At 65.7% G+C, this 56566-nt stretch carries 55 protein-coding genes (1 of these 55 cut by a window edge); 23 read left to right on the top strand and 32 right to left on the bottom strand.

Going from position 1 to position 56566, the window contains the following annotated elements; all coding sequences use genetic code 11:
- On the top strand, nt 1-469 hold the 3' end of the coding sequence (locus FHG09_RS18625; RefSeq protein ID WP_152349134.1) for a GAF domain-containing protein. Its footprint begins 692 nt before the window's first position; 469 of the gene's 1161 nt are visible here — the last part of the coding sequence; the start codon falls outside the window, past its left edge; it ends in the stop codon at nt 467-469.
- A gap of 11 nt (nt 470-480) precedes the next feature.
- On the opposite strand, the gene FHG09_RS18620 is transcribed toward FHG09_RS18625, so the two are convergent.
- From FHG09_RS18620 to FHG09_RS18610, 3 genes are all read right to left on the bottom strand, one after another.
- Nucleotides 481-1527 carry an NAD(P)-dependent alcohol dehydrogenase gene (locus tag FHG09_RS18620; protein ID WP_152349133.1) on the bottom strand — a complete coding sequence of 349 codons (1047 nt, stop codon included), beginning with the start codon at nt 1525-1527 and terminating at the stop codon, nt 481-483.
- Nucleotides 1528-1668: 141 nt separating this feature from the next.
- Entirely contained in the window at nt 1669-2157 is a 489-nt protein-coding gene (locus tag FHG09_RS18615; protein ID WP_227492877.1) for a DUF3237 domain-containing protein, read from the bottom strand.
- A gap of 185 nt (nt 2158-2342) precedes the next feature.
- Nucleotides 2343-2996 carry a hypothetical protein gene (locus FHG09_RS18610; RefSeq protein WP_152349131.1) on the bottom strand — a complete coding sequence of 218 codons (654 nt, stop codon included), beginning with the start codon at nt 2994-2996 and terminating at the stop codon, nt 2343-2345.
- Nucleotides 2997-3124: 128 nt separating this feature from the next.
- On the opposite strand from FHG09_RS18610, the gene FHG09_RS18605 reads away from it, so the two are divergent.
- Nucleotides 3125-3766 carry a TetR/AcrR family transcriptional regulator gene (locus FHG09_RS18605; RefSeq protein WP_152349130.1) on the top strand — a complete coding sequence of 214 codons (642 nt, stop codon included), beginning with the start codon at nt 3125-3127 and terminating at the stop codon, nt 3764-3766.
- On the opposite strand, the gene FHG09_RS18600 is transcribed toward FHG09_RS18605, so the two are convergent.
- The 4 genes from FHG09_RS18600 to FHG09_RS18585 form a co-directional block, all read right to left on the bottom strand.
- Nucleotides 3745-4167, bottom strand: a complete 423-nt coding sequence (locus tag FHG09_RS18600) for a VOC family protein (RefSeq protein WP_152349129.1) — start codon at nt 4165-4167, stop codon at nt 3745-3747. The two genes, FHG09_RS18605 and FHG09_RS18600, sit on opposite strands and share 22 nt — an antisense overlap.
- Before the next feature lie 82 nt (nt 4168-4249).
- A complete protein-coding gene (locus FHG09_RS18595) occupies nt 4250-5101 on the bottom strand; it encodes a helix-turn-helix domain-containing protein (RefSeq protein ID WP_152349128.1) in 852 nt (283 codons plus the stop codon).
- Between the two features lie 55 nt (nt 5102-5156).
- A complete protein-coding gene (locus tag FHG09_RS18590; RefSeq protein WP_152349127.1) occupies nt 5157-6071 on the bottom strand; it encodes an arylamine N-acetyltransferase family protein in 915 nt (304 codons plus the stop codon).
- A gap of 29 nt (nt 6072-6100) precedes the next feature.
- Nucleotides 6101-6940, bottom strand: coding sequence for an urea carboxylase-associated family protein (locus FHG09_RS18585; protein ID WP_152349126.1), 840 nt, complete (start codon nt 6938-6940; stop codon nt 6101-6103).
- Nucleotides 6941-7109: 169 nt separating this feature from the next.
- Between FHG09_RS18585 and FHG09_RS18580 the strand changes: the two genes are divergently transcribed.
- Nucleotides 7110-7388 carry a hypothetical protein gene (locus FHG09_RS18580; RefSeq protein WP_152349125.1) on the top strand — a complete coding sequence of 93 codons (279 nt, stop codon included), beginning with the start codon at nt 7110-7112 and terminating at the stop codon, nt 7386-7388.
- Between the two features lie 99 nt (nt 7389-7487).
- Nucleotides 7488-7931: a carboxymuconolactone decarboxylase family protein gene (locus FHG09_RS18575; protein WP_152349124.1), complete on the top strand. Its 444-nt coding sequence runs from the start codon at nt 7488-7490 to the stop codon at nt 7929-7931.
- A 5-nt stretch (nt 7932-7936) separates the two neighbouring features.
- Here FHG09_RS18575 and FHG09_RS18570 read toward each other — a convergent pair whose 3' ends face one another.
- From FHG09_RS18570 to FHG09_RS18555, 4 genes are all read right to left on the bottom strand, one after another.
- On the bottom strand, nt 7937-9448 hold the full coding sequence (locus tag FHG09_RS18570; protein ID WP_193627450.1) for a tripartite tricarboxylate transporter permease: 1512 nt from the start codon (nt 9446-9448) through the stop codon (nt 7937-7939).
- Nucleotides 9445-9999 carry a tripartite tricarboxylate transporter TctB family protein gene (locus FHG09_RS18565; RefSeq protein ID WP_193627449.1) on the bottom strand — a complete coding sequence of 185 codons (555 nt, stop codon included), beginning with the start codon at nt 9997-9999 and terminating at the stop codon, nt 9445-9447. Before FHG09_RS18565 ends, FHG09_RS18570 begins: the two co-directional genes overlap by 4 nt.
- Nucleotides 9996-10922 carry a Bug family tripartite tricarboxylate transporter substrate binding protein gene (locus tag FHG09_RS18560; protein WP_193627448.1) on the bottom strand — a complete coding sequence of 309 codons (927 nt, stop codon included), beginning with the start codon at nt 10920-10922 and terminating at the stop codon, nt 9996-9998. Before FHG09_RS18560 ends, FHG09_RS18565 begins: the two co-directional genes overlap by 4 nt.
- Before the next feature lie 292 nt (nt 10923-11214).
- Nucleotides 11215-12501 (bottom strand): adenylosuccinate synthase, encoded by a 1287-nt coding sequence (locus FHG09_RS18555; protein WP_152349120.1) that lies wholly within the window; start codon nt 12499-12501, stop codon nt 11215-11217.
- A gap of 107 nt (nt 12502-12608) precedes the next feature.
- On the opposite strand from FHG09_RS18555, the gene FHG09_RS18550 reads away from it, so the two are divergent.
- Nucleotides 12609-13007 (top strand): hypothetical protein, encoded by a 399-nt coding sequence (locus tag FHG09_RS18550; protein ID WP_152349119.1) that lies wholly within the window; start codon nt 12609-12611, stop codon nt 13005-13007.
- Between the two features lie 78 nt (nt 13008-13085).
- Here the strand turns inward: FHG09_RS18550 and FHG09_RS18545 are convergent, their stop codons facing one another.
- The 5 genes from FHG09_RS18545 to FHG09_RS18525 form a co-directional block, all read right to left on the bottom strand.
- Nucleotides 13086-15620, bottom strand: coding sequence for an ABC transporter permease (locus FHG09_RS18545; RefSeq protein ID WP_152349118.1), 2535 nt, complete (start codon nt 15618-15620; stop codon nt 13086-13088).
- Nucleotides 15617-16543 carry an ABC transporter ATP-binding protein gene (locus tag FHG09_RS18540; RefSeq protein WP_152349117.1) on the bottom strand — a complete coding sequence of 309 codons (927 nt, stop codon included), beginning with the start codon at nt 16541-16543 and terminating at the stop codon, nt 15617-15619. Before FHG09_RS18540 ends, FHG09_RS18545 begins: the two co-directional genes overlap by 4 nt.
- Before the next feature lie 174 nt (nt 16544-16717).
- Nucleotides 16718-17644: a response regulator transcription factor gene (locus FHG09_RS18535; RefSeq protein ID WP_152349116.1), complete on the bottom strand. Its 927-nt coding sequence runs from the start codon at nt 17642-17644 to the stop codon at nt 16718-16720.
- Complete coding sequence (locus FHG09_RS18530) at nt 17641-19359, bottom strand: sensor histidine kinase (protein WP_193627447.1); 1719 nt, start codon at nt 19357-19359, stop codon at nt 17641-17643. Before FHG09_RS18530 ends, FHG09_RS18535 begins: the two co-directional genes overlap by 4 nt.
- Nucleotides 19360-19522: 163 nt before the next feature.
- Entirely contained in the window at nt 19523-20074 is a 552-nt protein-coding gene (locus FHG09_RS18525) for a DinB family protein (RefSeq protein ID WP_152349114.1), read from the bottom strand.
- Nucleotides 20075-20278: 204 nt separating this feature from the next.
- Between FHG09_RS18525 and FHG09_RS18520 the strand changes: the two genes are divergently transcribed.
- Nucleotides 20279-21547: a PLP-dependent aminotransferase family protein gene (locus tag FHG09_RS18520; protein ID WP_227492876.1), complete on the top strand. Its 1269-nt coding sequence runs from the start codon at nt 20279-20281 to the stop codon at nt 21545-21547.
- A gap of 43 nt (nt 21548-21590) precedes the next feature.
- Here the strand turns inward: FHG09_RS18520 and FHG09_RS18515 are convergent, their stop codons facing one another.
- Nucleotides 21591-22277 (bottom strand): TetR/AcrR family transcriptional regulator, encoded by a 687-nt coding sequence (locus FHG09_RS18515; RefSeq protein WP_152349113.1) that lies wholly within the window; start codon nt 22275-22277, stop codon nt 21591-21593.
- 63 nt (nt 22278-22340) lie between these two features.
- On the opposite strand from FHG09_RS18515, the gene FHG09_RS18510 reads away from it, so the two are divergent.
- The 5 genes from FHG09_RS18510 (at nt 22341) to crcB (ending at nt 25220) form a co-directional block, all read left to right on the top strand.
- Nucleotides 22341-23096, top strand: a complete 756-nt coding sequence (locus FHG09_RS18510) for an SDR family oxidoreductase (protein ID WP_152349112.1) — start codon at nt 22341-22343, stop codon at nt 23094-23096.
- 72 nt (nt 23097-23168) lie between these two features.
- Nucleotides 23169-23498: a nuclear transport factor 2 family protein gene (locus tag FHG09_RS18505; RefSeq protein WP_152349111.1), complete on the top strand. Its 330-nt coding sequence runs from the start codon at nt 23169-23171 to the stop codon at nt 23496-23498.
- A gap of 218 nt (nt 23499-23716) precedes the next feature.
- Nucleotides 23717-24325, top strand: coding sequence for a universal stress protein (locus tag FHG09_RS18500; protein ID WP_152349110.1), 609 nt, complete (start codon nt 23717-23719; stop codon nt 24323-24325).
- Nucleotides 24322-24846, top strand: a complete 525-nt coding sequence (locus tag FHG09_RS18495) for a fluoride efflux transporter FluC (protein WP_193627446.1) — start codon at nt 24322-24324, stop codon at nt 24844-24846. Before FHG09_RS18500 ends, FHG09_RS18495 begins: the two co-directional genes overlap by 4 nt.
- Entirely contained in the window at nt 24843-25220 is a 378-nt protein-coding gene (gene crcB, locus FHG09_RS18490; protein WP_152349109.1) for a fluoride efflux transporter CrcB, read from the top strand. Before FHG09_RS18495 ends, crcB begins: the two co-directional genes overlap by 4 nt.
- Before the next feature lie 206 nt (nt 25221-25426).
- On the opposite strand, the gene FHG09_RS18485 is transcribed toward crcB, so the two are convergent.
- A complete protein-coding gene (locus FHG09_RS18485) occupies nt 25427-26503 on the bottom strand; it encodes an NADH:flavin oxidoreductase/NADH oxidase (RefSeq protein ID WP_152349108.1) in 1077 nt (358 codons plus the stop codon).
- Between the two features lie 199 nt (nt 26504-26702).
- Between FHG09_RS18485 and FHG09_RS18480 the strand changes: the two genes are divergently transcribed.
- Nucleotides 26703-27026, top strand: coding sequence for an ArsR/SmtB family transcription factor (locus FHG09_RS18480; protein ID WP_152349107.1), 324 nt, complete (start codon nt 26703-26705; stop codon nt 27024-27026).
- Nucleotides 27027-27065: 39 nt separating this feature from the next.
- On the opposite strand, the gene FHG09_RS18475 is transcribed toward FHG09_RS18480, so the two are convergent.
- The 4 genes from FHG09_RS18475 to FHG09_RS18460 all read right to left on the bottom strand — a co-directional run bounded on the left by FHG09_RS18475 (nt 27066) and on the right by FHG09_RS18460 (nt 31165).
- A complete protein-coding gene (locus tag FHG09_RS18475; RefSeq protein WP_227492875.1) occupies nt 27066-28535 on the bottom strand; it encodes an MFS transporter in 1470 nt (489 codons plus the stop codon).
- 103 nt (nt 28536-28638) lie between these two features.
- Nucleotides 28639-29100 carry a DUF3151 domain-containing protein gene (locus tag FHG09_RS18470; RefSeq protein WP_152349106.1) on the bottom strand — a complete coding sequence of 154 codons (462 nt, stop codon included), beginning with the start codon at nt 29098-29100 and terminating at the stop codon, nt 28639-28641.
- Between the two features lie 71 nt (nt 29101-29171).
- Complete coding sequence (locus tag FHG09_RS18465) at nt 29172-30089, bottom strand: hypothetical protein (RefSeq protein WP_227492874.1); 918 nt, start codon at nt 30087-30089, stop codon at nt 29172-29174.
- Nucleotides 30086-31165, bottom strand: coding sequence for a glycosyltransferase family 2 protein (locus FHG09_RS18460; RefSeq protein ID WP_227492873.1), 1080 nt, complete (start codon nt 31163-31165; stop codon nt 30086-30088). The genes FHG09_RS18465 and FHG09_RS18460 overlap by 4 nt, the downstream gene beginning before the upstream one ends.
- A gap of 283 nt (nt 31166-31448) precedes the next feature.
- Here FHG09_RS18460 and FHG09_RS18455 point away from each other — a divergent pair, with 283 nt between their 5' ends.
- Nucleotides 31449-32657 carry an AAA family ATPase gene (locus FHG09_RS18455; protein ID WP_227492872.1) on the top strand — a complete coding sequence of 403 codons (1209 nt, stop codon included), beginning with the start codon at nt 31449-31451 and terminating at the stop codon, nt 32655-32657.
- Between the two features lie 351 nt (nt 32658-33008).
- Here FHG09_RS18455 and FHG09_RS18450 read toward each other — a convergent pair whose 3' ends face one another.
- On the bottom strand, nt 33009-33839 hold the full coding sequence (locus FHG09_RS18450; protein ID WP_152349104.1) for a CoA transferase: 831 nt from the start codon (nt 33837-33839) through the stop codon (nt 33009-33011).
- A 251-nt stretch (nt 33840-34090) separates the two neighbouring features.
- Between FHG09_RS18450 and FHG09_RS18445 the strand changes: the two genes are divergently transcribed.
- Genes FHG09_RS18445 through FHG09_RS18430 form a run of 4 tightly spaced genes read left to right on the top strand, consistent with a single transcriptional unit; the run spans nt 34091 to nt 38481 of the window.
- Nucleotides 34091-35755: a sodium:solute symporter gene (locus tag FHG09_RS18445; RefSeq protein ID WP_152349103.1), complete on the top strand. Its 1665-nt coding sequence runs from the start codon at nt 34091-34093 to the stop codon at nt 35753-35755.
- A 10-nt stretch (nt 35756-35765) separates the two neighbouring features.
- Nucleotides 35766-36683, top strand: a complete 918-nt coding sequence (locus FHG09_RS18440) for a dihydrodipicolinate synthase family protein (protein WP_152349102.1) — start codon at nt 35766-35768, stop codon at nt 36681-36683.
- Nucleotides 36680-37795 carry an ROK family protein gene (locus tag FHG09_RS18435; RefSeq protein WP_227492871.1) on the top strand — a complete coding sequence of 372 codons (1116 nt, stop codon included), beginning with the start codon at nt 36680-36682 and terminating at the stop codon, nt 37793-37795. Before FHG09_RS18440 ends, FHG09_RS18435 begins: the two co-directional genes overlap by 4 nt.
- A complete protein-coding gene (locus FHG09_RS18430; protein ID WP_152349101.1) occupies nt 37795-38481 on the top strand; it encodes an N-acetylmannosamine-6-phosphate 2-epimerase in 687 nt (228 codons plus the stop codon). Before FHG09_RS18435 ends, FHG09_RS18430 begins: the two co-directional genes overlap by 1 nt.
- A gap of 66 nt (nt 38482-38547) precedes the next feature.
- Here the strand turns inward: FHG09_RS18430 and nagB are convergent, their stop codons facing one another.
- Entirely contained in the window at nt 38548-39330 is a 783-nt protein-coding gene (nagB, locus tag FHG09_RS18425; RefSeq protein ID WP_152349100.1) for a glucosamine-6-phosphate deaminase, read from the bottom strand.
- 56 nt (nt 39331-39386) lie between these two features.
- Entirely contained in the window at nt 39387-40085 is a 699-nt protein-coding gene (locus FHG09_RS18420) for a FadR/GntR family transcriptional regulator (protein ID WP_152349099.1), read from the bottom strand.
- 210 nt (nt 40086-40295) lie between these two features.
- Between FHG09_RS18420 and FHG09_RS18415 the strand changes: the two genes are divergently transcribed.
- Entirely contained in the window at nt 40296-41411 is a 1116-nt protein-coding gene (locus tag FHG09_RS18415; protein ID WP_152349098.1) for an SPFH domain-containing protein, read from the top strand.
- 40 nt (nt 41412-41451) lie between these two features.
- On the top strand, nt 41452-41874 hold the full coding sequence (locus FHG09_RS18410) for an organic hydroperoxide resistance protein (protein WP_152349097.1): 423 nt from the start codon (nt 41452-41454) through the stop codon (nt 41872-41874).
- A gap of 135 nt (nt 41875-42009) precedes the next feature.
- Here the strand turns inward: FHG09_RS18410 and FHG09_RS18405 are convergent, their stop codons facing one another.
- Entirely contained in the window at nt 42010-43263 is a 1254-nt protein-coding gene (locus FHG09_RS18405; RefSeq protein ID WP_152349096.1) for an NADP-dependent malic enzyme, read from the bottom strand.
- 827 nt (nt 43264-44090) lie between these two features.
- Between FHG09_RS18405 and FHG09_RS18400 the strand changes: the two genes are divergently transcribed.
- Entirely contained in the window at nt 44091-46535 is a 2445-nt protein-coding gene (locus tag FHG09_RS18400; RefSeq protein WP_152349095.1) for an HNH endonuclease signature motif containing protein, read from the top strand.
- 241 nt (nt 46536-46776) lie between these two features.
- Here FHG09_RS18400 and FHG09_RS18395 read toward each other — a convergent pair whose 3' ends face one another.
- The 3 genes from FHG09_RS18395 to FHG09_RS18385 form a co-directional block, all read right to left on the bottom strand.
- Complete coding sequence (locus FHG09_RS18395) at nt 46777-48156, bottom strand: MFS transporter (protein WP_152349094.1); 1380 nt, start codon at nt 48154-48156, stop codon at nt 46777-46779.
- Nucleotides 48157-48266: 110 nt separating this feature from the next.
- Entirely contained in the window at nt 48267-49130 is an 864-nt protein-coding gene (locus tag FHG09_RS18390; RefSeq protein WP_152349093.1) for a CoA-transferase subunit beta, read from the bottom strand.
- Nucleotides 49127-50041 carry a CoA transferase subunit A gene (locus tag FHG09_RS18385; RefSeq protein WP_152349092.1) on the bottom strand — a complete coding sequence of 305 codons (915 nt, stop codon included), beginning with the start codon at nt 50039-50041 and terminating at the stop codon, nt 49127-49129. Before FHG09_RS18385 ends, FHG09_RS18390 begins: the two co-directional genes overlap by 4 nt.
- 91 nt (nt 50042-50132) lie before the next feature.
- On the opposite strand from FHG09_RS18385, the gene FHG09_RS18380 reads away from it, so the two are divergent.
- Together FHG09_RS18380 and FHG09_RS18375 are read left to right on the top strand one after the other, a co-directional pair.
- Complete coding sequence (locus tag FHG09_RS18380) at nt 50133-51104, top strand: LysR substrate-binding domain-containing protein (RefSeq protein WP_227492870.1); 972 nt, start codon at nt 50133-50135, stop codon at nt 51102-51104.
- A gap of 64 nt (nt 51105-51168) precedes the next feature.
- The gene (locus tag FHG09_RS18375) at nt 51169-51924 is read left to right on the top strand and encodes a histidine phosphatase family protein (RefSeq protein WP_152349091.1); all 756 of its coding nucleotides are present in this window, start codon (nt 51169-51171) and stop codon (nt 51922-51924) included.
- 82 nt (nt 51925-52006) lie between these two features.
- Here the strand turns inward: FHG09_RS18375 and FHG09_RS18370 are convergent, their stop codons facing one another.
- Nucleotides 52007-52597 carry a DUF2000 family protein gene (locus FHG09_RS18370; protein WP_152349090.1) on the bottom strand — a complete coding sequence of 197 codons (591 nt, stop codon included), beginning with the start codon at nt 52595-52597 and terminating at the stop codon, nt 52007-52009.
- Between the two features lie 49 nt (nt 52598-52646).
- On the opposite strand from FHG09_RS18370, the gene FHG09_RS18365 reads away from it, so the two are divergent.
- Complete coding sequence (locus FHG09_RS18365) at nt 52647-53423, top strand: AraC family transcriptional regulator (protein ID WP_152349089.1); 777 nt, start codon at nt 52647-52649, stop codon at nt 53421-53423.
- A 62-nt stretch (nt 53424-53485) separates the two neighbouring features.
- Here the strand turns inward: FHG09_RS18365 and FHG09_RS20175 are convergent, their stop codons facing one another.
- The gene (locus FHG09_RS20175; protein ID WP_227492869.1) at nt 53486-55771 is read right to left on the bottom strand and encodes a helix-turn-helix transcriptional regulator; all 2286 of its coding nucleotides are present in this window, start codon (nt 55769-55771) and stop codon (nt 53486-53488) included.
- A gap of 179 nt (nt 55772-55950) precedes the next feature.
- The coding region (locus FHG09_RS18355; RefSeq protein WP_152349088.1) for an LPXTG cell wall anchor domain-containing protein at nt 55951-56566 on the bottom strand (616 nt) is incomplete at its 5' end.

Below are 56566 nucleotides of genomic sequence, written 5' to 3'. Positions count from 1 at the left end.
CGGTCCGGCACTCGTCGTCGACGATGCCGGGTGGGTGGCGTACCAGCAGGGAGTGCGCAGCCGGGACCGCATCGAGGTGCCCGCCGCCGACCGTTCGATCCTCATCCCCGGTGCTGGTCTGTGTCTGCCGGAGAAGATCGCCGGTGGGTGGCTGCTGCGCCCCACCGGCGACCGTCGGGCGTCAGTGACTCTGCGGATAAGGCAGGACCCACCCGTTCTCGACATCAATTCCGGCATCAACCCCCTCGTGGTTCCGCTCACGCCGCGGCGGGCGCAGATCCTCGCGGCGGTCACAACGGCGGGTCCGTCCGGGATCAGTGCCGCCGACCTCAGCCACCGCCTCTACGGGGACGGCGACCATGTGGTCACCGTCCGCGCCGAGGTCTCGCGCCTGCGCCGTTCGGTCGGCGCCCTGCTCGCCAACCGTCCCTACCGGTGGGCAGAAGGCGTCGCCGCTCGGGTGGAGTGAGGCAGTGAGGCTCAGACCTGGTGCGGGACGACTACGGCTCGACCGGAGAGCTCCCCGGCCTGCAGCTTCCGATAGGCCTCGAGACCGTCGTCGAGGCTGTAGCGTTCGATTTCCGGCATGATCTGACCGGCCCGGTACATGTCCACGACCTCATAGAGGTCCTCGATCGTTCCCCAGTAGGTGTTCGTCAGCGTCGCTTCGTAGGGAGTGGTGAAGAACGACCACTCATATGCTCCCCCGGCGATGCCGACGATTGTGCAGCGGCCCATGCGAGCCATTGACTGGGCGGCGACTTTGACGGTCGAAGGAGCGCCGACGAAGTCGAACGCCGCATCGACGCCCTTGCCGCCGGTGATCTCACGGATTCGTTCGAGCTGATCATCTCCTCCGCCCACGGTGACGGCCCCGGCTTCTTCGGCCTTCGCCATCGCTTCGGGTTTCATATCCGTGGCGATGATCGTCGCTCCGGTGAGGGCCTTCAAGATCTGCACGCCGATCTGGCCCAGTCCGCCGAGACCGATGACCAGCGCGTATCGTCCGCCTCCTGCAAGGTTGGGCAGCGAGTTCTTGATTGCGTGGTAGGGGGTCAGGCCGGCGTCGGAGAGCGGTGCTGCGGCGACGGGGTCGGCATCGCCGAGGGGGACGAGATTCCGTGCGGGAACGGTGACGTATTCGGCCATCCCGCCGTCGCGGCCCAGTCCGACGCCGAGGTAGGGGTTGGTCGCGGCGTTCTCACAGTAGGTGTCCTGCCCACGCGAGCACGCTCGGCAGCGACCGCAGCCGATCGGGCCGTAGACGAGGTAGGCATCGCCCTTCTTGAATCCCGATACTCCGGGGCCGAGATCTTCGACCCAGCCCGAATTCTCATGGCCGAGGACGAATGACGGCGGCACTGCTCCGGGACTGCCTTCTTCGAATTCGCTGTAGACGGCAACGTCCGAGTGGCAGGCTCCTGCTCCGGCAACCTTGAGCAGAACTTCACCTGGTCCGGGTGTGGGCTTCTCGACGTCTTTGAGCGTGGGAAAGGTCTTGAAGTCTTCGAAGACGATCGCCTTCATGGTGCGAGCTCCTTTCGAATGGATCGGCGCGGTGATGACCGCTCCAAGGGCAACGTTAGGCTCGCGCAACAGATAATTGACCCCTTATATCACCTGGTGAAACCACGAAGTCCACTGCCGGTTCATACCCTGCCGACACCGTCATCGCACGATGAAGACGTCGACTTCGACACGGTCCGGGTACCGTCGACCCGAACCGACGAAGATCACTTCGTCGACCCAATCCCACTTTCCCGACCCCACCAGGGAAGGCACACATCTGAAATACACCCGCTCCGGTGGGACTGCCTCGCCGTCGGCAAGCGCGGCGGCGTCCTCGGCCGAGGCCGTGCGGATGCCGACGTTCTCGATCTCGATGTGCTCACCGTCGATGAGTTCGAACGCATACTTCGCGACCACCTCGGTGACGGTCTCCGAACGGATGGTCTGAAAGTCCGCACCGCCGGGCAGCACATGCCCCGAGATCTCCGGACCGACGATCGATCCTCCGGAGATGGGGATCACCCGTTTCCGACCGGTCTTCATCTGGCCGATTTCGATCGGCTCCTCGATGAGCGCTGTGATGGTCGCGAAGAACTCGAGTGCCGGTGCGACGGCATCCTCACCGGCACCTGCCGTCTCATCTGTCACGTGTGATCCCCTTTTCATCCCTCAACTGGGCCGTATCGGTAGGCCGCTCAGTCAGACGCTGATTGCCAGGTCCGGCACGGCCCGAGAGCAACCTGCCACCGATGCTAAAACACTCGCTCCGTCGTCTGCTCATCGTTCCAAGGCCCGTAAACCGGCCCGCAAATCGGCCCGTAGAACCGACCCTCTCAGTTCCCCGCCGCATCGAGCCACCAGCGATAGCGCATGCGCAGCGCCCGCTCGGTGCTCGCCAACGCTGTCACGACGCCGATGCCGATCGTGACCCACAGAGGCATCGTGAACAGAGGCTCGACCGGACCGATCCTCTCGGCGATCGGAGGAATCCGCAGGACCGGTACGGCGATCTCCTGCAGCAGCAGCGCAACCCCGACCAGCAGCACCACGGCCGAGACCACTCCCATCGCACGACTGATACGGGGCCGATGCTCATCCAGTCGTGCGCGTCGACCCTCTGCGGATCGGTCGTCGGGCTGCAGCTGCTCCTCGGCCCCGTCACCGGCGACGAAGTGACAGCGCTTCAATCCGAAATTGCTCGCGGCGACCTCGATAGTGCCGCCTTCGACCGGGAAGACGGCGGGCACACGCGAGACCGCGTGCTGCCGGTCATTGCGATAGAGGAAGACCTTGAGGTAACCGTTCTCATCGGTTTTCCATTGGCGAACGTCGATCGCGTAGCTGACGGGTCCGCCTTGGGCATCGACCCGCTCGAGGTGAAACAGAGAACGGCCGAGCAGCTGCCACCACCGGAAAGGAGGCAGAGCCCTCCCGTCCCCGTTCTCGATCCGATTGATCGCTCGACGGTGCCTCCACTGTCGAAACATCTGGGTGCTCCCCCGGCACTCGGCATATTTCCAACACAGCGTATTGGAATGGACACGAGTAGACTAACACGGTGTATTGGTCAATGACAGAGGATCAGTGGAACACGAGAAGAGGAGACGACAGACGCATGAGCGGGACCGAACGCAAGGACACCCGAGAGCGCATCCTCGCCGCTGCGGCGGAGATCATCACCGAGGAGGGGGTGACGGCCAAACTGAGCGTGCGGGCGGTCGCCGCCCGGGTGGGGGTGAGCACCGGCTCCCTGCGGCATCATTTCCCGACCCAGCAGCTGTTGCGGGATGAAGTCATGCGACGTGTCTACGACTGGATTCTGCCGGGCACGGACATCCGGGACACCGCTGTTCCGCCCCGTGACCGCTTGGTCGAATGCCTCCGTCAGGTTCTGGCCATGACTGGAGTAGGCGCCGAATCGCGCGCAGCGATGGCCACTGTCACCGAAAGTTTCATCTCTGCCGAGCAGACCGACGATGTCCGTGAGACGTACTTGGCCATGCAGCGCGACGGGCAGCGCCGAGTCGAAGCCTGGCTCCGGACACTCGCCGAAGAGGGAGCGCTCATCGACACCAGCCGCATCCCCCAATCGGCGCGTTTCCTCAACACCGTCCTCGACGGACTCGCCCTCGAACGTGCTCTGCCGTCCGAGGACTCGCTCGCGCAGCTGGAGACCGAGACGCTCTACATGGCCGCAGACGCCGTTCTCGGGCGCTGGCAGCACCCGGCCCCGTCCTACGCGGACGCCCCACGGTAGCTGCCGATCGACCACAGCACACCTTCGGGATCCTGGATGCTGAAGTCGAGCGAACCGTAGTCCTGTTCGGTCAGGCCCATGACCTCGGTGGCACCGGCGCCGATCGCCCGAGCGTGGAGTTCGCGGACGTTGCCGGCCGCCAGATACACCGACCCCGAGGCGACTCCCGTCTTGGTCATGACACCCCCGTCATCGCGGACGGACCCGAGCATCACTCCCCCGCCTTCGGGCCAGGCCAGTTCGGCGTGGTCGACACGGTCGGGATTGTCGGCGTTCATGTATTCGGCGATGACTTCGAAGCCGAGCGCCTCCTCCAGGAAGGCGATCGCCGCTTTGGCATCGCGGTAGCGGAATGTGGGCCAGACGTTGCATGACTGAGCGTGTGCAGGTTCGGCGGACATGAGGGCTCCTAATCTCTGGGTGTTCTGGAACCTCCATCGTCGCCGAGCACTCCCCACCAGGTCTTGAACAAATGGGAACAGTTCATCCCCTCGCCGAGGCGGCCCCCGCCGAATCTGTTCCCGCCGTCTGCGCTCGAGCCACGTCGTCGGCGGCCAACCACCGACTCGGGCTCAGGCCGACGAACTCCCGGAAGTCCCGGTTGAGGTGCGCTTGATCGGCATAGCCGCAGTCCGAAGCGATCTCCGCCAAGCTGCCCCGGCCCGCCGGAATGAGACGCCGCGCCCGATCGAAGCGGACGATGCGTGCGGCATCCTTCGGACCGATCCCGTACTCCGACCGGAACTGGCTGCCCAGATGGCGCCTACTCCACCCGATGTCATCGGCGACGAGGGAGACTGGCAGACCGCCACGGCTGCCGACGATCCGATGCCAGGCGGCGGCCACCTCGGTGCGGGGACGATTCGTGTCATCGATCGTGCGCATGAGCACCTCGTCGATGGCGGCGAAGCGGGCGGACCATTCGGTCTCGAGATTCACCCGCTCGTGCAGTTCCTCGGCCAGCGGCCGGGAGAGCCGAGCGAGGTCGACACTGTGGTGGGCGAACTCTGCGGCGGGGATTCCGAAGAACGCGCGCGGGGCCGATGGACTGAAGTTGATCTGGATTCCGGACATCGCACCGGGGTGAGCGATGAGCGTCGAGCGCAGGTGGAGTCCGGCGAGCAGCACGTCGAAATTCTCGCGGCTGCCGGTGACCGCATCGACCTGGCACAGCGGTTCGTCGATCGAGACGATGAAGGTCAGCGTTCCCGATGGCAGGCCCAGGTGCGTCCCCGCGGGGACGCCTGCGATGTCGTAGCCGACGTAATCGCCGACAAACGGCCGCAGGCGCGGATGCGGGCGGAAGATCAGCTCATCGTTGCGCGACGCGGACATGGCGCCAGTGTAGACTCGCGGCGGCCACACAAGCAGGCGTGATCGGCCCGGTCGGTCACGATTGTTCGACGACGCCCCAGATCGGGTCCGTGAACGATCGGTCGAGGTCGAGCCCGAATTCCTCACGGAGAACGGCCACGAAGTCGGCGGCATCGGTCAGAGTCCGCTCGACGCGTTCGGGCTCGCCGCCGGGTCGTAGGCTGCGCAGGTTGCGGCCCTCGAGCGACACCTTTCCGCCTTTGTCGAGCGTCTTTGCCACCACCGGTGCACCGGTGAAGCGCGTGTCGGGTTTCGTCGCGGTGAACCAGTTCGACACCTCGAGGTCGGCCTGTTCACGCGGGACGTCCGCGAAGGCATAGACGGTGCGGAACTCCTGATCAGAGCTGGTCCGGGACTGCAGTGCCCATTCGGCTTCCGCTCGCATCGCAGGCTCCAGCACTGTGTCCGCCGGGACCAGCTTGTGCTCTCCGTGCTCGGTCATGCGCGGTCTCGACTCCGCCTCGAGTGCGAGCGCGGCCTCCGGCGTCCCACCGCCGAATCCAGGATCGACGAGAAACCGCCGGGCGCCGAGAACAGCGATCGTCGCCTGATGCGTCAACCCTCCTGGCGCAGTCCTCCCGTCGCCGAGGTGGACGCGAGCGAGGATCGGGTACACGCTCAGCCCGAGCTCACAGAGCACGGCGCGGATGAGGCTCGCGTGTTCGTGGCAGTAGCCGCCGCGGCCGGCGTCGAGGAGCTTCGCCGTCAGAGAGTCGAGGTCGGTGGGTATGCTCCGCGCTTCCCCTGCCGCGCGTGCGGCGATGACGTCGAGATTCTCGAAGCAGATCGACCGGATGTGGGCGGCCAGCAGCTCATCCATGAGGTCGATGACCTCGTCGATCGTCCCATTCGCCCGACGTCGCAGCACATCCTCCGAGCCGTCGAGGCCGAGCCGGTCGGCGTACCGTGTCACAAGCGATGACGATGCCATTGCAGGTCCTTTCCGGTCTGGTCGCGTGCTTACGCCCACGGTTGAGGTCGGAGCCCGTGGGCTCCTCGATAATTCGGCGAGGCTGGTTGCTCCCACTCACCGAGGCGGCTCTGGGCCGTCCGATAGACAGTGACCTGCAGGGGGTGGCAGTTCTCCACCGGATCTGACGAGCCCTCACCGAACATCGGGGCGGAGCGGTCGCCGCCGGGGCAGGTGGACAGTGCCGCGAGCAGGTCCTGCTCGGCGAAGAACTCAAAGTAGTCTCCCGGTCGCGCGGGGCAGGTCTTCATGAAGTATTCGTCGTTGTCGTTCAGTCCTGTGCATTGGAAGATGTTGAGCACATCGTGGACGTCGAACTCGGTGAGCCCATAGGGCAGGATCGCGCGGACGAGGTTCGAATGGCAGTGGTAGTCGAAGTCGACACCGCTGAGCATCTGCGACACATATGGGTCGCATCGGGTGCCCAGTGTGTCATGCAGCCGGCCGCCTTCCGGGTCGGTGCCGTAGTCGGCCAGAGTGTCACCGACGATCGTGGCCATGGGCCGTAGGAACGGCAACGTCGACCACAGACGGTCGAAGGTCGAGACGTGGGCGGCCTGCAGCTGTCGGGTCCGTGCCGCCCAGAATCGTTCCCGGGGATCGTGGCGGTTCCATAGGTTGAGGTCGCCGACCTGTGGGCCGTCGACGGTGGAGATGCGGCAGACATGGCCGGCGGGGACGTCCCACGCCTGTCCGGAGCGGATGGGAATCGTGAGCTCGTCGATGACTTCCCGGGAGTGGATGTCGTCACCGATCTGTGAGTAGAAGTCTCTGTCGACGTCGAGCGCGGCACCTTGGTAGGCGGCTTCCTGCAGACGATTCTGTGTCATGTGGTGCGTCCTCCTGCCTGGCTGTGTTGCCTGCAACGATGCCAGCTTCTGCCCTGCATCCCAAGGGGTTGATCGCCGGGTCTATGCTGAAAAGAGCGAACCGACGCACCTGAATGGGCCGCGCCGTGGCGTTTGCCGAACCGCGTGTACCGAGTATTGGGAGGTCGGAATGGCTGAAGAGAAGATCGACGTCGAGATGCAGGACACGGGAGAGTTCCTGGCCAGCATCCACTCGACAAGAGGGACCGACGAGATCGTTCTGATGTTCGCAGATGCCGAAGAGGCCTCCGACGGCGTCTTGGGCAATGACGAGGCCACTGCTCGAGCAACCGTGGAGTTCCTCCTCAGCCATCAGCCCTCAGGCGACCTGCCGGACCGGATCGATCTCGTCGACATCACCGCCGCCTACGATGACGCCATCGAGTCCATCCGCAAGCTGCGCGGATGACACCGCACCTGCTCGGCCGATAGTTCCGAGAACAGGTGACAACCCAAGTGCTGCTCACTCCAATGAGCACCGGAATACATCGTGAAGAAGATGATTTTCATGTCCGAGACCCAACGACTCAGCGTCCTCGCTGCCGACAAGACAGCCTACGAGCCGCTCTACGCTCTCGAGAAGTACATCCACTCCGGCAGCCTCGGTGAGGGTCTGCTCTCCTTGATCAAACTGCGTGCCTCCCAGCTCAACGGATGCGCGTACTGTCTGAACATGCATGCGAGTGAGGCTCGCAAGGCCGAGGTCGACCAAGTCAAGGTCGACGTTCTCGCCGGATGGAAGGAAGCGACTTCGGTCTACAGCAAGCGTGAGCAGGCTGCGCTGCGCATGACCGAAGAAGTCACGCACATCGCCGACGGCGTCTCGGATGAGGCCTGGGCGGCCGCTTCGGCGATGTTCTCCGAACAGGAGATGGTCGAACTGCTCATGGCGATCTCAGCCATCAACGTCTGGAACCGTCTGGCCGTCAGCACCCACCAACCTCTGGACTGAGCACCTCAGGCATCGACTTGGACGTCAGCGTTCTTCTTCCCCAGCATCCGCTTCCAAGGCAGAGCCGACACGAGTGCCAGCAGAGCGATGATGAGGAACACCATGGCTAGTGGATCGGTGATGACCGCCCAGAAATCGCCGCCGGTCAGGCCCAGCGCCTGTTGCAGGTTGCGCTCGAGCATCTCTCCCAGGACGAGTCCGATCACCAGCAGCGCCGGTGACATTCCGACCAGACGCATCACATAGCCGAGCACTCCGAAGGCCAGTGCGATGTACACATCGGTCACCGAATTGTGGATACTGTAACAGGAGATGAGCGCGAGGATGAGAATGACCGGGGCCATGAACGGCATCGGAATGGCCAGGATCTTCGCAAGCAGCGGGGACGCGCCGATGTTGATGGCGACACCGAGAATCGCACTGAAGAGCAGCGCCCCGATGATCGTCCACCCGAGTTCCGGATTCGCGTCGAAGAAACCGGGACCGGGATTGAGGCCGTACATCATCAGGTAGGCGAGCAGAACCGCCGTCGTGCCCGACCCCGGAATTCCCAAGGTCAGCAGAGGCACCATCGAGCCCGACACCGCAGCATTGTTCGCAGACTCCGGTGCGACCAGTCCGCGAACAGCACCCTTGCCCATCCCTGCTGATACCGGTGCAAGTCGCTTCTCCAGTCCATAGGAGAAGAAGGCAGCGATCGTCGTTCCCGCGCCTGGAAGGACACCGGCGACGAACCCGATGACCGATCCTCGCAAGCTCGGAAGCGTTCCCTGCTTCAGGTCGGACTTCGTCGGGAGGAAGCGTCCCGACAGCTTCGACACCACCTGGGAGTCCTTGCCCATCGTGGTGCTGGCCAGAATCTCACCGACGCCGAAGACGCCGATGATGGCGACGATCGAATCGATCCCCTCCACCAGCGTGAAGCTGCCGAAGGTGAAGCGCGGCAGTCCGGACTGGAGCTCGATGCCGACAGTCGACACGGCCACTCCGATGGCGACTGCTGTCAGTCCCAGCATCGGTGCCGAACCGACGAGGGTGGCGCTGAGTACGAGCGCCATCACGACGACGGCGAAATAGGCGCCGGAGCCGAACGCCAGGCCGAGTTCCGACATCGGTCCCGCGATGAAGGCGAGCCCCAGGAATGCGAGCACACTGCCGACGAATGATGCGATGGCGGAGATCGACAGGGCGGTGGCCGCCTTGCCTTTCAGCGCCATCGGGTGACCGTCGAGGGTGGTCATGATGGCACCGGGATCGCCGGGGATGTTCAGCAGGATCGCCGAGATCCTGCCGCCGTACTCCGCACCGAGATACAGAGACACCATTAGTGGGAGAGAGATCTCTGCCGGAACTGTGATCGCCACAGGAAGGAGCAGCGCAATAGCGGTCGACGGACCGATGCCGGGCAGCAGACCGGCGATGGTTCCGAGGACGACGCCGCCCAGGATGACCAACAGCAGAGTCGGTGATGCGGCGATACCGCCCAGAGCGGAGAGGAGATCGTTGATTGTGCTCACAGCTCCAGACCTCCGAATACCCAGTACTCCAACCAGCCGACAGGCAGCAGCACGTTGAGCCAGACATCGAACACGAGGAACAGAACCATCGCGATCACAAGGTTGATGACGAAGAGCCCAACGGCTCGTGCGGCACTGAGACGAACTCCGAACACCGTCATCGAGACCAGCATCGAGAAGATGACTGAGGCTTCGACGAATCCGATGAGGAAGATCGAGGCCGCATACAGACCGAAGAGGACGATGCAGCAGGCGACACGCAGAATCTCCTGTCCCCCGACCGGCCTGACGTCGACGCTTCCGCGCAGAATCGCGATGATCCCGAGAGCGGTCGTGCAGAAGAGGACGACGCCGACGACCAGTGGAAACGTCTTCGGACCGATTCCGTCCTCTCCTGCTGCGTCCGGCAGGAGAAAGGCATTGATGAGGTAGAAGATCGCGAGGAAGCCGAGCACAATGCTCGAAACCATCGCCGAGGTGGTCCGACTTCCTGGTTCATGGTGCGGTTCGCCGACCGGTCGAGATGCGGTCGGATCCGTATTCGCGCTCATTTCACCAACCCCACTTTCTGCAGCACTTCGGTCGATTCCTCCTGCTCGGGTCGAATCACCGTGTCGAGCCATTCCTCACCGGCGACGTATTCGGGGTTGATCCCCAAGGACTCTGACTGCTTAGCGAATTCGTCAGTCTCCACGGCCCTCTTCAATGACTCTCGCCACCAGTCGACTGCGTCCTGAGGCATGTCCTTCGGGCCGAAGACTCCTCTCCAGTGGTTGATCGTGATGTCCAACCCGAGGTCGTGCCACGTCGGAGCCCCTGGTGCCGAATCGACCGGTTCCGGAGAAGAGACTGCGATGATTTCGACGTGTCCGCTGTCGACGAGTTCCATCGCCTCCGACATCCCCGTCGACGCCACATCGATTCGCCCACCGAGCAACTCGTTGTTGAGGTCGCCGCCATCGGAGAACGCGACGAGATTGAGCTCGGACAGGTCTTCGACTCCGTACTCGCTGGCCGGGCGGAGGACGTTGAGCTGATCGTCGCTGGGAACGGTGCCGATTCCGAAGTTGACCGAGCCTGCGTCCTCCTTGATGTCATCGAGGACCTTCTCTGCGGAGTCGTATTCCGACCCGGATTTCACGATCCACACTTCATAGTCGGTCGTCAGCTGAGCCAGTGGCGTGAAGTCGTCCAGAGACATATCTGTCGTTCCCGTGATGTTCGAGAGGAAGATCCGGTTGGACTCGAATACGACCGACGTTCCATCGTTTTCCCGCTGGAGGACGGCGGCACGAGCCGGATTGCCTCCTCCGCCTCCCATGTTCTCGATCGACATCAAGGTGTCGATGCCCGCGGCTTCGAAGCCGTCGTTCGTGATGCGTGTCGTCAGATCGAGGCCACCGCCCGGGGATCCCGCAGCGATCGCGGTGACCCGGGGCGGAGGGAAGCCATCGTTTCTGTGGACGTCAGGCATACACGCAGTCGTGGACGCGACGAGCGCAAGTCCCGCAGACACAGCGGCGACGCGCAGAAGAGTTCGTTTCAGGGAGGATATTCTCGCCGTTGGGAATCCGAAGTGGAGCATGACCGGCACGTTACACTTGAACGGCTTCAAGCCTCAATGAATCCTGCGAGAATGAGACAAGCAGCCTGAGTGCCTCGTCAGGTGTTCCCACCAAGCGGGCAGATGCCGAAGGGCGGAACCGACTCACTGTCGATTCCGCCCTTCGGCATGTGACGAGGCCCGGAGGTTCCCCGGGGTCCGCTCAGTCCAACAGGTCGTGACGCACGATGGACTGTTCACGGTCGGGGCCGACGCCGATGACGGACATCCGGCAGCCGGAGAGCTCCTCGAGGGCGAGCACGTACTTCTGCGCGTTCTCCGGCAGGTCGTCGAACGTCCGGGCCGTGGTGATGTCCTCGGTCCAGCCGTCGAAGTACTCGAAGATCGGCTTCGCGTGGTGGAACTCAGTCTGGGACACCGGCATCTCGTCCTGGCGCACTCCGTCGACGTCGTAGGCCACGCAGACGGGGATCCGGTCGATGCCGGTGAGCACATCGAGCTTCGTGAGCACGTAGTCGGTGAAGCCGTTGGTGCGCGCGGCGTAGCGGGCGATGACCGCGTCGTACCAGCCGCAGCGGCGCGGACGACCGGTGTTGACACCGAATTCTCCGCCGGCCTTCTGCAGGTATTCGCCCATCTCATCGAAGAGTTCGGTCGGGAACGGACCTGCACCCACACGGGTCGTGTAGGCCTTGACGATGCCGACGACACGGTTGATCCGGGTCGGCCCGATGCCCGTGCCGACGCAGGATCCGCCGGCCGTCGGGTTCGACGAGGTGACGAACGGGTAGGTGCCGTGGTCGACGTCGAGCATGGTCGCCTGACCGCCCTCCATGACGACGACCTCACCGCGGTCGAGAGCCTCGTTGAGCATGAGCTCGGTCTCGGCGACATAGGGACGCAGACGTTCGATGAAGGGCTCGAAGTATTCGACGATCTCCTCGACGGACACGGCCCGACGGTTGTAGACCTTGACGAGCAGTTCGTTCTTCTGCCGCAGCGATCCCTCGATCTTCTGCCGCAGGATGGACTCGTCGAAGATGTCCTGGACGCGGATGCCCAGACGCCCGATCTTGTCCATGTAGGCCGGGCCGATGCCGCGGCCGGTGGTGCCGATGGCGCGTTTGCCGAGGAAGCGTTCGGTCACCTTGTCCAAGGTCTGGTGGTACGGGGCTACGAGGTGGGCGTTCGCCGAGATCCGCAGCTTCGAGGTGTCCGCGCCGCGGGATTCGAGTGCGTCGATCTCCTCGAAGAGCGCCTCGAGGTTGACGACGACGCCGTTGCCGATGACCGGGGTGACGTTCGGTGAGAGGATGCCCGCCGGCAGAAGCTTGAGTTCGTACTTCTCTCCTCCGACGACAACCGTGTGGCCGGCGTTGTTCCCACCATTGGGCTTGACCACGTAGTCGACGCTGGTGCCGAGGATGTCGGTGGTCTTACCTTTACCTTCGTCGCCCCACTGAGCGCCGACGACAACGATTGCTGGCATGAGAGTACTTCACCTCGAAGTGAAAAGGGGATGTCATTACTCCCTAAGTCTACTGGGTCACACTGACACGAAGGTCAGTGGGAGCTTCTGTCGGCGATAATGGACCGATGCGCACCAGATCGATCACCGCAGCTGCCTTTGCCGGCCTCCTCGCTCTCGGCGGGTGTTCCGGCTCAGCCTCGGACGAGTCCCCAGACGCTTCCGCGGACACGGGGCTCACTCTCGACACTGGAGGGAAGACCGTCACGATCGAACCCACCGATGTCTACTGCTCCGGGAAGCCGGGCAGTCTCCGGCACATCATCGGCAAGACGGACAATGAGCTGCCGTTGGTCAAGGCCGAGGGCACCGATTTCGTCATGGTCAAGGTCGGCGAGGGACGCCCCTATGAGACGAACAGCCCGAAGGGCGTCAATGTCGGCGATGAGAGCGTGACCTTCGACGGGACCGAGCTCGGCTCGGCCACGCTCGACGGAACCATGACCTGCACCGATTGGGAAGACTGAGTCAGCTCCCGCACACATGCACACCGCGCGCCGCGGTCCCGAAGAAGCCGGGGCCGCGGCGCGCAGTGCATCCGACGCTCACTCCATGCTCATGCCCTTGGCCGGGGCGATCCGCGACATGGACCGGGCCGGTATCGCCGAGGCGAGGACGGCCGCGAGCACTGCGGCGACGCCGATCAGTCCGATCTGCGTCCACGGCACGGACAGCACCGGATTCGCTGAGGCAGGCATCATCGACGCCGTTCCGACCCAACCGAAGAACGTGCCGACCCCGGCTCCGACGATCAGCGCGATGAGCGTCATGAGCAGCGATTCGATCGTGATCATCCGCGACATCGCCGCTCGGGTGAATCCCAGCGCCCGCAGCAGCGCGCCTTCCCGACGTCGTTCGATGACCGAGAGCGTGAGCGTGTTGCTCACTCCGATCACGGCGATGACCACCGCAGCCGCCAGAAGCCCGAGCACCACGCTCAGCGCGACCTGGAACATCGAGGCGAACTCCGCCCGATACTGTGCGGCAGCCGCATCGCCTGAGGCGCCCACGGCATCGAGTTCTGAGGTCAGGGCCTCGATCTGCGAACTCGAAGCGTCATCGGCGATCTTCGCCCAGGTCTGTTCGGCCACATCGTCGCCGGCCGCCGCCTCGAGGGTCTTCGCATCGGCACCGCTGACCAGGGCCGTCCCTGCGGGGACGTCGAAGGAAGTCTCGATCGTCAGATCGAGATCCTGATCGCCGAGGCGGACGGTCGCGGTCTGGCCGTCGACATCGGAATCCGCGTCGTCGAGTCCCACCGATCTCGGGTCGATGAGGATCGTGCCCGCATCGACGTCGTAGCCGTCGCTGCGCAGAACCGGGGAGTCCGCGGCCGCCTCGGCGCTGGTGATCGCCACATCGCCGGACCCATCGGTCCCACCGACGCTCACCGAGGCGGTGGGAGCCGGAACGTTCTCGCGCTCCTCGACGATCGGCGAATCATCGAGCACGGAGCCGATCTTCGCATCGTCGGCACCGCTCTGACCTGCTGTGGAGACCACGAGGTCGACCGGGGTGTCCTCGGCGGTGGCGAGCTCGAGGGTCCGCTGCAGGCTCGACGAACCGACGACCACGGCCGTGACGAGGGTGATGCCGATGAGCAGAGCACCCGTCGTCGAGGCGGTGCGTCCTCCCGCGGTGCTCGCCGACCGTCCGGCCAGCTTCACCGCCGGCGAGCGCCGAGTGATGAGACCGACCGCGCCGGCGAACAGCGCCACCAAGGGCGGGACGAAGACCTTCGCACCGACGAGGAGGGCGACGAAGAGCGCGAAGCAGCCGACGATGCCGAACAGCACGGACTGGCTGGTGGTGCCGAGCAGACACAGTCCGATTCCGGCGATGCCGAGCACAAGCGTCAGGCTCAGACGCACCCACCGGATGCGCGGGGCGGCGGCAGGCACATCGACCGGGCGGAGCGCTTCGATCGGGGAGACCCGAGAGGCCCGGATCGCGGGGATCAGACCCGCGGCGAGGGTGACGAGGATGCCGACGATCGGCCCGACGACAAACGCCGAGACGGACGGCGACATCTGAGCGAATTCCGGCATCCACAGCGCACGGACCACGGCCGAGAGTCCCCATCCGATGAGGAGCCCGAGTCCGACGCCGAGCACGGATCCGACGATTCCGAGGCTCAGGCTCTCCACCACCGCGGCTCCGCGCACCTGACTGCGTGAGGCTCCGATCGCGCGGAAGAGCGCGAGCACGCGGGTGCGGGAGGCGACGAGGACGTTGAAGGTGTTCGAGATGACGAGTGCCGCGACTCCCGCGGCCAGCAGTCCGAAGGCGATGCCGACGGTCGAGAGCATGTCGGAGGTGTTCGACAGCGACTCGATCTGCTCCTCGACGACCTGGTCGACGGTCCGGACCGAAACGTCGGCATCGGCATCGGCGAGCGCGGATTCGACCGCCTCGGCGAGGGCCGTGCGATCAGTCCCGTCGTCGGCGACGACCCGGATGGAGTCGGGCACGAGCTCACCTGGAGCGGTTTTGAGTCCGCCGTCGGTGAGGTAGAGGTTCATCCCCGCGGCCGAGGAACCGGGCATGATGCCCGAGACGGTGAAGCTCGGCCCGTCGGCGGCGGACCGCCGCGCCCCGTCGAACTCGCCGAGGGTGATGGTGTCACCGACGCCGACCCCGAGGGTCTTCGCATCGGCTTCGCGGAGCATGAGTTCGTCATCCGAGTCCGGGGCGGAGCCGTCGACGGTCTCCGCCTGTCCCTGTGGGAGGTTCGTCGCCGACCCCGTCACGGAGGTAGATCCCGCCGACACCGAGACGAAGGCGGATTCGGTGAGCTGGGCGGACTCGACCCCATCGACGTCGGCCACCGTCTGACGCATGGAATCGGTCAGCGGTGAGGCCTCATCGGCCGCGGCGGCCGGGTCGTCGGATGCGGCCGCGGTGACGGCGACGTCGGCACCGGCCCATTCGGCGCGGACCTGATTGCGCAGGGTGTCGCCGAAGGCCTGAGAGAACAGGAGGGCCGCGACGATGAAGGCCACGGACACGGCGATCGCGATCATCGCCGCACTCAGACGCCCGGAGGCGCTGCGGAGGTTGGACCAGGCGATGCGGATCATCGAGCACCTCCGCCTGTCGATGCGGCTCCGTCTGCAGACCCGGTGCCGGCTTGGGGCCCGGCCGGCTGCCCAGCAGGTGCGGCTCCCGAAGCTGCCGAGCCTGCCGTGACATTCATCAGCGCTGCGGCCACGGACTCCGAATCCGGTTGGGCGAGCTCACCGGCCAGGCGGCCGTCGGCGAGCAGGACGACACGGTCGGCGCGGGCTGCGGCCCGGGGATCGTGGGTGACCATGACGACGGTCTGGCCCAGCTCATCGACCGAGGCGCGCAGGATGTTGAGCACCTCTTCACCGGAGCACGAGTCGAGGTTGCCGGTGGGCTCGTCGGCGACGAGCACATCGGGCTGGGCGACGAGGGCACGGGCGACGGCGACTCTCTGCTGCTGTCCGCCGGAGAGCTCGTGCGGCCGGTGGCCCAGACGCTCGCGCAGACCGAGCAGGTCGACCATGCGGTCGAAGATGCGACGATCGGTCTTCTGTCCCGACAGCTGAGAGGGCAGCAGGATGTTCTCCTCGGCACTCATCGCGGGCACGAGGTTGAATGACTGGAAGACGAAGCCGATGCGGTCGCGGCGCAGCGCTGTGAGCTTGCGGTCGCTGAGCCGTGAGATCGCCGTGCGCCCGATGAAGACCTCACCCGAATCCGGGGTGTCGAGTCCGGCGAGCATGTTGAGCAGAGTCGATTTGCCCGAGCCGGAAGGTCCCATGATGGCGGTGAAGCGTTCGGCTTCGATGTCGAGGCTGAGGTCGTCGAGCGGTCGGACCTGCGCGTCCCCTCTTCCGTAGGTCTTGCGCAGTCCGATGGCTTGGATGGCCAGCCTCGGCGCGGGATTCGGCCCCTGGGCCCGAGTCGAACCCTGCGCGGGGGCCGGGGGCGGAGTCTGGGAGGGATGGGCATCGGTGTGTGTCGCTGATGTGTTCATGCCTCCAGCTTCGTCGCCGGACCCACCCGCCCACATCGGACCTGAGGATGGTCTTCGCCGCAGAGCACCGAGGCGGCCGTGCCCCACCCGTCATACCTGAGGATGATCCCGGACTCCCGGGATCATCGTCGGGTCACCGAGGATGGCCCAGGTCTCGTGTGGATGGCCCCTGGCTCAGTGACGGGGTCCGACGAGGCCGGCTTCGTAGGCGAACACGACGGCCTGCACACGGTCACGAGCCGCGAGCTTCATGAGGATCCGACCGACGTGGGTCTTCACAGTCGGCTGCGCGAGAAAGAGCCGCTCGCCGATCTCGGTGTTGCTCAGACCGGTGGCGATGAGGACGAGGACCTCGGTCTCGCGCTGGGTCAGTGACTCCAACCGGCGCATATCGGCCGCATCGAGACGGCTCGCACCGGCCAGCCCGGACGCATCCGCGCCAGCGGTGCTCAACGTCCCCCGACCGCTCAGCGCAGAGGTGCCCACCTCGGATGATGCAGGCTCACCGTCCCCGGGCGGGATGGGCGCAACGGCCTCGGCCGATCTCGCATCGGTTCCCGCGGCCGCCGAATTCAGATCCGAATGTGGTGGATCTCCCGCGCCGAGGTGGGGCAGGAGTCGTGTCTCGAGCAGTCGTTTGGTGGTGGTGGGGGCGATGACGGCACCACCGTCGACGACGGTGCGGATCGACTCGAGGAGCACCTCGGGCAGGGTGTCTTTGAGAAGGAAGCCTGACGCACCGGCGCGCAGCGCGCGCAGGGCATAGTCGTCATCGTCAAACGTGGTCAGCACGATGATCTTCGGGGGACGGATCGTCCCCTCGTCGGCGAGAGCGAGGATCCGCTGGGTCGCTTCGATGCCGTCGATACGGGGCATCCGGACGTCCATGAGCACGACATCGGGTTCGTCCTGCCTGACGATGTCGAGACCTGCCTCACCGTCGCCGGCCTGCCCGACGACGGTGAGGTCCGGCTGGGAGCCGATGACCATGGCGAAGCCCGCCCTCACGAGGGCCTGATCATCGACGAGCACGATGCGAAGCGGCCCGCTCCCCCGAGCATCAGTCCGACCGTACACGGTCGCCTCGCCATCGGCGCTCATCGGCTGCTCTCCTCGACTTCGACGGACTGACTCTCTCCGGTCTCGGCAGCCTCGGCAGCCTCGGCGGTCTGCCCGGTTTCGGCGGGCTGTCCCGTCTCAGCCTCCTGTCCTGTTCCGGCGGTCTGCCCGGTTCGGGCGGTCTGCCCTGTTTCGGCAGACCCATTCTCTCCATGATCGGACGAATCTTGAGTGCCGGTGCCCGGGGTGAGTCCGGAATCGGGTCCGGAATCGGGCCCGGGTTCGGGTCCGGGTTCGGGTTCGTAAGTGGGCGCGGGAGCGGTCAGCGGCAGTCGGGCCTCGACGAGGAATCCCGTCGTCGTTCCGAAAGCGCTTCCCATGACCGCACCGGAAGAGAAGCCGGGCTTCGCGTCGGTGCGCCCTTCGGGACGGTCCTTCACTCCGGTCGAACGGATCGGTCGAGCCGTGAGCGTACCGCCGTAGAGCGCGGCGCGTTCCTGCATGCCGACGATGCCGTAGCCACGGCCGTGGGCAGCCGTCCCTGTCGGGTCGTCCGCTCCGTGGCCGTCCGTTTCTCCGCTCACGCGGGCGCTCGTCTGTCCGGTTCCGTTGTCGCTGATCCGGGCGACGAGCTCCGCGTCCTCGGCCAGCAGCTCGACATGTGCCCGAGCACCGTCCCCGGCATGTTTGAGCACATTCGTCAGCGCTTCCTGAACGATGCGGTAGACGGCGAGCGACGCTCCTTCGGCCAAGCGACCGCGGTCGACGTCATCCAGTTCGGTCACCGAGACCGGAAGCCCCGCCGATCGCACATCGGCGATGAGGGAGCCGATGTCGGCGACGCCGGGCAGCGGCGACGAAGAGCGTTCGTCGTCCTCCTCGGCGCGGAGGAAGCCGAGCAGCGACCGCGTCTGTGCCAAGGCTTCCCGTCCGGTCTGCGCGATGGTCTCGAGGGCTCCGACGGCGACGGCCGGATCGGTCTTCGCCGCATAGCGACCGCCGTCGGCCTGGGCGATGACGACGGACAGGGAATGGGCGATGACATCGTGCATCTCGCGGGCGATGCGCATGCGTTCGGCATCGGCGGCCAGCCGGGTCTCGGATTCGCGTTCGCGTTCCAGCAGGCGGTTGCGCTCCCGGATGCCCTCGATCTCGCGGCGGCGACGGAATCCGACTCCGCCCAGGAGCCAGGCGATGAGCACGATCGAAGCACACAGCGCCACGACGACGACCAGCAGCACGTATTCGCCGAATGCCAAGGGACGCGGGTTCACCCCGATCGTCGCCTGCAGGGACACGAGGTAGAGCCACCCGCCCAGGAAGAGCGCGCCGAGGAGGCCCAGGGCGAGCACGATGCGACCGTGGTTCCGTGTCCCCCACGCCGTCGTCGAATACACGGTGATCGGCACGGCGACGATTCCGAACGTCGGTCCCATCATCGTGAGCACGGTCAGCAGGCAGCCGACGGCGATGAGCGAGGAGCTCAGCAGCGGGGCAGTGCGCCGCAGTCCCAGCGGCAGCGTCTGGAGCAGAACGATGCCGACCTGCACAGCCACGGGCACCAGGGCGATCTCGCTCCGCTCGGCCTGAGAGGAGGTGAAGACGACGGTCAGATAGGTGATCGGCAGAGCCCAGAGCAGCGAGTCGACGATCCACGGATGAGCGGTGAGGGTGCGACGGATGCGGTCGACGCGGTCGGGGGTGCGCTGCTGCGGCTCCGGGCGGTGGCCCTCGGTCCGGATCGATCGATTGCTCATGCCGGCCATGTTAGTTCCGCGCCGCCGGAGCTCACATCATACTCAGGGCTGATCCGAGCAGACCATGCCGGCCGCGGCGCTCACCCGCGGCCGCGGCGCTCACCCGCGGCAGCTCGCTCACCCCGGAGGGCGGCCCGCCCCCACTCACCGAGGCGGCCCTCCCCTATGGCGCAGCCCCGGACCAGCCGCTGCGTCTCCCCCGCTCGGCGAGGATCTGCTCACGGAGGATGTCCGCGTGTCCGCAGTGCTGGGCGAGTTCGCGGAGAACGTGCAGGAGCACCCATTTGAGCGGCATCGGTCCGGCCCGATGGCCGGTGAGCACGGTGTCGAGGCCCATCCCTTCGATCGCGGCGTGCGAGCGTTCCACGGCGGCCCGGAAGTCGGCTGAGACGCTGGCGATCGTGTCCGAGGAGTCGAGGAGGAAGGAGTCCTTCGAGTCCTGCGGCAGCCCGTAGTCGACTCGACTCCGGCCGGTGACCGCCTCACCGAACCAGACGGTTTCGACGAACACCGCATGCTTGAGCAGAGACAGCGGGCGCGTTCTGCTCGGCACCAGGGACCGCCTCGCTTCGTCTTCGCTCAGGTCGTCGAGGCTCCCGAGCAGATGCTGTCGGTGTTCGTCGATGAACGCTGTGAACTGCACGCCGAGGTCGGACTCGCGCACATCGAAAGGTCTGATAGTCGGACTGCCGCCGTCGGCGCCTACACCTGTCATGTCCCTACTGTAGAGCCGCCTCGGCGGGGGAGGACGGACCCGAGCGCCGACTCGCCCGGAATCGCAGGCGATCAGCATCCTTGTCCGGCAGGTCACCCGGACCTATGCTGAAGTGACCCACGTAACCCGTCGTTCGGGCAGGAGCCTTCTGAACGTCGCCGGAGCAGTCGACTTCAGGGCATCACCGCTCAGAGGAGGTCGCTCATGTCCACCACTTCAATGCATCCGGCCACGAGTGCTTCGCAGAACCAGCCGCAGACTCCCGCGCTGCCCTACGCTCGCCGCCACGACCAACTCGTCGGGTCCGTCATCGATGCCTCCACCACGGTGCTGGCCCAATACGACCACGACATCGTCAAGTTCGGCATGGGGGCACCGGCCCGGGACATGCTCCCGGCCGCGGACTTCGCCCGCATCGCCTCCGACGTCTTCTCCCCAGAGAACTTCACGTACGGGGAGACGAAGGGCGAGCCGGTCCTCATCGACGCCGTCCACGACTACCTCACAGCGACCGAACAGATCCCGCCCGAACAGCAGGGAAACCGCGACCGTCTCCTCATCACCTCCGGGGGCATGCAGGGACTTGACCTCGGGTTCAAACTCTTCGTCACTCCAGGTGATCTCGTCGCCTGCGAGTCGCCGACCTACACGAACGGTTCGGCCACGGCCATGAGCTATGAGGCGGAGATCCTCGAGGTTCCCGTCGACGACGAAGGCATGCAGATCGAGGCTCTCGAGGAGCACACGAAGCGCACCGGGCGCGCCCCGAAGGTCATCTACACCGTCCCGACGTTCCAGAATCCGGCCGGGGTGACGATGTCTCTGCCGCGTCGCGAACGCCTCCTCGAGTTCGCCCACAAGCACCGCTCGGTCATCATCGAGGACAACCCGTACGGAATGCTGCGCTTCTCCGGCGAGTCCGTGCCCGCGCTGAGCGACCTCAGCCCGAACGATCCCCTCATCTTCGGGGTGCGCACGTTCTCGAAGTTCGTCGCCCCGGGCCTGCGCGTGGGCTGGATCGACGTCGACCCCGAGGTCCGCGAGCTCGCCGTCAACGCCAAACAGACGATGGACTCCTGCGCCCCCGTTCCCAACCAGCACCTCATCGCCCGCTGGTTGGAAGAAGGCGGTGCCGACGCTCATGTGAAGACCCTGCGCGAGGCCTACCGCGAGCGCAAGATCACCATGTCACAAGGCCTCGAGAGGCTCTTCCCCGGAGAGATCCGAGCCACCGACCCCGACGGCGGCTTCTTCCTGTGGGTGACCTTCGAGGACGAGACGATCAAGACCGAAGATCTGATGACCACCGCGCTCGAGGAGGGTGTGGCCTACATCCCCGGTCCCGCCTTCTCGCCGGCCGGGAACTTCTCGAACGCACTGCGGCTGTGCTTCGCCTCGGCAGCCCCCGACCGCATCGACGACGGACTCGAGCGCCTCCGCCGCGCCCTCGATCGGTACCGCTCAGAGCGCTGAGCTCAGTTCACGATGGCCGGTTCGGCCGCCTCGGCGCTCGGCATCAGACCTCGCCGAGGCGGCCGATCCATTGGATGAGGAGCTGAGTCTCCGTTTCGCCCAGAATTCCCGGGTTCGCCGCAGCACGTTCGATGACAGCATGGCCCAGACGAGCGTCGCCCGGTTCCGTCTGTCCGGTTCCGGTGATGGCGGCGAGCACGCCTTCGCGCACGCCTGCCGAGAGCGCGGGATCGTCCCTGCCTTGGATGATCAGTCGCAGCGTGACGCCGATATTCGTGGCGAGCACATGAGCAGCCGCCTGCTCATGGCCGACGACGAGTCGTCCCTCCCGTTCGGCCTTGAGAGTCAGACTGCGCAGAATCTCGCTCGGCTTCGACTGCGCCTCGGGTGAATAGCCGGGCCTGACCTTGCCGTACATGAGGGTGTAGAAACCCGGGTTCTCCAGACCGAAGGCGACGTGGGCGTCCCAGCCCACACGCAGATCCTGAATCGGGTCGCCGCTGGATTCGGTCGAGGATTTGGCTGACAGATACATGTCGAAACCACGTTCGACGACAGCTTCGATCAGCCCCTGCTTATTGCCGAAGAAGTGATACAGAGTGGGCATCTTGACCCCCGCCGCGTCGCAGACCGCCCGCAGTGAGAAGTCCTCTCCGGGCGCAGCGGCGATGAGGTCGGCGGCCGCCTCGAGCAGGCGGGTTCGTGTATCCGTTGCCTCAACTTCTGTCATATCGCTATATTATAGTGTAACGTCGATATAGTTCGATGTAGCAACGATATGGAGGTTGAAACCATGACCGAACAGACCCTTCAGGGCAAGACCATCCTCATCGCCGGAGGCGGCAAGAACCTCGGCGGACTCATCGCCCGGCAGACCGCCGCGGCGGGAGCCGATATCGCCATCCACTACAACTCGGAAGCAACGCGCCCGGAGGCCGAAGAGACACTCGCAGCCGTCGAGTCCAGCGGCTCGAAGGGTGTCCTGCTCACCGGAGACCTCACCCAGCCCGCCAACGTCGAGAAGCTCTTCGACGATGCCGTCTCGGCGTTGGGGGCCATCGATATCGCGGTGAATACGACAGGCAAGGTTCTGCGCAAACCCATTGCGGAGACCACCGAGGATGAGTACGACGCGATGTTCGACATCAACGCGAAGGCCGCCTACTTCTTCATCAAGGAGGCGGGCAGGCACCTGGCCGACAACGGGAAGATCGTCACCATCGTCACCGCTCTGCTCGCAGCGTTCACCGACGGCTACTCCACGTACGCCGGCGGCAAGAGCCCGGTCGAGCACTTCACCCGAGCCGCGGCGAAGGAATATGCCGAGCGCGGCATCTCCGTCACCGCCGTCGCTCCCGGCCCCATGGACACACCCTTCTTCTACGGCCAGGAGACGCCGGAACGAGTGGAGTTCCACAAGTCGCAGGGCATGGGCAATCGCCTGACCCACATCGAGGACATCGCACCGATCGTGCGCTTCCTCGCCACAGAGGGCCACTGGATCACCGGTCAGACCATCTTCGCCAACGGCGGCTACACCACCCGCTGAGGCGGAGTCGACGCCCAATTCGCATACTGAGCACTCATGAAACTGCCACACCATGAAACCACAGGAACACACATGTCCGATCTGCAGATTCCCGAACCCGTCGAAAGCTTCATCGACACCGTCAACGCTCACGACGACCAGGGCTTCCTGGATGCTTTCACCACCGACGGCATCGTCGATGACTGGGGGCGCGAGTTCCATGGCCGAGAGGCCATCAAGGCGTGGAGCGACAACGAATTCATCGGCGCAGCCGGCGTCTTCACGCCCGAAGAGGTCACCGTCGACGGAGACGACGTCACGGTCGTCGGCGATTGGCGTTCGACGCATGCCAACGGTCGCTCATCGTTCGCCTTCGCCATCGACGGCGACAAACTGAGCAAGATGACGATCCGCGAGGGCTGACACACGGCGACAGCTGATGCCGCAGCGAAAGGGCCGTCGGATGTTGATCATCCGACGGCCCTTTCGCTGCGGCCCTGTGGCACAATGTTGGTGTCGCGCTTGCGCGGCACGGCGGTGGGGCTCGCCGTACCCAACCTCGACGCGGACCGTGATGGTCCGTCTTCGACAACAGTCCCTACCTCGACCGGCGTCAGCATGCCCGAAAGGTAGGAGAGACCATGAGCATCAGCCCCGAACCGAGACATCGCGACCTGAGACATGACGGGCCGCCGCGCGCCCGCGTCATCCTCGGCATCGTCCCCGATCAGCCTGCCGAGGTGATCGCCGCCGCCGCGGACTTCGCCGCCCACTTCGACGCCGAGCTCGTCTGCGCCCACGTCGACGATTCCCGCTATACCGTCGAGACCCGCCCTGACGGAACCGTACGCTCGATGCCAATCGATCCGGACACCACGGCCGAGGCGGCCACCGAATTCGACCCCGATCTCCAGGACCGCATCGCTGCCGCCCTGGCAGGCACGAACGTCGCCTGGTCGACCCGGGCGCTGGCGGGATCTCCGGCGCAGGAACTCGATCGACTCGCCGATGCGCTCGACGCCCGGATGATCGTCCTCGGAGTCCGGCGCGCGGGAATCCGCGGCTCGCTGCACGAATTCTTCAACGGCTCGGTCGCGATCCAGCTCTCGAGGCATCAGCATCGCCCGCTCGTCGTCGTCCCGCTGGCCACAGGCAACGACGGCATGGAAGAACCCCAAGCTCCTGCGACGTCGCCGACCCCAGGTGCCTCCCCCACTGCTGAGCTTCAAACCGGTGAGGGCGAACAGTGACCCGGCCGGTCCACCTCCGTCTGTTCTATCTGGGGCTCGCGTTCGTCGGCGGCACGGTCGGCACGGCCGCGCGAGAGGCGATCAGCTTGGGTCTGCCGGCCGTCGGCGGTGTGCCGTGGGCGATTCTCACGGTGAACATCCTCGGTGCGTTCTTGCTCGGGCTGCTGTTGGATTCCCTGGCGCGCAGCGGTCCCGATGAAGGGTGGCGCCGGAGAGCACGGATCCTCGTCGGCACCGGTTTCATGGGCGGATTCACCACGTACAGCGCGCTGGCCGCGGATACGGTCGGTCTCCTCGGCCAGGGGCACGGCGGTGCGAGCAGTCCCGGTATCGGTCTCGCCTACGGAGTGGGCACGGTGCTCATCGGCGGTCTCGCCACGTTCGCGGGCATCGCCACGGCGACGGCACTCCACAGCCGACGCGAAGCGAGCCCGGCGGACTCGACTCCGTCATCTGTGCAGACGAACTCCGGATCAGCCCGAGTAGGCTCGGATCCGACGAGAGGCGGTGAGGCGAAGTGACTGCACTGCTCTTCATCGCGCTCGCCGTCGCCGGCGGGTTGGGGGCCTCGGCGCGGATGCTGCTCGATGGGCTCATCAAGTCCCGCATGAGCGTCGCCCTGCCGTGGGGGACGATCATCATCAACGTCTCCGGATCGCTGGCGCTGGGATTGCTCACCGGAGCGGCGGGGACCCATGTCCTCCCGGAGTCCTGGCATCTGGTGCTCGGCACCGGGTTCCTCGGCGGGTATACGACGTTCTCGACGGCGAGCTTCGAGACGATCCGGCTCATCCAGGAACGTCGGTGGGCGGCCGGTCTCGTCAACGGGTTCGGCACACTCGCCCTCGCCACGGCGGCCGCGGCGCTCGGGCTGTGGTTGGGCGGCCTGACGTAGCCGCGACCGGCCGTTCTGAGCTCAGCCGCATCTCCACACGCCCGAACTCAGCGAGACATTGTCCGCACAGACGCCGAACAGCCCAGTTGAAGTTGAAGAGCCCATGTTTGAACATGGGCTGTTCAACTTCAACTGGGCCGTCAGCGTGTGATCCCTGGGTCGTTCAGCGAGTCAGACCTGAGTCGCTCCGGCGCGTGAGCGTCAGGTCACTTGTACGCGCGGTGGTACTGAGCCGGCCGGTAGTCGATGTCGAAGCGCAGGGCGTCGGCGGCGCGGAGCGCGAAGTTCGGATCGCGCAGGTACTCACGGCCCACGAGGATCGCATCGGCCTGGCCGGTGGCCAGGATGTGCTCGCCCTGGAACGGTTCGCTGATGAGTCCGACGGCCGCAGTCGGCAGGCCCGATCCCCTACGCACGCCCGCGGCCAGGTTCGTCTGGTAGCCGGGACCGACAGGAATCGTCGCCATCACATTGCCGCCCGAGGAGACGTCGATGAGGTCGACGCCATGCTCCTTGAGCCGAGCGGCGACCTCGACCGTGTCCTCGAGCGTGAGGCCGTCTTCGGTCCAGTCCGTCGCGGACAGGCGCACGAACACGGGAACCTGTTCGCCCACCTCGGCGCGGGTGGCATCGACGATCTCGACCAGCAGACGGGCCCGGTTCTCCACGGTTCCGCCGTAGGAGTCGGTGCGGGTATTGCTCAGCGGGGACAGGAACTCGTGGAGGAGGTATCCGTGTGCGGCGTGGATTTCGACGAAGTCGAACCCGGCCTCGATCGCCCAGCGGGCCGAGGATCGGAAGGCCGCGACCACCTCGGCGATCTCTGCCTCGGTCAGGGCGCGCGGTTCGGCAAGGCCGTCGAAGGCCAGCGCGGACGGGGCCATGGTCTGCCAGCCGCCCTCGTCGACGGGCAGGCTGCCGTCGTGGTCGGTCCCCCACTCCGGATAGGTCGAGGCTTTGCGCCCGGCATGGGCGAGCTGGATGCCCGCGGCAGTGCCCTGCGAATGGAGGAAATCGACGATGGGGACGAAGGCATCGCGCTGCTCGTCGTTCCACAGCCCCAGGTCCTTGGCCGAGATCCGCGCCTCCGGAGTGACCCCGGTGGCCTCGACGATGACGGCACCAGCGCCGCCGCGGGCCATGCCACCGTAATGGACGGTGTGCCAGGGCGCCGGGACCCCGTCGAGAGTCTCGACGGAGTACTGGCACATGGGCGGAACCCAGATGCGGTTACGGAAGGTCAGGCCGCGCAGAGTGAGCGGCTCGAACAGCAGATGAGACATAGCACCTCGTGATCTCGTCGAGATTGGTCGTTCGGAAGTATGAGATTCTTCGTACTTCGCGTTCGCACTTTACTACGAGAAATTTCGTACTACCAAATATCTCGTACAATGGAGGGAGACGACACCATCTGCGACCGGTGGCTGCCTCGACAGCCCACGCCGCCGCAGACCGACACGAAGGCGAGACGGGAGGCTTCAGATGCGCACACTCGACCACCCCAGCCGGGACGAGATGAGACTCGACACCGTACTGGCCGCACTCGCCGACCCGGTTCGCCGCACCGTCGCCTGCAAACTCAACGACGCTTTCGGCGATCACGCGTGCGCGACCTTCGAACTGCCGGTGTCGAAGTCCACGGCGACCTACCACTTCCGCACACTGCGCGAAGCGGGAGTGATCCGCCAGGAATATGAGGGCACGAAGATCATGAACACCCTGCGCAAGGATGACCTCGACGCCCGCTTCCCCGGCCTCCTCGACGCCGTCTTCGCCGCGCAGGACATCGAGCGCGGCGAGGCGTGAGATACCCGTTCGATAACTGGCCCCGACAGGAGGTCAGCCTCAGCTCCTGACCGGCTGGCCATCCTGCCGGTCCTTGGCGCGACCGCGGGCGAGATCGACCAGTCCGATGACTCCGGCGAAGACGATGACGAGCGCGATGAACCCGAAGCCCGCGACGATGGCCGCGCCGTATCCGGCCATCGGCTGGACGACGAAGAACACGGCGGTGACGATCGCGATTCCGATGGCCGTGCCCACTCGCTGCCCGGTCTGCATCACGCCGCCGGAGCTTCCCGCGTAATCGACGGGCACCTCGGCCAGAGTGAGCGTCTGATTCGGGCTGATCGCCATGCCCTGCCCGAGGCCGGTGATCCCGAGTGTGAGGAGCAGCCACCAGATGCTGACTCCCCAGGACTCGTGCGCCAGCACCAGCAGCGCCGAGGCGACGACCCCGGTCAGACCGATCCCGACCCCGAGGACGACCATCTTCCGTCCGAACGTGAGCACGACGCGTCCGGCCGCCTGTGCGGCGATGGCCGAGAGCAGCGCCGAGGGCAGACCGACGAGACCCGCGTGGAGGGCGGGGAACCCGAGGCCATTCTGCAGGTAGAGCGCCACGATGACCCAGATGCCGGGCATGCCGACGAAATACATGGACGTCAGCGATGCCCCGTAGGCGAAGCTGCGTGTCTTGAACAGCTGCATGTCGACCATCGGTGATCCGCCTCGGCGGGAGTACCGGTTCTCCCACCGCACCCACAGCCAGACGACGGCGACGCCGACCGGGACGAGGGCGTAGATCCAGGCCCCTGCGCTGCGTTCGAGGAAGGGCAGCATGACCAGCAGCGTGCCCACGCCGAGCAGAACGAGCCCGACCGGGTCGAAGTCGGCGCGACGCCGGCCGTGCGAATCGGACTCGGTGCCGGTGCCGACCCAGGCGCTCTTCGGCAGCCAGAGCCGGCCGAGGATGATCGCGGCCAGGGCGATCGGCACGTTGATGAGGAACGCCGAACGCCATCCCCATTCCTCGCCGAGCACAGCGATGAGCCCACCGCCGAGGACGGGCCCGATGCCCACGGAGACGCCGACGATCGTGCCGAACATCCCGAAGGCGCGACCGCGCACCTTGCCGTGGAAGTACTGCTGCAGCATCCCCACGCCCTGGGGGCTGAGCAGGCCGGAGCCGAGGCCCATGACGACACGGGCGATGTTGAGCACGAGCGGATCGGGCGACAGTCCCGAGATGAGGGATCCGAGGGCGAAGACGCTGACGCCGATGACGAAGAGCCGACCGCGGCCGAAGAGGTCGCCGGCTCGGCCGGCGGCGACGAGGAGCACGCCGAAGGCGAGCGTATAGCCCGAGAGCACCCATTGGATCGCCGAGTTCGAGGCGCCGATCGAGCGCTGCATGTCGGGGAGGATGACGTTGACGATCGAGACGCTCAGCAGCGACATGAACATCGGGACGAGCATCACCGCAAGGATCTTGCGCTGCTCGGTTGTCATGGTCGTCTCGGAAGTATTACCCATTCATATAGTTCTACGCCGCCCCGCCGACAAGCACAATCGGTCTCCGTGGTGCGTTTGCTCACGCGCCACGGAGACCGATGTGTCCGACGAAGTCGCAGCGGGCCTACTCCCCCTTGCCGATGGCTTCGACCGCGGTCGGGTCGGACGAGTTCAGGAACTCCTCGATGCGCGCGGCTTCCTCACCTTCGCCGATCGCTGCCGCAGCGCGGCCGAGGGCGTAGAGGGCGCGGAGGAATCCACGGTTGACTTCGTGCGAGTACGGGATCGGTCCGGCGCCGCGCCAACCGGCGGCGCGCAGGGCGTCGAGTCCGCGGTGGTAGCCGACGCGGGCGTAGGCATAGGCGTCGACGAGGCGGCCTTCCCTGTGTGCCTCATCGGCCAGTTCCGCCCAGGCCAATGAGGAAGCCGGCAGTGCGGCGGCGACGTCGATGGGCTCTTCACCTGAGTCGATGCGCTTGCGGGCCTCGACGTCCGGGTGGTCATCGGGCAGGTAGGTCGGCTGCGGGCCGAGCTGGCTCGCATCCAGATTGCCGATATGCGATGGGTTGCCGATGGGCTGGGTCATTGCGTCTCCTTCGTTGTCAGGGTCGTAGTCGTCAGATCTCGCCGAGGCGGCTGTCCGCCCCGGCAGCACGGTCAGTCGGTCTTCACTTCGGACGGCAGAACCTTGTACGGGTTCTCACTCAGCGCGCCGGTGACTCCGGCGTCGGCGAGCTGATCGAGCTGCTTCTCGTCCTTGACGTCGGTGGCCCACACATCGAGGTCGGCTCCGGTCCACTTCTCGGCGGCATCGGTCTCGACGGCCACGGCCGTGTACCCGGCCCCGGACAGCGACTCGTTCCCGGACGCTGAGTAGTCACCGGTGAACATGGCGCCGACGCCGGCCTCGGCGGCGGCACGGGCCACCTCGGCGTCGTCGGTGCGCACGATCGTCGACTCCTCGAGCCCCGCCTCGGTGATGGTCTTCAGGGCCGGGGCGGCCACCTCGGCGGAGTCGATGCCGGGCATGAACACGGTGTCCCCGCCGAACTCGTCGACGATCTGGTCCCAGGTGATGGGCTCGCCGGGGCTCGTGTCCTTGCGGGCGGGGGTGATGGTCTGGTCGAGGAATTCGTCGGCGTCGAGCTCGTCGAGGTCCTTCTTCAGGCCCATGTCCTCGGCTGCGGTCTCCGGGTTCGCGGCGACGATCGTGCCGTCGCCCAGCGCCGAGAGGGTGGGCGCGGGAAGGTAGCCGAACTTCACGTTCTCGGTGAAGGCGAGCTTCGAGTTCGCCGGGTACACCGAGGATCCGCCGTCGAGGGCACCCACGGCCGGCGGATTGAGCGAATCGACGGTCAGCTGATCCTTCGACCCGAAGATGTTCATCGCGAGCACGCCCGCGACGAGGAGGACGACGATGACGCCGGCCCACAAGGGTGCGTTGAATTTCTTCGGCGCCGGGCGGTCGGGCACGGGAATGCGTTCGGCCGATTCGGGATCGGGCGTGGGCAGCGGGTCATTGGTGCCGCGGCCGTAGCGGTCTTTGTCGATCCGGTCCGGTCTCTTCTTGCTCATCGGCTGCTGTCTTTCGTCGATCCGGCCCCGGTGACGAGTCCCCGGAGGAACCCGGCGCCCCAGCACAGGTGCATGGTCGGCAGGACGATGCCGAACCAGAATCTCTCCCGTCGTCCGCAGTCCTTCGCCGCCGAGGCGGTCGCCAGGATTCCGGCGATGTAGCCGAAGCTGGGCACATGGACGAGGGAGGTGAAGCGGCGGAGGAACTTCGGCCATGTCTTCGTCGTCCCGGACAGCTGGAGCAGGGTCTCGATCACGGCCGCGCCCATGCCGAGCACGAGCAGCGGCGGGGCGAAGTAGCGGATGGAGTTCTTCGATCCGTAGCGGCGGATGAGTTCGGCTCGCCAGATTCCGGTGGCCCAGAACTGCTGGGCGATCTTCGACCAGGTGCCGCGCGGCCAGTAGGTGACCTCCATGTCGGGGTTGAACCAGATGCGGCCGCCGGCGGTGCGGATGCGCAGGTTGAGTTCCCAGTCCTGTCCGCGTTTGATGCCTTCGTCGAACCCGCCGAGGCGGACGAACACTTCCCGACGGTAGACACCGAGGTAGGCCGATTCGGCTTCCTGTGCCTCGTCACCGGAGTGGTACGCGGGACCGCCGAGGCCGACCGGGGACATATAGGCGCGGGCCACGGCCTTCTGGAAGGGGGTCTTGCCGCGGGCGAGCATGAGGCCGCCGCAGTTCGCCGCCTGGGTCTCACGCAGGGTGTCGATGGCCTGCTGAGTGTAGTCGGGCCCCAGCCCGGAGTGCGCGTCGACGCGGATGATCACCGGATGCCGGGTCTTCGCGAACGCGAGGTTGAGTCCGATCGGGGTCGCGGCCTGCGGATTGTCGACCGTTTGGATCCGAGGGTCGAGGGCTGCCATCGACTCGATGATGGCATTCGTATCGTCGGTCGAGGGGCCGAGAGCGAGGACGATCTCCTTGTCCCCGTCATAGTCCTGCGCGAGGATCGTGGTGATCGCCTGTTCGATGTGCTCGGCCTCGTTGAGGACCGGCATGATGAAGGAGACACCGGGCTTCTCGGCCAGCGGCGGAAGGCCCTCCGGGGTCAGGATCTCAAGTACTTTCGACACGCTGTCAATCTTCCCACACCCGCGCGCACCCGGTCTTGAGGGGGCGTACAGGTGGGGCGCCTGCAACCGCTGGCTCAATGGCGAGGCTTCTGCGTCCATGAGTGAGCCCGTTGCCGAATGGTGGCCTGAAACCTGCGGAGCAAATAAATAAAACAAATATCGTTTGCTTGTACTGCCTAGCCACTCGAGCTACTGAAACGAGCGCGCCGCGACGGCCACCACGAAAGGTCGCGTCGGTTGGTCGATGGTGCTAAAGTAAATAAAATAAATACGATTCAGCCGTATGACATTGGAAGGTCGAATGCCTGACACACGCATGTACGGCCCCAGCCCATTTACGCCGGGCTACAGCAAGCCTCCGCTGGTGTTCGGCGGCCACAGGGCAGAGCTGAACGAAATCACTGAAGTCTTTCGCACGCTCGACTTCGGGGAGAACGATTCGCTGCTGATCTCAGGCCTTCGCGGATCCGGCAAGACATCTATGCTGGCCAGGCTCCAAGACGCAGCACGTGAGGCCGGATGGATCGTCCTTGCAGATGATGCAAGCAAAGGCCTCATGGAACGGATCACTGAGTCTTCCATCCCACGTGAGATCAACCGACTCACAGAGACCACCCGCGCAAGGCTCAGCAGCATAGGAATTTGGAAGTTCTCAGCCGGCTTTGAATATGTCGACCGCAGCCGCAGCGTAAAACCACTGCTGCGCGACGATCTGATTGCTCTCTCCACAGCCCTGAACAGTGAAGCCGGGATCCTCATCACCATTGACGAAGTTTCGTCAGGAAAAGTCCGCTTGCGCGAGCTGTCGCGGTTCGCCCTTGAAGTCGCGCATGCAAAGTCTGAGGGTTCGAACATCATGATCGCCTTTGCCGGGATCAAGGTGGACCTGGATGAACTAGCGAAGAACGACCACACAACCTTCATCCGACGCTCTCGCGATTTGGATTTCCGTCGGCTGAACCCCCAAGAAACCCGACACGTACTCGAAGAGACCATTCGCATCGCAGGCAGGGTAATCGATCCCGAGGCATTGGAACTCCTCATCCGCGTGACCCAGGGCTATCCATATCTGATTCAGCTGGCCGGTGACTATGCATGGAGAAACACCCCCGGCGAGGAGACGATCTCAGTTGAGGACGCACAAATTGCTCACGACAAAGCGATCAGTTCCGTGCAGCGGCGAGTCATCAGCCGAGTTTATGAAGACCTCTCAGAGCGCGACAGAGATTTCGTCAACGCAATGGCTGTCGACGAAGCGGGACGAAGCAAGATGTCAGACATTGCCGATCGCATGGGCACATACGGACAATATGCGCAGATCTACAAAACCAGATTGATCAACAGCGGGTACGTTCAGCCCGATGGTCGGGGATATGTCGCATTCTCGCTCCCCTACCTGGGCGACTATATTCGCTCGATGGCCCCGCAGCACCCTTCAAGCTCTGGAGGGACCGACGGCTGGAGTGCATACCCACCACCGCCGTCTGTATAAAAACGCACTCGAACCTCGCATCATTCGCCTTAGCGCACGCGGCCGCTCCGGCCTGACCTTCCAAAGCCACCACCAAGGCGGTGTTGATGAGGGCACCGCGCTCGACTCCTCGACCGAAGAGCCCGACTGCAAGCCAGTCGAGTACTGTGTCGTAGTCGCGGCAGACCAGGATACTGCCGAGTCAGAGAATACCGACGCCGGGGAAGAATTCCGGACCAACGTCAGCCTCAAAGACCATGAGCACTGATCTCCTTCACAATCACGATCACGCCGCCGTCGATGCGGGGCCGCATCCTGGGCCGATAACTGACCGCGGGTAGGTCTGGGTCCGTCGCCTCGATGAGGGTGCTGTCAGCCGGCCCGGACCGCTTCGATCGGCAGATCGTGCTCGGCGGCGAATTCCACCCAGTGCGCGGTCGGCTCGGCCGCGAAGGTGCGCTCGAGAACGGCCTCCTCGGTGCCGATGTGCACGGCCAGGGCCTTCGCGAAATGGGGCTCGATGCAGGCGACGGCGATGTGCCCATCGGACGTCGGGTAGGTCCGGTAGAACGGTGATCCCCCGCCGAGGTGGCCGCCGGGTGAGCTCAGACCGTGCCGTGCCGGCCCTGCCGCCCATGCGGCCGCCTCGTCGAGGACGACGCGTTTGACGACACCGCCGACGGCGCCCAGCTGCTCCTTCTCCCGCAGTCCGGCGAGCACCTCGAGTGCGGCATGCTCTCCGCCGAGGACGTCGGCGACGGGCACGGTCGGCATCGTGCCGGGTATGAGTGTGGCGTGCGCGGCCTGGTAGGTGAGGTCATGGCCGGGCACGTCGGCGCGGTCACCGGCGAAGCCGACGATCTCCACGTGGACGAGCGCGTGCTGGTCGACGAGCCCGGGCAGGCCGAGTGCGGACGCCGCTCGCGGTCGCATCGCGGTGAGCAGCACCTGAGCCTCGGCGGCGAGGGCGTCGAACTCTGCCTTACCGGCGGGATCCTTGAGGTCGAGCCTGCGGATGTCCTGGCCGACGGTCAGCTCCTGGTAGTACTCGGGCACAGCGGCATCGAGAGGATCGCCCGTGAGCGGCTCGACCTTGATGACCTCGGCCCCAAGGGCGCTCAGCCGGGCGGCCGCCAAGGGCCCGGGCAGGTTCACGGCGAGCGTGATCACCGTGACTCCGGCAAGTGGTTGCTGGTCGGGCACCGTGTCTCCTCGGATTCGCTCGCAGCACGAGTGCTGCACTCCATCGTCTTTCAACGAATGTATTGGAAACTGAAAGAGTGTTCAATAAGCCGCGCCTGCCGCCCTCCGGGTTGTGCCGTGTCGCACATTCCCGTACATTCACAACATAGGACATCATACGTCTTACGTGTCGGTCTTATATGTCAGACGGGACTTCCGCTCGCACTCACGCCCGCGCCGGTCCCCTATCGTTTTCCACGTGAGGAGGGAGCATGGACGCTCCGGGACTCGGCGGCCTCAACTGGGCCGTGATCATCATCTACCTCTTGGCCACCCTCGGCATCGGGGTCTGGTTCACCCGGCGGGCCAGCGGAGGAACAGAGGAGTTCTTCAAGGCCAGCGGACGGATCCCGGCCTGGGCGGCGGGTTTCTCGATCTACGCGACGACGTTGTCGGCCATCACCTACATGTCCACGCCCGAGCAGGCCTTCCTCGCCGACTGGTCCTATGCGGCCGGCAATATCGCGATCTTCGCGATCGTCCCGCTGCTTGTGATCTTCTACATCCCGTTCTTCCGCAAGCTCGACGTCACCACGGCCTATGAGTACCTCGAGGAGCGCTTCGGCCCGAGCATCCGCGTGCTCGGTTCGGTCCTCTTCGTCCTCTTCCACATCGGCCGCGTCGCCATCGTCATCTACCTGCCGACTCTGGCCATCAGCTCGGTCACCGACATCAACCCGGCCCTCGTCGCCGGAGCCGTCGGCGTGCTCTCGATCGTCTACACCTTCCTCGGCGGCATCGAGGGCGTCATCTGGTCCGATGTCGTCCAGGGCATTATCCTCCTCGTCGGCGCGGGGGTCATCCTCGTCTTCGGCATCATGGCCCTCGACGGCGGTCTGGCCACCGTGGTCTCGGACGCCGCGGCCGATGACAAGTTCATCTCCGCGGACAACTGGAAGTTCGGCGGAGCGGCAGCGGCCATCCCGATCGTCTTCCTCGGGTCGGTGTTCAACAACCTGCACCAGTACACGGCCAGCCAGGACGTCGTCCAGCGCTACCAGACCACGGATTCGCCGAAGTCGACGGCGCGGTCGCTCATCGTCAACGGCTTCCTCGCTCTGCTGACGATCCCGCTGTTCTACGGAATCGGCACCGTCCTCTTCAGCTTCTACCAGCACTCGGAGGCTCTGCCCGAGGGGTTCAACACCTCCGCGCTCGTGCCCTACTTCGCTGTCACGGCCCTGCCGGCCGGCGTCTCGGGTCTGCTTATCGCAGCGATCTTCGCCGCCGCGCAGTCGACGATCTCCTCGAGCCTCAACTCGATCTCGGCCTGCGTGACCGTCGACATCCGCGACCGCTTCTTCCCGCCCAAGGACGGAGCGCCGCGCACCGGGGTCGGCTTCTCCCGCGCCGTCATCGTCATCGTCGGCGCTCTGTCCGTCGGGGTCGCGCTCTATCTCTCGGCCACCGATCAGGCGCAGACCTGGGATCTGTTCCTGGCCATCACCGGACTCTTCGGCGTCCCGCTGGCCGGCGTCTTCGCGCTCGGCATCTTCACGAAGCGGGCGAACACCTCGGGAGTGCTTGCAGGGCTGCTGCTCGGTGCCGCACTGGCCTGGGCCGTCCAGGAACAGGCCGGACTGACGCCGTTCATGGTCTCCACCGTCGCGTTCGTCGGCGCCATGGTCTTCGGCTACCTCATCTCTCTGATCACCGGAGCGATGCAGCGCGGCCGCAACGACCACGATGTGCTGCCGCTGACGATCTACGGCAAGCGCTCGGCCTACACTCGCCGAGTCCCCACCGATCCTGCCCGGACGGTCGCCGCATCCGTGGCCTCCGCCCCCGCGGTCTCCGCCGACTCAGCCCCGACGGTCGGATCGGATCCGACCGAGACCGGGGCCGCCTCGGCGAGCAACAACACGAACGACAAGTAAGGACACGACAATGACTGACTTCCACGGAATCATCCCCCCGCTGCTGACCCCGCGCACCTCCGGCGGTGAGATCGACCGCGCCGGGCTGGCCGCCCTCGTCGACCACCTCGTCGCCGGCGGTGTGCACGGAATCTTCGTGCTCGGGTCCTCCGGTGAAGTCCCGTATCTGACGAACGCCGAGCGTGACCTCGTGCTCGAGACCGCAATCGAGGCCGCGGCCGGGCGCGTGCCCGTGCTCGTGGGCATCAGCGAGCAGACGACGACCCGCGTTCTCGAAGAGGCCGACAGGCTGCTGGCCATCGGCGGTGACGCGGCCGTGGTGACCACGCCGTTCTATGCCCTGTCCGACGCCGCCGAGGTGGAGCGCCACCTGCGCGCGGTCGCCGCCCATATCAGCGTCCCCCTCTTCGCCTATGACGTGCCCGTGCGCACGCATATGAAGATGCCGCTCGACGTCCTCGTCCGCCTCGCCGAGGAGGGTGTGCTCGCCGGAGTCAAGGACTCCTCCGGTGACGACGTCGGCTTCCGCCGCCTGCTGCTGGCGACGAAGCACGTGGACGACTTCGCCGTGTTCACCGGCCACGAGGTGGTCACCGACGGTGCGATGCTCGGCGGTGCGGCGGGCATCGTCCCCGGCCTCGGCAACGTCGATCCTGCCGGATACGTGCGCATCTATGACGCGGCGAAGGCCGGCGACTGGCAGGCCGCCGCGGCCGAGCAGGATCGCGTGGCCAGACTGTTCGACATCACCGGGGCTGCCACCCCGGGGCGCGTGTCCGCCGGTGCCGCCGGGCTCGGTGGGTTCAAGACCGCCCTGCAGCTCATGGGCGTCATCGGCTCGAACCGGATGGCCGAGCCGATGGAGGCCCTCGACGCCGCCGAGACCGAGCGCGTCCGCGAGATCGTCGCCGCCGCAGGACTGCTGTGACCCTGCCCGCCACCGTCGCCGTCGATGTCGGAGGCACGAAGATCCGTGCCGGTGCCGTCATCGACGGACGTCTAGCCCACGTGCGCAGCGTGCCGACGCCCGCGACCGCAGGTGCCCGGGCGGTTCTCGACACCATCGCCGAGGTGGCCGCCGCCGTCATTGCGGACGTGCCCGGTTCGGGTGGCGCCGAGTCCGGCGACCTCGCGTGGCGGATCGGCATCGGTGCGGCCGGGGTCATCGATCCCGCCACCGGCGTCGTGGTCTCGGCGACGGATTCGCTGGTCGGTTGGGCCGGGACGGAGCTGACCGCCGAGCTCTCTGCCCGCACGGGACTGCCGGTGCGGGCCGTGAACGATGTGCATGCGCATGCCCTCGGCGAGTCCTTCGCCGGGGCGTCGCGCGGCACGCGAAGTTCCCTGCTCGTCGCTGCCGGGACCGGCATCGGCGGCGGGTTCATCACGGACGGGCACCTGCTCACGGGCCGGAATTCGGCGGCCGGACACCTCGGGCATGTGCCGTCTGCGGCCGCCGCCGGACTGGACTGTCCGTGCGGCGGCACGGGCCACGTCGAGGCCGTCGCCTCGGGCCCAGGCATCCTCGCGGCCTTCCGGCGCTTGGCCCATGAATCCGCCGAGATCGACCCCGGGCCGGTGGAACTTGCGGCGCCAGGGCAGTCCCACGTACCGGCAGCGGCGACACCCTCCGACTCCCCCAGCTCGGCGGCAGTGACGTCATCAAACCCGGCCACGGCGCCGGCGAGCACCCGAGTATTGGGGGCGGCCGCCTCGGCGGGGGATCCTCTGGCCATTCGTGCCTTCGATATCGGGGCACGTGCCCTCGGATCGGCGCTCGGCGGGATCGCGAACGTGCTCGCGCCGGAGGTCATCGTCATCGGCGGCGGGCTCGCCGAGATGGACGAAATCTGGTGGGCGCCTCTGCGTGAGGCCTTCGCCGCGGAACTCATCCCCGCCACCTCCGGAATCGAACTGGTGAAGGCAGAATTGGGGCAGGACGCCGCCCTCATCGGCGCCGCCGGACTGTGGGACGACTCCCCGGTCTCGGAAGACGGCGATCCGGCCCCACGCGCCCGCACGAAGAAGGAGACTCACTGATGCTGTCGAAGACCGAAATCCTCGAGGCGCTGCGCGGGCGGCTCATCGTCTCCGTGCAGGCCTATCCGGGCGAGCCGATGCGGGATCCGAACACGATGGCCCAGATCGCCGCCTCGGCGGTGGCAGGCGGCGCGGCGGCGGTGCGGGTGCAGGGCCTCGGCGATATTCAGGCTTCCCGCTCGGCCGTCGAGGTCCCGGTCATCGGACTGTGGAAGGACGGCAAGAACGGGGTCGTCATCACTCCGACGTTCCAACATGCCTATGCCGTGGCACTGGCAGGCGCCCAGATCGTCGCACTCGACGGGACGCGGCGGGAACGGCCCGACGGGCTGAGCCTGACCGAGACGGTCACTCGCCTCCACGAGCAGACGAACGCCCTGGTGATGGCCGATTGCGGTAGCCTCGACGATGCTCGGGCAGCGGTCGATGCCGGCGCCGACATCATCGGCACGACTCTGGCCGGATACACCGGCGAACGACCGACAACCGACGGCCCGGATCTCGAACTCATCAGTGCCATCCGGGCCGCGAATCTGCCCGCGATGTTCGTCGCCGAGGGCCGCATCCACTCCCCCGCCCAGGCCGCGGCCGCCCGTGAAGCCGGGGCCGAGGCCGTGGTCGTGGGCACCGCGATCACCCACCCGACCACGATCACCTCATGGTTCGCCAAGGCCGTCGAGGGCTGAGCCTGTTCAGGTCGGGGTCTGAGCCTGCTCAGACCGACGGCTGAGCCCGCTCAGGGCTCGATCCGCTCAGAGATCCTGCCAGGCCGGCTTGTTCTCATACGCGTGGCGGTAGTAGTCGGCGAGCTGCAGCCTGGAGGCCGCCGCATCGTCGACCAGCACGGTCACGTGCTGGTGCATCTGCAGCACCGTCGCCGGCCACATCGCCGAGATCGGCCCCTCGACCATCTGGTGCACGGCCTCGGCCTTGTTGCCGCCGGTCGCGACGAGCACGAGGTGACGCGCCTCCATGATGGTGCCCAGCCCCTGGGTCAGGCACAGCTTCGGAACCTGTTCGACATCCCCGTCGAAGAACCGCGCATTGTCGACCCGCGTCTGATGCGTCAGCGACTTCACCCGCGTCCGTGACGCCAGCGACGATCCGGGCTCGTTGAACGCCAGGTGGCCGTCGGTGCCGATTCCGAGGATCTGCAGATCGATTCCGCCCGCCTCGGCGATCTTTCGCTCATAATCCGCCGAGGCGGCCGCCAGATCGTCGGCGGTTCCATCGGGTCCGTGGACGGCCCCCTCGGCGAAATCGACGCGCGTGGCGATCTCGGCGTCGATGACGTTGCGGTAGCGTTCCGGATGGTCGGCGGCGATGCCGACGTATTCGTCGAGCATGAACGCCTGCGCATGGGCGAAAGTGAGCCCTTCGTTCTTGTGGCGGGTCGTCAGCTCATCGTAGATGCGCAGCGGACTCGAACCGGTCGCGAGCCCGAGGACCGGCGCGGTCTGCCTGCGCAGCAGCCGCTCGATCGCATCGGCGGCGAGCTCCGCCAGCGTAAATTCATCGGCGATGACAACTTCCATCAGGTCTCCTTCGGCACTGGTCCGGCAAGTCGTTGAGGCGTATGGGCCTCAGTCAATCATTTCTTCTCGAGGGCACGCATGATCGGCTCGTAATGGGCGGTGATCGCGTCGCGGAACGCCTCGGCATCGCCGGTTTCCGCGGCCTCGAGCATGAGCCCGTGGGCCTTCGCGGTCTGTTCGAGGTCGGAGGCAACGGCGACATTGAGTTTCGGCAGCACCGCGGTGTGGACGTCCCAGAACGCCGCGACGAGCTGGCCGACGAGTGAGTTGCCGAGCTGGGCGAGCAGACCGGTGTGGAAGGCGCGGTCCTGCTGCGGGAAGGTCCTGCCGTCTGCGGCGAGCGCGGTCATCTCATCGACGAGGGAATGCAGGTCCGGGTTCGAGGTCCCCTGCAGAGCGTCGACGATCTGCTCGGACATTCCGTGGTCGAGGGCCTTGCGGACCTCGATGACGTCGCGCAGCGCATCGAGGTCGTCGCCGGGGCTGAGCACTCCGCGGAAGACGAGCGCCTCGACGAGCGCGTCGAGGGTCATCTCGCCGACATAGGTGCCGTGACCGTGGCGGACGTCGACGATGTCGAGGGTGGAGAGCTTGCGGATGGCCTCGCGGACGTTGGATCGGGAGACGCCGAGGCGGGTGCACAGTTCCCCTTCGGTCGGCAGGAGATCGCCGGGGTGCAGTCCGTCTGAGAGGATGAGATCCTTGATCCGGTCGGAAGTCGTCACCTTCCGACCGGCCGCTGTCGCCTCCGTCATGAGCACCTTCCACCGTCGATTCCGTGCCGAGTCTCCAGTATACGTCTGACATCAGATGTATCCGTCTTCGGTTTCCCGTTCGAGACGGGCACCGTCGGCCTTGTCTTATACGCGGGTGGCCTTGTCATATACGCGGGCCGAAATGACTACTAGAGTGATAGGCGTCAGCGGTCGTCGCACGGCCGACAACCACGACCCATTGGAGCAGTCATGAGTGGACTTGCGGTCACCATCGCCGTTGTCATCATCATCCTCGTCGTCGCCGTCCTGTTGTTCGGGAAGCTGCGCACCAGCGTGTTCTTCACGGTGAAGACCCAGGAGAACGTCATCGTCGAACGCTTCGGCAAGTACAAGAAGGTCGCGAAGCCGGGATTGAACACGAAGGTGCCGTTCATCGAGACGACGAGCAGGCCGATCTCGCTGCGAGTCCAGCAGCTCGAGGTCAACATCGAGTCGAAGACGAAGGACAACGTCTTCGTCACTGTGCCGGTCGCGGTGCAGTACGTCGTCGAAGAGGACAATGTCGCCGATGCCTACTACCGTCTGGCGAATTCGGAGGAGCAGATCCGCTCCTACGTCTTCGACACCGTCCGCTCGGCACTGTCGGGGCTGACGCTCGACACCGCATTCGAGTCGAAGGACGACATCGCCGAGAACGTCGAGCGCCGACTGTCCGAGTCGATGAAGCGCTACGGGTTCAAGATCGTGAGCACCCTGGTCACCGACATCACCCCGGATACGAAGGTGCGGGATTCGATGAACTCGATCAACGCCGCACAGCGCGACCGCGTCGCAGCCCAGTCTCTGGCCGAGGCGGACAAGATCAAGCGCGTCACCCAGGCTCAGGCCGAATCCGAGGCGATGCGCCTGCACGGTGAGGGCGTCGCCGCGCAGCGCAAGGCGATCGCGACCGGCATCGCCGAACAGTACGCGAAGCTGCAGGAGGTGGGCATCGACAAGACGGCCGAGCAGCTGCTGATGATGACCCAGTACTTCGACACGATGCAGAACGTCGCTCAGGAGGGGCGGTCGAACGTGCTGTTCATGCCCTCGAATCCGGGCGGGCTCGGCGAGATGGGTCAGGAGATCCGCAATGCCCTCTTCGCCGCCAACGCCGCCGAGGACGGTGCGACCTTCACAGCACCGGAGAGCCGGTACACCTCGAGCCACCGCTCGGAGCGCGGCGATGTCCCGCCCCAGCCGACGACGCCCCCGAACTCCGGCGGATCCGATGAGCCGAACGCACAGTCGCTGAAGTCGAGAGCACAGTCGATCGCCCAGCAGTGGACGAACTCACAGGAGCCTCCGCAGGATCCACGGCAGTGATCGGCCGCTGAGCACCGCACCACCGACGAAAGGACGAATCATGATGGCCCTCTACACCGCAGAAGCACTGGCCACCGGCGAAGGCCGCGACGGCCATGGCCGCACGAGCGACGGACAGGTCGATGTCGACCTCGCCACCCCCACGGAGATGGGCGGCAGCGGCAACGGCACGAATCCCGAGCAGCTCTTCGCGGTCGGCTACGCCGCCTGCTATCACTCGGCGCTGCGTCTCGTGGCCAGTCAGACCAAGGCGAATATCGACGATTCCTCGGTCGGCTCCCGCGTGAGCCTCGGCAAGGACAACGAGGGCGGCTTCCAGCTCGCCGTCGAACTCGAGGTCACCCTCCCGCACCTCGACAAACCCGAGGCTCAGGCATTGGCCGACAAGGCCCACAAGGTATGCCCGTACTCCAACGCCACCCGCGGCAACATCGACGTCACCATCAACGTCACCGACGACTAGCGGCCATTCGCCAGAAGCCTACTGTCCGCGCGCGGCGGCGACCGGCTCGTCTTCCGCAGACAGCACAGCTGAGGGGCGGGTGAAGATCTCTCTTCACCCGCCCCTCGGCTGTGTGCGGACCGATCGAACCCGACGTCAGCGCGTGGTCATCGCCTCCAGCGCGGACTTCTCGACCGCCTCGGCGACGGCCGGCGCCACACGGGAATCGAGCGCACCGGGCACGATATAGCCCGGCGCCAGGTCATCACCGACGAGGTCGGCGATCGCACGCGCGGCGACGAGCTTCATATCATCGGTGATCTCGTCGGCATCGGCGTCGAGCGCGCCGCGGAAGATTCCGGGGAACGCGAGGACGTTGTTGATCTGGTTCGGGAAGTCGCTGCGCCCGGTGGCCACCACGGTGGCGTACTTCGCGGCGACGTCGGGGACCACCTCGGGGTTGGGATTCGACAGGGCGAAGATGATCGCGTCATCGGCCATGTTCTCCAGGTGCGCCTCGTCGATGGTGCCGCCGGAGACGCCGATGAAGGCGTCGGCTCCATCGAGGGCTTCGCCGATCCCGCCGGAGATGCCGCGCGGGTTCGTGTCGGCGGCGAGCGCCTGCTTCGTCTCGGACAGGTCGGACCGGCCGGAGTCGACGACGCCCTTCGAATCGAGGACGACGATGTCGTTGACACCGGCGTCGGCGAGGATCTTCACCACGGCCACGNCGATGTCGTTGACACCGGCGTCGGCGAGGATCTTCACCACGGCCACGCCGGCGGCTCCGGCCCCGGAGACGACGACGCGGACGGACTCGAACGACTTCTTCACCACGCGCAGCGCATTCGTCAGCGCCGCGAGGACGACGACGGCGGTGCCGTGCTGGTCATCGTGCATGACGGGGATGTCGAGGGCTTCCTTGACGCGGTCCTCGATCTCGAAGCAGCGCGGAGCGGAGATGTCCTCGAGGTTGATCGCGCCGAAGGTCGGGGCCATCCGGACGATGGTCTCGACGATCTCGTCGGTGTCATTGGTGTCGAGGACGATCGGGATCGCATTGAGTCCCGAGAAGCTCTTGAACAAGGCGCACTTGCCCTCCATCACCGGCAGCGAGGCCTTCGCTCCGATATCGCCGAGGCCGAGCACGGCCGAGCCGTCGGAGATGACCGCGACGAGGCGGCCCGTCCAGGTATGGGTGCGTGCCAGCTGCGGTTCGTCCTTGATCGCGGTGCACACCTTGGCCACGCCCGGCGTGTAGGCGATCGACAGGTCGCGCTGAGTGGCGAGCGGGCTGGTCAGCTCGGCGGAGAGTTTGCCGCCTTCGTGGGCGGCGAAGATCTCCTGATCGGTGATGGGAGTCGGCGCGTTCTGGCCGGAAGCGGTCGAGTTTTCGGCGGTGGTCGTCATGTTTGATCCTCGTGGTTGATGCGGCGACAGGGCGTATTCGCTGTCGTCGACAGTGATCGTCTGGACGTCGGCCGTCGGAGGCGCGGCTTCGGCGGCATTCGCATGGGTTTCCATGAGCCCGGTTGCACTCGCATGGCCCGTATGGGTTCGCAAGAGCCCGGCTGCACTTGTATGAGCCCGTATGGGTTCGCCGAGGCGGTCCTGACGAAGAACTGGTCACCAGTGAAGGATGATGCGGTGACGTCTGCGCGCCCTGTGGTGCAGACCCTAGGTGAAGGGCGCCGCAGGTGCGCGCTGTGCGGATACGGCTCGCATAAGGGCGAGTGTCGACCTCATGGGTCGCATCCGGCAACCCGATCAGCATAACCGATGACGTGACTCGATTCACTCGAAAATCCACCCCTCGCCGAGGTTGCCCGGCGTTTCGGTGGCATGTTCTCCGGACCTTTGGAACCGCGGAAGGCGGGCGCAGCTCCCTTGGCGTTCTCGTGTCTGACTGGGTTCTCATCTCAGCTTATGCCCTGGCGTCACCTCGGATTCTTGTGCCAGCTCGGGCTCGCGTGTCAGCTCGGGTTCTCGTGCCAGCTCGGTCACCCGTGCCAGCTCGGGCTCTCGTGTCAGCTCGGGCCAGCCCGGATTCTCGTGTCAGTGCCGAATGCGACGATTGTTGCACAACGAAATCAGACACGATCAGCTATCGAGAATTATTCGAACTATTTTTCTGTTTTCTATTGTATATGGCACTTTGATTGATTATCATAGTGTTACAGGCTTTTCAAATCAGCTCCACTTCCCCGACAACGAAGTCCGAGGCAGGTGAAAACGCAATGAAGGGCACGACCGACCGTTCCACCCCGGCGCACGCCGAGGCACCCGAGACGACACCGTCGTCTCCGCGGCTGACCATCCGCTTCGAATCGAGCATGTCTCGCTTCGCTGAGGAGTCCGCCGCCGCAGATCGCGCCTATCTCTCCGCCTTCGAATCGTTGTCTGCAGTGGTGCTCGAACAGGTCTTCATCGGCCTCGATTTCCCCATCCCCGAGGGCTCCGAGCCGTTCCGCTGCGAGACGATCGCCGGAACTTTCGAGCGCCGCGACAAGGAATCCAGACACGCAGCAGCAGCAGCCGATTCGCAGGCCGTCGGCGAGAAGTCTGGTGCCGAGCCCAGTGAATCGGCCGTGGACGCCCCGTCTAGCGCCGAGGCCGCGACGGACCCGGCCGTGTTCTATGACGAAGACTTTGCTCGTGAGCAGAAGAAGGCCTCGGATGCCGCGCGGAACCTGTTGCCGGAGTTCCCCGAGCTCGACTCGGGCATCTGCTTCTCGAAGTGGGTCTATGACAACGTGGACTCCGATGACCTCGTCGAGATCTCGACGGTGCTGGGAACCAATTCGGGACGCACCTACCGCCAGCTGTCGAGCGCGATGACGATCCTCTACGGACTCCCCCGGTTCACCGACCGTGTCCGTGCCGGCGAGTTCACGCGCGCTCATGTCGATGTCGCTGCTCAGCAGTGCCAGAACGTTGCATTCGAGTTCCTGCCGCGGATCGATGCCTTCCTGGCCACCAAGAAGGCCGATGTCACCTGTGACTCCCTGCGCAGGGCTCTGACGAAGATGATCGCCCTGCTCGTGCCTCCGACCGATGCGACAGAGATCGCCACGAAGCGCCGCCGCATCGACGTCGAGGGCTATAAGGACGGCTCCGCGTGCCTCACCGTCAGCGGTCCGTCCGCCGAGATCTTCTCCTGCTACAACCGGATCCAGGCAATGGCCCTGGCGATTAATGGGAAGAACAAGTCTGCGTTCAATCTGCCCGCAGGAGTCGAGCTCAACGACGACCGCTCCATTTCCCAGCTCGAATACGACCTGTTCGTCCGTCCGGTTCCCGAGCTGAGCGTCAAGGTCGTCGCAGTCGATTCGGTCACCGGTATCCAGACCGCCAAAGAGGCACCGATGCTCGGTGCCGACGGAGAGCTCATTCCGGGCCTGGACGCCGAAGACGGCCTCGCTGACTATGCCAAGCGAGTCGCCGCGCAGTCGCCCGACGCCGACAGCGCGATCGCCGGCGACGTGTCGGGCGATCAATCCATCGGGTCCGCTTTCGCCCCGGCCCCCAAGGATGGCGATCAGGCCGACCATGGCCCCGTCGAGTACTCGATCAAACTGCGCATGCCCACCAGCCAGTCGTGGCTGGCGAACCAGGCCGCCACGGTCGTGACGGTTCCGTTCCTCACCCTCACCGGCGACTCGGACCTGCCCGGCACTTTCGCTGACGGCTCGCCGGTCCCCGCCGAGGTAGCTCGCACGATCGCCGGCCGGTCGAAGTCCATCCAGCGGATCCTCACCGATCCCGCCACCGGCACTCCCATCGATGCGAAGGCCACGACTTATACAGTCCCGAGGGACCTCCGCAAGACCCTGATCGAGCAGTGGACGGTGTGCACTGTCCCCGGCTGCTCGCGCAGGGCTGAGAAGTCGGAGATGGACCATGTCAATCCGTTCTTCCACCTCGTGCCGCTCAAGGGCGGACTCACCCGATTCGGGAACATTCACCCACTGTGCCGACTGCACCATGCGCTCAAGACTGCCGGTCGGTATAGGGTCACTATGCCCAAATCCGGCGTAATCGACTACGAATTCAGGCACGGGATCTCGACCACTGTGTCGGCTCCCGAGCAGCCGATCAATGTTGCCCAGGTCCTCGACTTCGCCGCCTTGGCACACTTGGGTCTCGAGCGGTGGACTCTGCCCGTATCGATGATCCCCACTGTTCCGACGGTGCTTGAGCTCATGCCCGGCGAGTCGACAATTCGCGAGCGTGACGAGAAGAAGCGCCTACGCGAGGAGCGCGATGCCAAGCAGCGTCGCTTGTCGGAGGCATTCAATGACCAGCGTGCCGCACGACAGCGGCTGAGGCTCGAGCGGTGCCTCGACTGGGAGAACTCTGTCTTCCAGCCCTGTCTCCCTGCCGGCTCCGACACTGCCGCGGTGAAGCAGCTGACGGGGAACGCGAGGTATGCCCAAGTAGTCAAATGGGCGCGTCTTGCCAAGCTCGACATCGACGATATCGACTTCGACCCGAACGAGCCCGACAAGCCCAGCGCCCGTACCAACGCTGGCTCGAGCATCACCGGCTCCGAGGGCAATACGCAGTCTGAGGACACCGCGATGCGCAAGGATGCGGGAACCGCAGATCCTTGGGACCACCGCTTCGTCTCCAAGACAGTGAACTGGGACCACGACCTCGAGGTCGATCCCCCACCGTTCTGATGACGCGCCACGGAGCCTGCGGCATCGCTCCCAGCTCGGACGCCGACGCCGACAGCGCTGGCGGCAGACCTCTCAGCGCCGAAACCACGGATCGCGTTTCGTCGGTCGGGCCGACGTCTACCGCAGTGGGTTGGTCGTCGTCCACCGCACCGGCCCGTCCGTCGCCAATCGCATTGGGCCGTCCGTCGCCAATCGCAATGGGGCGTCCGTCGACTATCGCAGGGGCCCGGGCCCTCCTCCCCTACTGCAGCGGGCGCCGTTCGTCCACTGCGTCGACTTCAGTCGTGAGGTCGCGACCACGGGTTTCGGGTGCGAAGAGTGCGCCGAGCAGGCCACAGCCGGCGAAGAGGATGAGAACGATCGCGACGGGCCACCACGAGTCGGTGATCACGGCGACGAGCGATGCCGCGATCACCGGTGCCAGGCCGCCGGAGACGACCGACCCGACTTCCTTGATCGTGGTCATGAACGTATACCGGTGCTTCGATCCGAACAGTTCGACCAGCCAGCTCGACTCAACGCCGTAGAGGTTCGGCAGAGGGCCGCCCACGAAGACCGCGAAGACAGCGGCGATGACGATCGGATTGCCGGTCTCGATGAGCAGCATGGCCGGAATCGCGAAGAGGATCTGGAAGAGAGTGAATCCCAGGAACACCGGTCGCCTGCCCACCTTGTCGCTGAGCCTGCCGAAATACGGCACGGTCGCGAAGCCGATGACGGTTCCGATCATGATGCCGGTCGTGACCACCGCGGAATCAAGGCCGGTCGTAGTCACGACCCATCCGACCATGAAGCCTTTGACCAGGTAGACCGCAGAGTTCTCGCCCATGCGGATACCCAGGGCGAGCAGGAACGACTTCGTCGACCGGCGCGCCTCGACGAGGATGCTCGGCTGCTCCACCTTGTGCGCAGCGGCCTCCGCGCGGCGTTCCTTGGCTTCCTCGAACACCGGGGATTCCTTGACCTTCGTGCGAATCGCCAGTGCCACGAATGTGGTGACGATGCTGAGCAGGAAGGGCACCCTCCAGCCCCAGCTGAGGAAGGCTTCGTCCGGCAGCAGGGTGAGCAGGGTCCACAGAACTGTGGCCAGGAAGATTCCGCTGTTGGTCCCCATCGCCACGATCGCTCCGAAGAGCCCACGGCGACGCACAGGCGACGATTCGACCAAGAGCACCGAGGCTCCGGCCAATTCGGCTCCGGCTCCGAACCCCTGCACGAGTCGGAGGACGACAAGCAGCGCAGGTGCCCAGATGCCGATCTGCGCATAAGTCGGCAGAAGCCCGATGCCCATGGTCGCGATGCCCATCATCGACAGGGTGACGATGAGGACGATCCGACGTCCGTGCTTGTCACCGACTCGGCCGAAGACGTACCCGCCGATCGGGCGGACGACGAACCCGGATCCATAGACACCGAGGCTGGAGATCAGCGCGACCGCAGGAGTCTCATTGGGGAAGAAGAGCGGCCCGAAGACCAAGGCTGAGGCAAGCGTGTAGAGGGTGAAGTCCATGTACTCGAGCGAACTGCCGAGCCACGATGACCATGCGGCACGGCGCAGCTCGGGACGAGTCACATTCGGGTCAGGAGGGGATGCAGCCTGGGTGCTTGTCTTCATTGACATGATTTCAACTTTCTTCGGTTCGAATTCTCGCGTGCTCGGTAGGAAGCCTCAGCTGTCGGCTGCTGCCCACAGCTGCCCACGGACATGGATGGGCGAGTGAGGGCTCCGGTTCAGCGCAGGTAGATGCGGGTGGGATCGAGCGTCTCTCGCAGCAGTGCCAGCTCACCCGGAGTCGGCGGCTGCGTCGTCTCGAGGTCGGGCGAGACCTGCAGGTTCCACCCGGTCTGGCGCACCACCTCGGCGGGGTCGACACCCGGGTGAACGGCCGTGAGCGTGAGCTCTTCATCCCGGGCGAAGCGCGTCATGATTCCCAGGTCGGTGATCACATGGGTCACGCCTGCGCCCGTCGGCATAGACCCGACCTCCGCCTCGGCGGCCTTCTTCGGCCCCGGGGAGGTGACGAAGTCCAAGGATTCGACGAAGGTGCGCGGGGTGTGTCGACGCATGACGAGGAAGATCTCGGCTGCGCCCGCCATGGCCTCGATGGCTCCTCCTGAGCCCGGAAGCCGGCTGTCGGGGTGCTCCCAGTCCTCACCGATGAGGGTGGAGTTGAGGTTCCCGTACTTGTCGACCTGCGCGGCGCCGAGGAATCCGACATCGATGCGCTGGCCCTGCAGAACATAGTTGAACAGGTGCGTCATCGGCATCACCGAGGCGGCTCCCGGCACGAGGATCGAGTCCGAGATGCTGCGCGGCATGACCGGCGGTCTGGCTCCGGTGACTCCCGATTCGTAGACGATCTCGACGTCCGGCGCAACGGTGTGCTGGGCCAGGGAGACGGCCAGCGTGGGCAGGCCGTGTCCGGCGAAGACCACGTTGCGTCCGGCCAGCGCCCGCGCCGAATGGACCGTGAGAAGTTCGCTGCTGGTGACCTCGTCGCCGGTGGTCTCGTCATGGGTGACCTCGCTGCTGGTGGCGTCGCTGACCTCGTCGCGGGTCTGAGTCTCAGTCGTGTCGTGAGCACTCAGTGTCATGCTCGGCCTCCGTAGTTCACAGGTGTCGAATAGGCGTCGTGGATGGCCATCCGCTCGAAGTGGTCAGATCCGAGGGTGGCAAGGAACTCGTCGTGGTCGCTCGAGTCGCGGATGTTGGTCTCGAGCCAGTTCTGAACCGCCGCAGCGTCGCGGGCGAGCACCGACCACTGTCTCGAGAACTCGTCGTCGCGGTCGTAATAGCCCTGGACCGAGTGAGGATGCGAGCCCCGGGGGACGGCGACCACGGCATCGACGACGTGCGCGGGAACGATCGTGCGGTTCGGATCGGAGCGGATGACAGCCTCGTCGACGATCTCTTCGACGGTGACGATGAGACGGCGACCGGCGAACGCGGCCTCGGTTTGGATCCCGAGCATCCCCCAGGCCTGCACGTTTCCGTGTAGGTCTGCGCGTTGGGCGTGGATGATCGTGAGGTCGGGATTGAGTGCGGGCACGACGTGGATGTCCGGTCCGCCGTAGGGGTCGGGCACGGATCTGATCCGTGGGTTCTTCGCCGCCAGGTCGCTGCCTCGGTAGGAGGCGATGGGCTGGAACGGGAGCTTCGCGGCACCGGCCTGGTAGCGAGCGACCATTCCGCCGTGACTGTATTCGTCGAACCACAGCGGTTCCGGGTCCGACATCTCGATGCGCCGCCGCAGCTCGTGGAGGGAACCGGCCGAACTGTTGGCGATGAACGAGGAGATGAGGCCCTTCAGGCAGTTCGCTCCGAGCAGCTGGTCGACGATGACATCACAGGACATGCGGGCGAGGACCAGATCTGTGAAGCCCTGCCGGATGATCTCGTGCGCGGCGGCGACCGGCACGATATGACCGAATCCCTCCAGCGCGACTGTGTCTCCATCGCTCAGATAGGTGCTGATCGCTCGGGGAAGACTCATCGTCTTGTCCATCGCGTTCCTCCTCGAACTTCGAATGACTGTGACCTCAGTCATCCTTCCAAAGTCATTGATACCCGTCCAATACTTATAATGGAGCTGATTGATGCACACTCTGCACGAATATCTCCCGGTCCTCTTTGAAGGGACGGCCGCATTTCACGATTGGGACACCGATATGGACACCAAGCACATCCGCGCTTTCCTCGTCCTCGCTGAGGAACTTCACTTCGGCCGGGCCGCCGAACGACTTCACATGACCCAGCCGCCCCTCAGCCGACTCATCCGAGGCCTCGAGTCCGATATGTCGGCTCAGCTGTTCGAACGCAGCACCCGATCGGTCCGCCTGACTCCGGCAGGACAGGCGCTCATCGAACCTGCGCGCGACATCCTCATGAGCCATCGCCTCGCCGACTCCGCAGTGCAGGCGGCGGGGAAGGGCGAAGTCGGACATCTGCGTCTGGGCTTCACCGGTATCGCGACCCACAAACTCATCGGGCGGCTGCTGAAATTGGTCCGCGGCACTCATCCGGGAATCCATCTCAGTCTGCAGAGCGCATCCTTCGCGCTGCCCGCCATCGACAGCGTCGCCGATGGTTCGATGGACCTCGCCTTCGGACTCTGGCCCTTCGTCCCGCAGTCCATCGAGACGCGGGTCGTCGCCCAAGAGTCGCTTGTCGTCGCCATGCACAGAGAGCACGCTCTGGCAGGACGGGAGTCGGTGTCGATGAGCGAACTCGAGGGAGAGCATTTCATCACGCTGCCGCCGAACCCGGGTTCGACGACGATCGAACGGCTCTACGCGCTGTCACAAGCCGCAGGATTCAATCCCACCGTCATCCAGGTCGCCCCGGACACGTGGACGATTCTCTCGCTCGTCGGCGCGGAGATCGGATGCTCGGTCACCGTGTCCTCGGTGCCGCAGAACGCTTCCTTCCCCAACATCGCCTTCGTCCCCCTCGAGGATCCGAAGGGGCCGTTCCCGCTGCTCATGGCCTGGCGCAGAAACGACGTCAGTCCTGCTCTCGCCGAGGTGCTGCGACTGGCCCAGCAGCTGTTCCCCACCGCTGTCCCGTAGACTCGCATCAGTAAACGATCGCTCGAACAGTGCTTCGGGCTTCACGACGAGGATGTGGTGATTCATGAGCGTGCTCTATCTGATCCGACACGGACAGGCCTCCTTCGGCACCGATGACTATGACCGGCTGTCCGATCTCGGCAAGGAGCAGAGCCGCGTCACCGGCCGATTCCTCGCCTCCCAGCGCGTCGAACCCGATCGGGTCATCCACGGTGAGATGCTGCGACAGCGGCAGACGGCCGCCGGCATCCTCGCAGGGCTCAGGCAAGGACCCGATCACAAGCACGGCCGAGAGCACGGGGCCAACCGCGAGCCCACTCACGAGCACAGCCCCGACCGCGAACGCAATCACGAGTTCGGCACCGGCCGCGAACGCGACACGGTAGTCGATGCCGGCTGGAACGAGTACAACGCCTGGGAGCTCACGGGCGCCTTGACCGAGACCGACCCGCGGGCAAAGCACGACTCGAAGATCTTCCAGACCGAACTCGAACGCGGCTGCGCCCGCTGGGCCTCCGGTGATTATGACGAGGGCTATTCGGAGACCTACAGACAGTTCACCTCTCGAGTCGATCACGCCCTCGACGAGGCGATCAACGCGATGGGATCGGGCCAGTCGACGATCGTCGTCTCCAGCGCCGGTGCCATCGCCTGGACGGCCGCCCGGCTGCTCGGCGGAGGCTTCGACCAGTGGATGGCGTTCAACCGAGTGACCATCAACACCGGCATCACGAAGATCATCACCGGCCGCGGCGGCACCAGCCTCATCTCCTTCAACGACCACGGCCATCAGGACCCGAAGAACGCAACGTATCGCTGAGGATCAGCCTGACACGGGCAGCGTCTCCCCGGTCGTCTCAGCAACTCCGGTCGCTCCAGGAGTCTCAGCAGCCTCAGCGCCATCAGTCATGCATCCGCGCTCCTTTCACGGTCCGGTCAACCGCGTTCTTCGCCCCGCGCATGGCCACCCCGACGAGGTTGAGCTGCTCAGCCGGCACCAGCGCCACAGCCGCCCGATTCGCCGCATCGTGGCCGGTGGAGAACAGCTCCTCCGTGTAGACGGCGGTCGGGATTCCGCGCCCTAACGCCTTCGACCGGATCGATTTGAGTTTCTCCGCATCCGCGCTCATCACCATCACCGGTTGGCGCAGCATCGGCAGGTAGTCATTGCCGTCGGCGTCGCGGTAGTTCTCTCCGACCAGGTCGTCTTCGCTCGCAGCGATGCCGGACATGAGGAACGCGGTGACGTTGAGCTCCTGCCACGGCAGCAGGCCATCGCGGAGGACCACGACGACCTTCGTGTCGAACCGCACCGGCGCACTCGGATCGCCAGACAACTGCGCACTCGGATCGCCAGACAACAGTGCACTCGACACTGCTCTCGGGTCGGCAGACGACGACGGTGCGGCCGCCTCGGTGACGGGATTGCCGACTGCCGCCTCGGCGGGCGATGAGGCATCGGATGGGACTGTGGAATTCGTGTTCTCGTGCATGGATCCAGCTTCACCGTCAGCACACACCGCGGTCTTGTACATTTGTTGCATGGTCGACGTCATCCGCGCCTGGCACCCTCAGGTTCCGCAGGTTCAGGAGGTGCTCCACGCCCGCTTCGACCATCATGCCTATCCCTCGCATACGCACGATTCGTGGACGGTCCTGCTCATCGACGACGGTGCCGTGACCTATGACCTCGATCGGCACGATCACCTCGCCACGCCGACCGCAGTCACGCTGCTGCCGCCGCAGGTGCCTCACGACGGTCGCTCGGCGTCGGCGGAGAAGGGCTTCCGCAAACGGGTGCTCTACCTCGAGCCCGAGTGGCTGCCGGGGTCCGCGGTCGACGCCGCGGCGGATTCGCCCACCCTGCTCGGCACCGATGCCCTGACCGCGGTCACCGATATCCACGCCGCCCTGACCGATCCGGCCGATGCCCTCGCCGCCGAGTGCGGGGTGCTCGCCCTGCGCGATTTCGCGCTCTCCCGGCTCACCCCGACCGCTGAGCCCGCCTCGGATGCCCCGTTGGCCCGCCGTCTGCGCGAAATGCTCGATGATCGCCTGTTCGAGTCCTTCACCATCGCCGAGGCGGCCACCGAGCTCGGCGCCCACCGCAGCCATCTGGTGCGGGTGTTCACGTCCGCGTTCGGAATCGCGCCCCACCGGTACGTCATCGGTCGCCGCGTCGATCGCGCCCGCAGGCTGCTGCTGTCCGGCCTCTCCCCCGCCGAGGCGGCCGTTGAGTCAGGGTTCCATGACCAGGCGCATCTCACCCGGCACTTCAGGTCGACCTTGGGTACGACTCCCGGGGTCTTCGCCGCCTGACAGCTGGTTCCGCAGCGGGTGGGTGCCAAACCGCGGAAGTGAACACGCAGTCATCGCCCCGCTTATCGGCGCCGGTGGGCGTGCGCGACCGCCTCGGTTCTGTTGCGCACGCCGAGCTTCCGATAGAGCGCGGACAGCCGGTTCTTCAGAGTGCCGGGCACGACTCCGAACTCGCGGGCGATCTGCGCCACGGACTTCGGCGAATCGATGGCGAAGAGCAGCGACAGTTCGGCCGGAGTCAGGTCGGTCTGGAAGTCCGGCACGGTCTGCGAGGACTCGGGCAGGTCGAGAAGCCGCTTCTGCAGTTCGGTCGGCGTCACCTCTTCGTCAGCGAAAGACCTGGCCAGGGCGGTCCAGCCGGGATGGTCGGCGGACGCGGAGACGAGCGCGTCCCGGGTCTGCTTCGACAGCTGCGCGATGGCCAGCACGGATGACGTGAGGGAGCAGTAGTCGAGCACATGGATGAACGCTTCGAGCGCCTCGTCCGCACGCCCTTCATGGTGGAGGATGTCGGCACGCAGAGCCGCAGCGGAGCTCTTGAGGCGAGGCCCCTGATCCCCGGTCAGCATCCGCCCGGTCTCAGACCACAGCAGATCGTGCTGCCCGAAAGCCAGTGCCTGCCGGGCCTTGACGATCGGGTAGCCGGGGCTGTGCGGGTTGAGGTGGTCGCCCAGCTCCTGCAGGGCCTTCTTCTCCCCGGCAGCCATGAGCACGAAGCTGGCGATGTTGAGCACGCCTGAGAATCGTGCGCTCGAGACGCTGACCATCGGCAGGAACCGCACATGTGTGCTCTCGGTGAGCAACTTCGCGGCGATCGACGCCCGCCCCTGGTAGACAAGGTGAAGGCTGCGGATGATGTCGGGAATCGGCCCGAGACTCCCCGTGGGCTTCGCCGAGTCGAGGCCCTCGAGCAGCCGTTCGGCGGCAGTGAGCTCGAGACGGTCGAGGCTGCGCATCAGCTCGACGCACCGCGCCGTGAGCTCGTCAGGCAGCGTGTCCATCCCGAACCGAGCGGCGTTCTGCCTGGCGCGCGTCAGGCTGCGGTCCATGTCCGATCCGCGCCCGTGTCCCATCCCGGCCAGGCCGGCCTCGACGAGCCCGGTGAGCAGGGGATGCGGCGAGTTCGGCGCGTAGATCTCAGCGAATTGGACGACCCGCTGCAGCATCGCCGTCGCCTCGGGGAAATGCCCGGCCGCGCTCAGGTTCCGCCCGTGTTCGAGGTTGAGTTCGGCCTGCAGCATGAGCGTGGGTCCGGGTTCTGCCTCGCCGAGGCGGCGCAGCCGTTCTCGCCCCGCGTCGAGCAGGGTCAGGGCGCGTTTGTAGTCCTTGTTCAGTCTGTGCGTTCGTGCTTCCAGCGTGGTCAGCACGGCCACCTCGTCGGCGGTCAGGACGAGGTCCGGTTCGGCGAACAGGAGCCCGTGCAGCTCAGGCAGCACGATGCTGTCGAAGTCGGTGGCGGCCAGCACCGTCGGCCCGACATCGCTGCCGAGCTTCAGCCGGGTCGAGTCGATGCGACGGGCCGCGCTGCGGGCCAGGGTGAGGATCGGATTCTTGGCGAGCACATCCTCGGGGACGCCGAGATAGGCTTTGATCGCAGTGGGTGCATCGAGGAAGACGTTGACGGATCGGCGGGCCCAGGCTCGTTCGAGGACCTTCCAGTGCCGTGTCTCGACGACGAGGTCGACGATCTCGACCAGTCCGGATCGGTCGTCCGGGCGCATCCGCCCGAACTTGCTCGCAATGGCCGCTCCGAGCGCTTCTCGCGGGGTCTTCTCAGCGGTGCTCGATTCGGTGGCGATGACTCGGCGCATCAGTCGGCGGATGAGGGGAGGGACCGTGAATACGACGTCGGTGCCGTTCGGGATCGTCAGCAGCCCTTGGTCGAGGAGGAAGGAGGTGAGGTCTTCGGGTGACGATGCCGCCGAGGCGGTCACCTTCGCGGCGGCGAATGCGACGTGGACCAGGTGGACGATCTCTGAGGTGACTCGCGGTGCCGCCGAGAACAGGGCCAGCAGATAGAGCGCCGCTGCCTCCCGCGTGGCGCCGTTGACGACCGGAGTCAGTTCGGGTGGGAGCATCGCGCCGATGCGGTCGGAATCTGTGTCGGTCACGGAGCTGCCGGCGTTGACGCGTGCCCGCCGGAGTATGTCGGCAATGCGGGTTCGGCCGCCGCTGCAGGTGAAGAGCTGTTCGAGATCGGACTCGGCCAGCATGTCGCTGTGCTCGACCGCCTCGGCGAAGGATTCGAGGGAGGATGCGCGCGGCCCGAATCGGGAATCGATTTCGGAGGCCGGGGTCACCGGCGCGGTTGTGGGGTCATCGGGGCGTCTGAGTTGGGAATTGGTCATGAATTCGGGTCTCTTCTGTTATGGCGGCGGTGGCCGGTCGGCAGGGGTGATTGCCGCAGGGAGGGGAAATTTGGTGCTGGGTATGAGCCAGAGTACCGCATGAACCCGAGACCGCTGGTGAGCCGTGATCGGGTCACGGCTCACCAGCGGCGGAGTCGGTGAATCACCTCACCGTGTCATCAGCTCTGCCGATTGCGCCGTGACATAGCGATCGCTGCGACGCCGGCTGCGATGAGCAGCGAACCGACGAGGCCGAATGTGACGGCCCCAGCAGCACCGGTGCGCGGCAGGTCACCGCCATCGCTCGAGCCTCCTGCGTTCGCATCGGATGATGCTTCTGCGTTGTTGGCGTTGGCGTTGGCGTTGGCGTTGGCCGATGCTCCCGCGTTCGAATCGGATGATGCGTTCGATCCTGAGCTGGCATTCGCCGTCGCCGAGGTGGCCGCCCCCGCGTCCTCATCCGCTTCGGATTCGGATTTCGCACCGTCGGAATCGGCCGTGGCACTGGCCTTGGCTCCGTCGGTGTCGGCTTCCTGGGCCCCGTCGACGTCGGCTTTCGCGCCGTCAGCATCGGCATCGGACTTGGTGCCGTCTGCGTCAGCATCGGACTTGGTGCCATCAGCATCGGCCGTCGTGTCCTGATCGGCCTCAGCCTGAGGATCCGACGAGGCCCCGTCGACGTCGGCCTGGGTGTCGGTCTCGGTTCCATCGGCGTCTGCAGCGGCTTCGACCGATGCCTCGGACGAGGAATCCGCGGTCGATGCGGCCCGGGCTGCGGACTCGGCATTCGCTTCC

This window comes from Brevibacterium sp. CFH 10365, assembly GCF_009299785.1.
In the GTDB taxonomy this organism is placed as follows: Bacteria; Actinomycetota; Actinomycetes; order Actinomycetales; family Brevibacteriaceae; genus Brevibacterium; species Brevibacterium limosum.
This window is presented reverse-complemented; position numbering and strand designations above follow the sequence as displayed.

Coding starts and splice junctions, on each gene's coding strand:
- FHG09_RS18505 (WP_152349111.1), top strand. CDS start 23,169: ATGTCCGATCTGCAGATTCCCGAACCCGTCGAAAGCTTCATCGACACC.
- FHG09_RS18520 (WP_227492876.1), top strand. CDS start 20,279: ATGTCCACCACTTCAATGCATCCGGCCACGAGTGCTTCGCAGAACCAG.
- FHG09_RS18515 (WP_152349113.1), bottom strand. CDS start 22,277: ATGACAGAAGTTGAGGCAACGGATACACGAACCCGCCTGCTCGAGGCG.
- FHG09_RS18590 (WP_152349127.1), bottom strand. CDS start 6,071: ATGGCATCGTCATCGCTTGTGACACGGTACGCCGACCGGCTCGGCCTC.
- FHG09_RS18400 (WP_152349095.1), top strand. CDS start 44,091: ATGAAGGGCACGACCGACCGTTCCACCCCGGCGCACGCCGAGGCACCC.
- FHG09_RS18500 (WP_152349110.1), top strand. CDS start 23,717: ATGAGCATCAGCCCCGAACCGAGACATCGCGACCTGAGACATGACGGG.
- FHG09_RS18385 (WP_152349092.1), bottom strand. CDS start 50,041: ATGGACAAGACGATGAGTCTTCCCCGAGCGATCAGCACCTATCTGAGC.
- FHG09_RS18545 (WP_152349118.1), bottom strand. CDS start 15,620: ATGATCCGCATCGCCTGGTCCAACCTCCGCAGCGCCTCCGGGCGTCTG.
- FHG09_RS18555 (WP_152349120.1), bottom strand. CDS start 12,501: ATGCCAGCAATCGTTGTCGTCGGCGCTCAGTGGGGCGACGAAGGTAAA.
- FHG09_RS18610 (WP_152349131.1), bottom strand. CDS start 2,996: ATGTTTCGACAGTGGAGGCACCGTCGAGCGATCAATCGGATCGAGAAC.
- FHG09_RS18470 (WP_152349106.1), bottom strand. CDS start 29,100: ATGACCCAGCCCATCGGCAACCCATCGCATATCGGCAATCTGGATGCG.
- FHG09_RS18370 (WP_152349090.1), bottom strand. CDS start 52,597: ATGCACGAGAACACGAATTCCACAGTCCCATCCGATGCCTCATCGCCC.
- FHG09_RS18430 (WP_152349101.1), top strand. CDS start 37,795: ATGCTGTCGAAGACCGAAATCCTCGAGGCGCTGCGCGGGCGGCTCATC.
- FHG09_RS18585 (WP_152349126.1), bottom strand. CDS start 6,940: ATGACACAGAATCGTCTGCAGGAAGCCGCCTACCAAGGTGCCGCGCTC.
- FHG09_RS18365 (WP_152349089.1), top strand. CDS start 52,647: ATGGTCGACGTCATCCGCGCCTGGCACCCTCAGGTTCCGCAGGTTCAG.
- FHG09_RS18480 (WP_152349107.1), top strand. CDS start 26,703: ATGCGCACACTCGACCACCCCAGCCGGGACGAGATGAGACTCGACACC.
- FHG09_RS18525 (WP_152349114.1), bottom strand. CDS start 20,074: ATGACAGGTGTAGGCGCCGACGGCGGCAGTCCGACTATCAGACCTTTC.
- FHG09_RS18510 (WP_152349112.1), top strand. CDS start 22,341: ATGACCGAACAGACCCTTCAGGGCAAGACCATCCTCATCGCCGGAGGC.
- FHG09_RS18560 (WP_193627448.1), bottom strand. CDS start 10,922: ATGCCTGACGTCCACAGAAACGATGGCTTCCCTCCGCCCCGGGTCACC.
- FHG09_RS18465 (WP_227492874.1), bottom strand. CDS start 30,089: ATGAGCAAGAAGAGACCGGACCGGATCGACAAAGACCGCTACGGCCGC.
- FHG09_RS18595 (WP_152349128.1), bottom strand. CDS start 5,101: ATGTCCGCGTCGCGCAACGATGAGCTGATCTTCCGCCCGCATCCGCGC.
- FHG09_RS18605 (WP_152349130.1), top strand. CDS start 3,125: ATGAGCGGGACCGAACGCAAGGACACCCGAGAGCGCATCCTCGCCGCT.
- FHG09_RS18445 (WP_152349103.1), top strand. CDS start 34,091: ATGGACGCTCCGGGACTCGGCGGCCTCAACTGGGCCGTGATCATCATC.
- FHG09_RS18410 (WP_152349097.1), top strand. CDS start 41,452: ATGATGGCCCTCTACACCGCAGAAGCACTGGCCACCGGCGAAGGCCGC.
- FHG09_RS18530 (WP_193627447.1), bottom strand. CDS start 19,359: ATGAGCAATCGATCGATCCGGACCGAGGGCCACCGCCCGGAGCCGCAG.
- FHG09_RS18575 (WP_152349124.1), top strand. CDS start 7,488: ATGTCCGAGACCCAACGACTCAGCGTCCTCGCTGCCGACAAGACAGCC.
- FHG09_RS18440 (WP_152349102.1), top strand. CDS start 35,766: ATGACTGACTTCCACGGAATCATCCCCCCGCTGCTGACCCCGCGCACC.
- FHG09_RS18535 (WP_152349116.1), bottom strand. CDS start 17,644: ATGAGCGCCGATGGCGAGGCGACCGTGTACGGTCGGACTGATGCTCGG.
- FHG09_RS18580 (WP_152349125.1), top strand. CDS start 7,110: ATGGCTGAAGAGAAGATCGACGTCGAGATGCAGGACACGGGAGAGTTC.
- FHG09_RS18375 (WP_152349091.1), top strand. CDS start 51,169: ATGAGCGTGCTCTATCTGATCCGACACGGACAGGCCTCCTTCGGCACC.
- FHG09_RS18620 (WP_152349133.1), bottom strand. CDS start 1,527: ATGAAGGCGATCGTCTTCGAAGACTTCAAGACCTTTCCCACGCTCAAA.
- nagB (WP_152349100.1), bottom strand. CDS start 39,330: ATGGAAGTTGTCATCGCCGATGAATTTACGCTGGCGGAGCTCGCCGCC.
- FHG09_RS18475 (WP_227492875.1), bottom strand. CDS start 28,535: ATGGGTAATACTTCCGAGACGACCATGACAACCGAGCAGCGCAAGATC.
- FHG09_RS18540 (WP_152349117.1), bottom strand. CDS start 16,543: ATGAACACATCAGCGACACACACCGATGCCCATCCCTCCCAGACTCCG.
- FHG09_RS18485 (WP_152349108.1), bottom strand. CDS start 26,503: ATGTCTCATCTGCTGTTCGAGCCGCTCACTCTGCGCGGCCTGACCTTC.
- FHG09_RS20175 (WP_227492869.1), bottom strand. CDS start 55,771: ATGACCAATTCCCAACTCAGACGCCCCGATGACCCCACAACCGCGCCG.
- FHG09_RS18415 (WP_152349098.1), top strand. CDS start 40,296: ATGAGTGGACTTGCGGTCACCATCGCCGTTGTCATCATCATCCTCGTC.
- FHG09_RS18455 (WP_227492872.1), top strand. CDS start 31,449: ATGACATTGGAAGGTCGAATGCCTGACACACGCATGTACGGCCCCAGC.
- FHG09_RS18390 (WP_152349093.1), bottom strand. CDS start 49,130: ATGACACTGAGTGCTCACGACACGACTGAGACTCAGACCCGCGACGAG.
- FHG09_RS18395 (WP_152349094.1), bottom strand. CDS start 48,156: ATGTCAATGAAGACAAGCACCCAGGCTGCATCCCCTCCTGACCCGAAT.
- FHG09_RS18550 (WP_152349119.1), top strand. CDS start 12,609: ATGCGCACCAGATCGATCACCGCAGCTGCCTTTGCCGGCCTCCTCGCT.
- FHG09_RS18380 (WP_227492870.1), top strand. CDS start 50,133: ATGCACACTCTGCACGAATATCTCCCGGTCCTCTTTGAAGGGACGGCC.
- FHG09_RS18600 (WP_152349129.1), bottom strand. CDS start 4,167: ATGTCCGCCGAACCTGCACACGCTCAGTCATGCAACGTCTGGCCCACA.
- FHG09_RS18420 (WP_152349099.1), bottom strand. CDS start 40,085: ATGACGGAGGCGACAGCGGCCGGTCGGAAGGTGACGACTTCCGACCGG.
- FHG09_RS18565 (WP_193627449.1), bottom strand. CDS start 9,999: ATGAGCGCGAATACGGATCCGACCGCATCTCGACCGGTCGGCGAACCG.